At 65.0% G+C, this 56,028-nt stretch carries 56 protein-coding genes, 1 tRNA gene and 1 pseudogene (1 of these 58 only partly in view); 35 read left to right on the top strand and 23 right to left on the bottom strand.

The annotated features are described in order from the left end of the window. The 3 genes from VGV07_RS25425 to VGV07_RS25415 form a co-directional block, all read left to right on the top strand. Nucleotides 1-305, top strand: the 3' portion of a protein-coding gene (locus VGV07_RS25425) for an urease accessory protein UreD (protein WP_326871527.1). The gene continues 511 nt to the left of window position 1, outside the view; only the last 305 of its 816 coding nucleotides appear in the window; the start codon falls outside the window, past its left edge; it ends in the stop codon at nucleotides 303-305. Between the two features lie 211 nt (nucleotides 306-516). Beyond that, the gene (locus tag VGV07_RS25420) at nucleotides 517-819 is read left to right on the top strand and encodes an urease subunit gamma (protein ID WP_055880252.1); all 303 of its coding nucleotides are present in this window, start codon (nucleotides 517-519) and stop codon (nucleotides 817-819) included. A gap of 5 nt (nucleotides 820-824) precedes the next feature. Further along, nucleotides 825-1,136 (top strand): urease subunit beta, encoded by a 312-nt coding sequence (locus VGV07_RS25415; protein WP_326871526.1) that lies wholly within the window; start codon nucleotides 825-827, stop codon nucleotides 1,134-1,136. Nucleotides 1,137-1,204: 68 nt separating this feature from the next. On the opposite strand, the gene VGV07_RS25410 is transcribed toward VGV07_RS25415, so the two are convergent. Beyond that, nucleotides 1,205-1,519, bottom strand: a complete 315-nt coding sequence (locus tag VGV07_RS25410) for a hypothetical protein (RefSeq protein WP_326871525.1) — start codon at nucleotides 1,517-1,519, stop codon at nucleotides 1,205-1,207. Nucleotides 1,520-1,628: 109 nt separating this feature from the next. Continuing rightward, entirely contained in the window at nucleotides 1,629-2,012 is a 384-nt protein-coding gene (locus tag VGV07_RS25405) for a hypothetical protein (protein ID WP_326871524.1), read from the bottom strand. 132 nt (nucleotides 2,013-2,144) lie between these two features. Between VGV07_RS25405 and VGV07_RS25400 the strand changes: the two genes are divergently transcribed. From VGV07_RS25400 to ureG, 10 genes are all read left to right on the top strand, one after another. Next, nucleotides 2,145-2,546, top strand: coding sequence for a hypothetical protein (locus VGV07_RS25400; protein WP_326871523.1), 402 nt, complete (start codon nucleotides 2,145-2,147; stop codon nucleotides 2,544-2,546). Between the two features lie 85 nt (nucleotides 2,547-2,631). Then, nucleotides 2,632-4,341: an urease subunit alpha gene (gene ureC / locus VGV07_RS25395; protein ID WP_326871522.1), complete on the top strand. Its 1,710-nt coding sequence runs from the start codon at nucleotides 2,632-2,634 to the stop codon at nucleotides 4,339-4,341. A 62-nt stretch (nucleotides 4,342-4,403) separates the two neighbouring features. Further along, the gene (locus tag VGV07_RS25390) at nucleotides 4,404-5,252 is read left to right on the top strand and encodes an SDR family NAD(P)-dependent oxidoreductase (protein WP_326871521.1); all 849 of its coding nucleotides are present in this window, start codon (nucleotides 4,404-4,406) and stop codon (nucleotides 5,250-5,252) included. 61 nt (nucleotides 5,253-5,313) lie between these two features. Further along, complete coding sequence (locus tag VGV07_RS25385) at nucleotides 5,314-6,516, top strand: MFS transporter (RefSeq protein WP_326871520.1); 1,203 nt, start codon at nucleotides 5,314-5,316, stop codon at nucleotides 6,514-6,516. A gap of 53 nt (nucleotides 6,517-6,569) precedes the next feature. Continuing rightward, nucleotides 6,570-6,911 (top strand): MliC family protein, encoded by a 342-nt coding sequence (locus VGV07_RS25380; RefSeq protein ID WP_326871519.1) that lies wholly within the window; start codon nucleotides 6,570-6,572, stop codon nucleotides 6,909-6,911. 7 nt (nucleotides 6,912-6,918) lie between these two features. Next, entirely contained in the window at nucleotides 6,919-7,506 is a 588-nt protein-coding gene (locus tag VGV07_RS25375; protein ID WP_326871518.1) for a hypothetical protein, read from the top strand. A 54-nt stretch (nucleotides 7,507-7,560) separates the two neighbouring features. Further along, nucleotides 7,561-8,034, top strand: coding sequence for an urease accessory protein UreE (locus VGV07_RS25370; RefSeq protein ID WP_326871517.1), 474 nt, complete (start codon nucleotides 7,561-7,563; stop codon nucleotides 8,032-8,034). Then, nucleotides 8,031-8,870 (top strand): urease accessory protein UreF, encoded by an 840-nt coding sequence (locus tag VGV07_RS27475; protein WP_414649998.1) that lies wholly within the window; start codon nucleotides 8,031-8,033, stop codon nucleotides 8,868-8,870. The genes VGV07_RS25370 and VGV07_RS27475 overlap by 4 nt, the downstream gene beginning before the upstream one ends. Further along, nucleotides 8,867-9,295 carry a DUF3995 domain-containing protein gene (locus tag VGV07_RS25360; protein ID WP_326871515.1) on the top strand — a complete coding sequence of 143 codons (429 nt, stop codon included), beginning with the start codon at nucleotides 8,867-8,869 and terminating at the stop codon, nucleotides 9,293-9,295. The genes VGV07_RS27475 and VGV07_RS25360 overlap by 4 nt, the downstream gene beginning before the upstream one ends. Next, nucleotides 9,292-9,924: an urease accessory protein UreG gene (gene ureG, locus VGV07_RS25355; RefSeq protein WP_326871514.1), complete on the top strand. Its 633-nt coding sequence runs from the start codon at nucleotides 9,292-9,294 to the stop codon at nucleotides 9,922-9,924. The genes VGV07_RS25360 and ureG overlap by 4 nt, the downstream gene beginning before the upstream one ends. Before the next feature lie 163 nt (nucleotides 9,925-10,087). Here ureG and VGV07_RS25350 read toward each other — a convergent pair whose 3' ends face one another. Continuing rightward, on the bottom strand, nucleotides 10,088-10,804 hold the full coding sequence (locus VGV07_RS25350; RefSeq protein WP_326871512.1) for a metallophosphoesterase: 717 nt from the start codon (nucleotides 10,802-10,804) through the stop codon (nucleotides 10,088-10,090). 70 nt (nucleotides 10,805-10,874) lie between these two features. Here VGV07_RS25350 and VGV07_RS25345 point away from each other — a divergent pair, with 70 nt between their 5' ends. Then, entirely contained in the window at nucleotides 10,875-11,360 is a 486-nt protein-coding gene (locus VGV07_RS25345; protein ID WP_326871511.1) for a GNAT family N-acetyltransferase, read from the top strand. Between the two features lie 236 nt (nucleotides 11,361-11,596). Here the strand turns inward: VGV07_RS25345 and glgX are convergent, their stop codons facing one another. The 8 genes from glgX to VGV07_RS25305 form a co-directional block, all read right to left on the bottom strand. Next, nucleotides 11,597-13,750: a glycogen debranching protein GlgX gene (gene glgX / locus VGV07_RS25340; RefSeq protein ID WP_326871510.1), complete on the bottom strand. Its 2,154-nt coding sequence runs from the start codon at nucleotides 13,748-13,750 to the stop codon at nucleotides 11,597-11,599. A 13-nt stretch (nucleotides 13,751-13,763) separates the two neighbouring features. After that, nucleotides 13,764-15,395, bottom strand: a complete 1,632-nt coding sequence (locus VGV07_RS25335) for an alpha-D-glucose phosphate-specific phosphoglucomutase (protein ID WP_326871509.1) — start codon at nucleotides 15,393-15,395, stop codon at nucleotides 13,764-13,766. Then, a complete protein-coding gene (gene glgA / locus VGV07_RS25330; RefSeq protein ID WP_326871564.1) occupies nucleotides 15,376-16,836 on the bottom strand; it encodes a glycogen synthase GlgA in 1,461 nt (486 codons plus the stop codon). The genes VGV07_RS25335 and glgA overlap by 20 nt, the downstream gene beginning before the upstream one ends. Nucleotides 16,837-16,866: 30 nt before the next feature. Next, nucleotides 16,867-18,138 (bottom strand): glucose-1-phosphate adenylyltransferase, encoded by a 1,272-nt coding sequence (gene glgC, locus VGV07_RS25325; protein WP_326871508.1) that lies wholly within the window; start codon nucleotides 18,136-18,138, stop codon nucleotides 16,867-16,869. A gap of 100 nt (nucleotides 18,139-18,238) precedes the next feature. Then, nucleotides 18,239-20,431 carry a 1,4-alpha-glucan branching protein GlgB gene (glgB, locus tag VGV07_RS25320; RefSeq protein WP_326871507.1) on the bottom strand — a complete coding sequence of 731 codons (2,193 nt, stop codon included), beginning with the start codon at nucleotides 20,429-20,431 and terminating at the stop codon, nucleotides 18,239-18,241. Between the two features lie 6 nt (nucleotides 20,432-20,437). Further along, nucleotides 20,438-22,915: a glycogen/starch/alpha-glucan phosphorylase gene (locus VGV07_RS25315; protein ID WP_326871506.1), complete on the bottom strand. Its 2,478-nt coding sequence runs from the start codon at nucleotides 22,913-22,915 to the stop codon at nucleotides 20,438-20,440. Between the two features lie 188 nt (nucleotides 22,916-23,103). Further along, a complete protein-coding gene (locus VGV07_RS25310) occupies nucleotides 23,104-24,954 on the bottom strand; it encodes a monovalent cation:proton antiporter-2 (CPA2) family protein (protein ID WP_326871505.1) in 1,851 nt (616 codons plus the stop codon). Between the two features lie 255 nt (nucleotides 24,955-25,209). Next, nucleotides 25,210-26,439: an AI-2E family transporter gene (locus VGV07_RS25305; protein ID WP_326871504.1), complete on the bottom strand. Its 1,230-nt coding sequence runs from the start codon at nucleotides 26,437-26,439 to the stop codon at nucleotides 25,210-25,212. 125 nt (nucleotides 26,440-26,564) lie between these two features. On the opposite strand from VGV07_RS25305, the gene VGV07_RS25300 reads away from it, so the two are divergent. The 5 genes and pseudogenes from VGV07_RS25300 to VGV07_RS25280 all read left to right on the top strand — a co-directional run bounded on the left by VGV07_RS25300 (nucleotide 26,565) and on the right by VGV07_RS25280 (nucleotide 30,284). Further along, nucleotides 26,565-27,506 carry a nucleoside hydrolase gene (locus VGV07_RS25300; protein WP_326871503.1) on the top strand — a complete coding sequence of 314 codons (942 nt, stop codon included), beginning with the start codon at nucleotides 26,565-26,567 and terminating at the stop codon, nucleotides 27,504-27,506. Nucleotides 27,507-27,671: 165 nt separating this feature from the next. Further along, a pseudogene (locus VGV07_RS25295) lies at nucleotides 27,672-28,196 on the top strand (fasciclin domain-containing protein); the annotation flags it as partial. A 15-nt stretch (nucleotides 28,197-28,211) separates the two neighbouring features. Further along, nucleotides 28,212-28,733, top strand: a complete 522-nt coding sequence (locus VGV07_RS25290) for a fasciclin domain-containing protein (RefSeq protein ID WP_326871563.1) — start codon at nucleotides 28,212-28,214, stop codon at nucleotides 28,731-28,733. A 371-nt stretch (nucleotides 28,734-29,104) separates the two neighbouring features. Beyond that, nucleotides 29,105-29,422, top strand: coding sequence for a hypothetical protein (locus VGV07_RS25285; protein WP_326871502.1), 318 nt, complete (start codon nucleotides 29,105-29,107; stop codon nucleotides 29,420-29,422). A 244-nt stretch (nucleotides 29,423-29,666) separates the two neighbouring features. Beyond that, nucleotides 29,667-30,284, top strand: a complete 618-nt coding sequence (locus VGV07_RS25280; protein WP_326871501.1) for a LysE family translocator — start codon at nucleotides 29,667-29,669, stop codon at nucleotides 30,282-30,284. 4 nt (nucleotides 30,285-30,288) lie between these two features. Here the strand turns inward: VGV07_RS25280 and VGV07_RS25275 are convergent, their stop codons facing one another. Beyond that, a complete protein-coding gene (locus VGV07_RS25275) occupies nucleotides 30,289-31,056 on the bottom strand; it encodes an NYN domain-containing protein (protein WP_326871500.1) in 768 nt (255 codons plus the stop codon). Between the two features lie 100 nt (nucleotides 31,057-31,156). After that, nucleotides 31,157-32,557 (bottom strand): phosphomannomutase, encoded by a 1,401-nt coding sequence (locus VGV07_RS25270; protein ID WP_326871499.1) that lies wholly within the window; start codon nucleotides 32,555-32,557, stop codon nucleotides 31,157-31,159. A 106-nt stretch (nucleotides 32,558-32,663) separates the two neighbouring features. Between VGV07_RS25270 and VGV07_RS25265 the strand changes: the two genes are divergently transcribed. The 5 genes from VGV07_RS25265 to VGV07_RS25245 all read left to right on the top strand — a co-directional run bounded on the left by VGV07_RS25265 (nucleotide 32,664) and on the right by VGV07_RS25245 (nucleotide 35,822). Further along, nucleotides 32,664-32,894, top strand: coding sequence for a hypothetical protein (locus VGV07_RS25265; protein ID WP_326871498.1), 231 nt, complete (start codon nucleotides 32,664-32,666; stop codon nucleotides 32,892-32,894). 40 nt (nucleotides 32,895-32,934) lie between these two features. Next, nucleotides 32,935-33,507 (top strand): DNA-3-methyladenine glycosylase, encoded by a 573-nt coding sequence (locus tag VGV07_RS25260; protein ID WP_326871497.1) that lies wholly within the window; start codon nucleotides 32,935-32,937, stop codon nucleotides 33,505-33,507. A gap of 112 nt (nucleotides 33,508-33,619) precedes the next feature. Continuing rightward, nucleotides 33,620-33,925, top strand: coding sequence for a hypothetical protein (locus tag VGV07_RS25255; RefSeq protein ID WP_326871496.1), 306 nt, complete (start codon nucleotides 33,620-33,622; stop codon nucleotides 33,923-33,925). A 97-nt stretch (nucleotides 33,926-34,022) separates the two neighbouring features. Next, nucleotides 34,023-35,138 (top strand): PQQ-dependent sugar dehydrogenase, encoded by a 1,116-nt coding sequence (locus VGV07_RS25250; protein WP_326871495.1) that lies wholly within the window; start codon nucleotides 34,023-34,025, stop codon nucleotides 35,136-35,138. Between the two features lie 342 nt (nucleotides 35,139-35,480). Beyond that, nucleotides 35,481-35,822: a cytochrome c gene (locus VGV07_RS25245; protein ID WP_326871494.1), complete on the top strand. Its 342-nt coding sequence runs from the start codon at nucleotides 35,481-35,483 to the stop codon at nucleotides 35,820-35,822. 149 nt (nucleotides 35,823-35,971) lie between these two features. Here VGV07_RS25245 and VGV07_RS25240 read toward each other — a convergent pair. After that, nucleotides 35,972-36,047 (bottom strand) — tRNA-Ile (locus VGV07_RS25240). 193 nt (nucleotides 36,048-36,240) lie between these two features. Here VGV07_RS25240 and VGV07_RS25235 point away from each other — a divergent pair. Beyond that, complete coding sequence (locus VGV07_RS25235; protein WP_326871493.1) at nucleotides 36,241-36,795, top strand: dihydrofolate reductase family protein; 555 nt, start codon at nucleotides 36,241-36,243, stop codon at nucleotides 36,793-36,795. A 60-nt stretch (nucleotides 36,796-36,855) separates the two neighbouring features. Here the strand turns inward: VGV07_RS25235 and VGV07_RS25230 are convergent, their stop codons facing one another. Together VGV07_RS25230 and VGV07_RS25225 are read right to left on the bottom strand one after the other, a co-directional pair. Next, nucleotides 36,856-38,295, bottom strand: a complete 1,440-nt coding sequence (locus VGV07_RS25230) for an aldehyde dehydrogenase family protein (protein WP_326871492.1) — start codon at nucleotides 38,293-38,295, stop codon at nucleotides 36,856-36,858. Nucleotides 38,296-38,439: 144 nt separating this feature from the next. Next, nucleotides 38,440-39,543, bottom strand: a complete 1,104-nt coding sequence (locus tag VGV07_RS25225) for a fumarylacetoacetate hydrolase family protein (RefSeq protein WP_326871491.1) — start codon at nucleotides 39,541-39,543, stop codon at nucleotides 38,440-38,442. Nucleotides 39,544-39,823: 280 nt separating this feature from the next. On the opposite strand from VGV07_RS25225, the gene VGV07_RS25220 reads away from it, so the two are divergent. Beyond that, nucleotides 39,824-40,564: an SIMPL domain-containing protein gene (locus tag VGV07_RS25220; RefSeq protein WP_326871490.1), complete on the top strand. Its 741-nt coding sequence runs from the start codon at nucleotides 39,824-39,826 to the stop codon at nucleotides 40,562-40,564. A gap of 35 nt (nucleotides 40,565-40,599) precedes the next feature. Here the strand turns inward: VGV07_RS25220 and VGV07_RS25215 are convergent, their stop codons facing one another. Beyond that, on the bottom strand, nucleotides 40,600-41,424 hold the full coding sequence (locus tag VGV07_RS25215) for a sulfite exporter TauE/SafE family protein (protein ID WP_326871489.1): 825 nt from the start codon (nucleotides 41,422-41,424) through the stop codon (nucleotides 40,600-40,602). A gap of 283 nt (nucleotides 41,425-41,707) precedes the next feature. Here VGV07_RS25215 and VGV07_RS25210 point away from each other — a divergent pair, with 283 nt between their 5' ends. The 3 genes from VGV07_RS25210 to VGV07_RS25200 all read left to right on the top strand — a co-directional run bounded on the left by VGV07_RS25210 (nucleotide 41,708) and on the right by VGV07_RS25200 (nucleotide 45,769). Then, the gene (locus VGV07_RS25210; protein ID WP_326871488.1) at nucleotides 41,708-44,356 is read left to right on the top strand and encodes an OmpA family protein; all 2,649 of its coding nucleotides are present in this window, start codon (nucleotides 41,708-41,710) and stop codon (nucleotides 44,354-44,356) included. A gap of 305 nt (nucleotides 44,357-44,661) precedes the next feature. Then, complete coding sequence (locus tag VGV07_RS25205) at nucleotides 44,662-45,213, top strand: TIGR00645 family protein (protein WP_326871487.1); 552 nt, start codon at nucleotides 44,662-44,664, stop codon at nucleotides 45,211-45,213. A gap of 169 nt (nucleotides 45,214-45,382) precedes the next feature. Next, nucleotides 45,383-45,769: a hypothetical protein gene (locus tag VGV07_RS25200; protein ID WP_326871486.1), complete on the top strand. Its 387-nt coding sequence runs from the start codon at nucleotides 45,383-45,385 to the stop codon at nucleotides 45,767-45,769. An 81-nt stretch (nucleotides 45,770-45,850) separates the two neighbouring features. Here VGV07_RS25200 and VGV07_RS25195 read toward each other — a convergent pair whose 3' ends face one another. The 3 genes from VGV07_RS25195 to VGV07_RS25185 form a co-directional block, all read right to left on the bottom strand. Further along, nucleotides 45,851-46,864, bottom strand: a complete 1,014-nt coding sequence (locus VGV07_RS25195) for a DUF4424 family protein (RefSeq protein ID WP_326871485.1) — start codon at nucleotides 46,862-46,864, stop codon at nucleotides 45,851-45,853. A 69-nt stretch (nucleotides 46,865-46,933) separates the two neighbouring features. Continuing rightward, a complete protein-coding gene (locus VGV07_RS25190) occupies nucleotides 46,934-47,554 on the bottom strand; it encodes a GyrI-like domain-containing protein (RefSeq protein WP_326871484.1) in 621 nt (206 codons plus the stop codon). Continuing rightward, complete coding sequence (locus tag VGV07_RS25185; RefSeq protein ID WP_326871483.1) at nucleotides 47,551-48,024, bottom strand: Lrp/AsnC family transcriptional regulator; 474 nt, start codon at nucleotides 48,022-48,024, stop codon at nucleotides 47,551-47,553. Before VGV07_RS25185 ends, VGV07_RS25190 begins: the two co-directional genes overlap by 4 nt. Nucleotides 48,025-48,175: 151 nt before the next feature. Here VGV07_RS25185 and VGV07_RS25180 point away from each other — a divergent pair, with 151 nt between their 5' ends. The 6 genes from VGV07_RS25180 (at nucleotide 48,176) to VGV07_RS25155 (ending at nucleotide 53,492) form a co-directional block, all read left to right on the top strand. Beyond that, the gene (locus VGV07_RS25180) at nucleotides 48,176-48,871 is read left to right on the top strand and encodes a tellurite resistance TerB family protein (protein WP_326871482.1); all 696 of its coding nucleotides are present in this window, start codon (nucleotides 48,176-48,178) and stop codon (nucleotides 48,869-48,871) included. Nucleotides 48,872-49,046: 175 nt separating this feature from the next. After that, complete coding sequence (locus tag VGV07_RS25175; protein ID WP_326871481.1) at nucleotides 49,047-50,087, top strand: LLM class flavin-dependent oxidoreductase; 1,041 nt, start codon at nucleotides 49,047-49,049, stop codon at nucleotides 50,085-50,087. Nucleotides 50,088-50,151: 64 nt separating this feature from the next. Beyond that, the gene (locus VGV07_RS25170) at nucleotides 50,152-50,952 is read left to right on the top strand and encodes a glycosyltransferase family 25 protein (RefSeq protein ID WP_326871480.1); all 801 of its coding nucleotides are present in this window, start codon (nucleotides 50,152-50,154) and stop codon (nucleotides 50,950-50,952) included. Nucleotides 50,953-50,995: 43 nt separating this feature from the next. Next, a complete protein-coding gene (locus VGV07_RS25165; protein WP_326871479.1) occupies nucleotides 50,996-51,796 on the top strand; it encodes a glycosyltransferase family 25 protein in 801 nt (266 codons plus the stop codon). Between the two features lie 56 nt (nucleotides 51,797-51,852). Beyond that, nucleotides 51,853-52,668, top strand: coding sequence for a glycosyltransferase family 25 protein (locus VGV07_RS25160; protein ID WP_326871478.1), 816 nt, complete (start codon nucleotides 51,853-51,855; stop codon nucleotides 52,666-52,668). Then, complete coding sequence (locus VGV07_RS25155; RefSeq protein WP_326871477.1) at nucleotides 52,665-53,492, top strand: glycosyltransferase family 25 protein; 828 nt, start codon at nucleotides 52,665-52,667, stop codon at nucleotides 53,490-53,492. Before VGV07_RS25160 ends, VGV07_RS25155 begins: the two co-directional genes overlap by 4 nt. A 1-nt stretch (nucleotide 53,493) precedes the next feature. On the opposite strand, the gene VGV07_RS25150 is transcribed toward VGV07_RS25155, so the two are convergent. The 3 genes from VGV07_RS25150 to rpoD all read right to left on the bottom strand — a co-directional run. Beyond that, on the bottom strand, nucleotides 53,494-53,715 hold the full coding sequence (locus VGV07_RS25150) for a hypothetical protein (RefSeq protein ID WP_326871476.1): 222 nt from the start codon (nucleotides 53,713-53,715) through the stop codon (nucleotides 53,494-53,496). A 106-nt stretch (nucleotides 53,716-53,821) separates the two neighbouring features. Next, entirely contained in the window at nucleotides 53,822-54,121 is a 300-nt protein-coding gene (locus VGV07_RS25145; RefSeq protein ID WP_326871475.1) for an HlyU family transcriptional regulator, read from the bottom strand. Between the two features lie 13 nt (nucleotides 54,122-54,134). Continuing rightward, nucleotides 54,135-56,028: RNA polymerase sigma factor RpoD (rpoD, locus tag VGV07_RS25140; RefSeq protein ID WP_326871474.1), on the bottom strand; the 1,894-nt coding region annotated here is incomplete at its 5' end.

Raw genomic sequence — 56,028 nt, 5'->3', positions numbered from 1 at the left:
GTGGTGGCCGGCTGCTTCATGCCGAGGCGACGCGGCTGAGCGCCGATCCGCTGGAGCGGGATGGCCTGTCGCTGCTCGCCGGCGCCGGCGCCTTCGCCACCCTGCTCTATATCGGCGCCGACGCCGAACGAAAGCTCGAGCCGGTCCGCGCCCTCTGCACCGGCCAATCCGCGGCCAGCGTCGTCGGCGAGCGCCTGGTCATCCGCGCCATGGCCTCATCGGGGCTTGCGCTGCGCCGCATCATCACGCCAATAATCGCGCAGCTTTCGGGCGCCGGCACCTTGCCGCGCCTCTGGCATTTGTGAGCATGAATCGCATGGCTTACTGCTCAACCGATGTCATCCCGGCGCAAGTCGGGATCCATCTCGCTGCCGGCACCGGCGGCAGCATGGATTCCCGCTTTCGCGGGAACGACGCGGGGGCTGTGGCGCGAGCCTGTGCTGACACCACCGACGTCATCCCCGCGAAAGCGGGGATCCAGTGCTCCGCGCACGACACTCCCGTAGGAACTCCCGCATGAACCTGACGCCCCGCGAGAAAGACAAGCTGCTCATTGCCATGGCCGCGATCGTGGCCCGCAAGCGCCTCGAGCGTGGCGTGAAACTCAACCACCCCGAGGCCATTGCGCTGATCACCGACTATGTCGTCGAAGGCGCCCGCGATGGCCGTTCGGTTGCCGACCTGATGGAAGCCGGCGCCCATGTGGTTAGCCGCGCCCAGGTGATGGAAGGCATTGCCGAAATGATCCACGACGTGCAGGTCGAAGCCACCTTCCCCGACGGCACCAAGCTGGTCACCGTCCACGAACCGATCCGGTAAGCGAAATGGTCCTTGTTCCAGGCGAAATCTATACCGTCCCCGGCGACATCGAACTCAATGTCGGCGCACCGCAGATCACCATCGAGGTGGCCAATACCGGTGATCGGCCGATCCAGGTCGGCTCGCACTACCACTTCTACGAGACCAATGCCGGGCTCAGCTTCGACCGCGAAAAAGCCCGCGGCATGCGGCTCGACATCGCCGCCGGCACCGCGGTGCGGTTCGAGCCCGGACAGGCGCGGGAGGTGCGGCTGGTGCCGCTCTCGGGCAGCCGCATTGTCTACGGCTTCCAGCAGAGGGTGATGGGTAAGCTCTGACGCGCCGAGATCCAGATACGAAAAGGCCGGGCATGGCGCCCGGCCCTTCGCTTCGGTAGGGGGCGTGGTTAGCCCTGAACCAGGATGGTCACGTCGGTCGCATCGGTTCCGGTGATGCCCACGACATCGTCAATCGTCGCGCCATAGCTTTCGAGCTGGGCAAGCAGCCCCGGGTTGCCCTGGATGCGGGCCTTCAGCGAGTCGAGATCGACCTCCTCATAACCCGGGCTCAGCGGGGTAAGCTCCGCAGCCGTCACGGTCTGGAAGCTGACCGTCGTTGCCGAGGTCAACGCGTCCATGGCGCTGCCCTCCGCTGCCATGGCAATCCCGGCAGTCGACAGTGTGAGGGCGGCGGCAACAGCAATAGCCTTGAAATTCAACATTTTTTATCTCCGTTGGTCACTAAAATCCACGGTGGAGATACGCATGAGCGTCGCAGAGGTTTCCCCCTGCCCGTTCACACTATGTTGCGTTCATGAAGGGGAACCCTGGCTAAAGGTCGTCGGCGTAGAGGACCCCGCCGCCGTCGCCAGCGAGATCGATCGCGACGATCTGGCCCAGGCTGACGCCGGCATTGCGGATCGCGCTCATCGCCAGCGGGTTGATCACCAGGTTGCCCTGCAGGTATCCCACATCGCGCTGCTTGCTCTCGACCGCCCTGGCCAGCAGGTCGGCGTTCATCTCGGCGCCGGCGAGGCTGGAAAGGCGCACGACACGCAATCCCGCGGCACTGTCGGCACGCCCGGCATCGTGCAGGAACTCGCTTCCTCCGATGCCCGAAATGATCTGGACGATATCCATGTTCTGAGCATGGGCCAGCTGCGGCGCGGCCATCAGCACGGTGGCGGCGAGCGCGGCGACGAATTGGGATTTCATGTGAGCCTCCAGACGGGTAGCGCGAATAGAACAGCAGCCTGTGGCAAAATCCGGACGGAGCGGCCACATCAGCTTTGGCAATCGCCAGAGATTTCGGTTACGGATGCGCCGGTTTCAATGGGCAGGACGGCGATGGCCACCAAGGAAGAAGATTTCAAAGAGCGCTTTGTGGCGGTGCTGCAGGACCTGCGCAGCAATGGCGGCCAGGACCCTGAGGCGATGTTCCTGATCGGCAGCCTTGCCGCACGCCTTCTCGATCGCGCCCGGCAGCCAAGCTGGGCGGCCTACAAGGCCAGCATGGCGCGTGAGGCCTATGACCAGCTGCTCGGCGATTTCCAGAAGCAAGGCAACGACTTCCACAAGCAAGGCAAGGCCAAGCACGCCTACGCCGTGCAGGTGCTGGCCATCTCGCTGATCGCCCGCACCCAGACCGACCCCGACATCCGCGCCGGCAATGGCTTGCTCGATGACATGCTGGGCTTTCTCATTGCCGCCTATCGCAAGGCCGAGGCGATTACTCCCAAGCCGAATTGAGCTGCCGATTTTCGCGTCAGATGGCTGGACAGCCTAACTATTAGGCGGTTCAAATGAGTCTTCCGCTTCGCCTGGAAGGATCATCATGCCCGCTCGCATCTCACGCTCGACTTACGCCCAGATGTATGGGCCGACCACCGGCGATCGCGTGCGGCTGGCCGACACCGAGCTGTTCATCGAGGTGGAGAAGGATCTCACCACCTACGGCGAGGAGGTGAAGTTCGGTGGCGGCAAGGTGATCCGCGACGGCATGGGCCAAAGCCAGATCACTCGCGCCGCCGGCGCCGTCGATACGGTGATCACCAACGCACTGATCATCGACCATACCGGCATCTACAAGGCCGATATCGGCCTGCGCGACGGCAGGATCCACGCCATCGGCAAGGCCGGCAATCCCGACACCCAGCCCAATGTCGACATCATCATCGGGCCATCGACCGAGGTAATCGCCTCCGAGGGCCGCATCATCACTGCCGGCGGCATGGATGCGCATATCCACTTCATCGCCCCGCAGCAGATCGAAGAAGCCCTGATGTCGGGCATCACCACGATGATCGGCGGCGGCACCGGCCCGGCACACGGCACCCTCGCTACCACCTGCACCGGCGCCTGGCACATCCACCGGATGATCGAAAGCTTTGATGCCTTCCCGATGAACCTCGGCCTTGCCGGCAAGGGCAACGCCTCGCTTCCCGCGCCGCTCGAGGAGATGATCCTCGCCGGCGCCAGTTCGATGAAGCTTCACGAAGACTGGGGCACCACGCCGGCGACCATCGACAACTGCCTTTCGGTCGCCGACGCCTATGACGTGCAGGTGATGATCCATACCGATACGCTGAACGAATCCGGCTTCGTCGAGGACACCGTGCGCGCCTTCAAGGGCCGCACCATCCACGCCTTCCACACCGAAGGCGCCGGCGGCGGCCATGCCCCCGACATCATCAAGGTGGCGAGCCTGCCCAACGTGCTCCCCTCCTCGACCAACCCGACCCGTCCCTACACGGTGAACACGCTGGCCGAGCATCTCGACATGCTGATGGTTTGCCACCATCTGAGCCCGGCCATTGCCGAGGATGTCGCCTTCGCCGAGAGCCGCATCCGCAAGGAGACCATCGCCGCCGAAGATATCCTCCACGATATCGGCGCCTTCTCGATGATCTCGTCCGACAGCCAGGCCATGGGCCGCGTCGGCGAAGTGATCATCCGCACCTGGCAGACCGCCGACAAGATGAAGCGCCAGCGCGGCCGGTTGCCCGAGGAAACCGGCGACAACGACAACTTCCGGGTCAAGCGCTTCATCGCCAAATACACCATCAACCCCGCCATCGCGCAGGGCCTCAGCCGCCATATCGGCTCGGTCGAGGTCGGCAAGCGCGCCGACCTGGTGATGTGGACGCCGGCCTTCTTCGGCGTGAAGCCGGAAATGGTGATCATGGGCGGCTCCATAGCTGCCGCCCCAATGGGCGACCCCAACGCCTCGATCCCCACCCCGCAGCCGATGCACTACCGCCCGATGTTCGGCGCCTATGGCAAACTGAGGACCAATTCCTCGGTGACCTTCATCAGCCAGGCCGCCTACGACAATGGCCTGCAAAAGACGCTCGGCGTCGCCAAGGGCATGCTGCCGGTCGAAAACACCCGAGGCGGCATCAGCAAAGCCTCGATGATCCACAACTCGGCCACCCCCCATATCGACGTCGACCCCGAGACCTATGAAGTACGGGCTGACGGCGAGCTGCTGACCTGCGAACCGGCAACCGTGCTGCCGATGGCGCAGCGGTATTTCCTGTTCTAGCGCCGCGTATATCAGCGCCTTTGTTCATGCTACGTTCTCGTCATTGAGTCGAGGAGAGCAGCATGGCGGTCGATCTCACGGGCAAGGTGTGCCTTGTAACCGGGGCGAGTCGCGGGGTTGGACGCGGCGTGGCGCTGGGCTTGCTCGAGGCCGGGGCGACGGTACACATCACCGGCCGGACAGTGCGGAACGGCGAGCATCCTGAGGGGCTCGACCGGGCCGGCTCGCTGGCCTCCGTGCTCGATGAATCCGGCAAGTATCCCGGTCGCTGCGTCGCCCACCGGGTGGACCACGCCTACGACGTCGAAACCGAGGCCGTGGTGCATCGCGTGCTGGCCGACGAGGGCCGTCTCGATGTCCTCGTCAACTCCGCCTGGCCCGGTTACGAGCGCATGGAAGAGGATAATCGCTTCACCTGGGTCGATCCGATCTGGCAGCAGCCGATGTGGCGCTGGGACGCCATGATCGGCATCGGCGCGCGCTCCGCCTGGTGCGCCATTCGCGTCGCCACCGAAGCCATGGCGCGGCAGCGTTCCGGCCTGATCGTCAACATCTCGTTCTGGGCGGCGCAGAAGTTCATGCAGAACGTCGTCTACGGCGTCTCCAAGGCCGCGATGGACAAGCTGGCAACCGATGTCGCCCACCAGATGCGCGAATTCGACGTGGCCGCCATTGCGCTCTATCCCGGGCTGGTTCGCACCGAGGAGGTGCTGAAGAACGCCAAGTATTTCGACATGTCGAACTCGGAGAGCCCGGAATTCCAGGGCCGCGCCATCGCCCATCTCGCCGCCGATCCGGCGCTGCTGGAGAAGTCCGGTCGCATCTTCACCAGCGCCGACCTCGCGCTCGAATATGGCTATGCCGATATCGACGGTTACCAGCCCCGGCCCAATACACTCCAAACCGTCTAACCCGCTGTCACATGGCTGAAACCTCGCCGTGCTCGGTAGGGCGCTTCCCCGTGGGTGACGCTTGTCAGAGTTTCGTTTCCGTCTGCCGCTGACCATTGCGGCCTTCGCCCTTGCCCAGGCAGTTTGCTGGGGCATGACATTCAATCTGCCGGCCATCACCAGCAGCGCCATGGCGGAGGCGCTGGGTCTGCCCTACCCCGCCGTAATGACCGGGCCGACGGTCATGCTGGTGACAATGGCGTTCGCCGCTGTGCCATGCCTGCGGCTGTTCGAACGCCATGGGGCGCGCCTCGTGATGACCACGGGTACGATGGTCGCGGCGCTCGGGCTTGCAACCATCGCCTGCGCCGGCGCGGCATGGACATACTTCGCCGGCTGGCTGCTGGTCGGTCTCGCCGGCGCCGGCATGCTGACCACCGCGATGCAGATCGGCGTTGCCGAATGGGCCGGTGCCCGGGCCCGGCAGGCCATCGGCGCGCTCCTGATTTTCGGTGGGCTTTCGACCACGCTCTCCTGGCCGCTGCTGGGTGCGCTGCAATCGGCTTTCGGCTGGCGGGCGGCGACGTTGACCGGGGCAGCGCTGCTGCTGGTCATTGCCGCACCAATCTACTGGCTGCTGCTGGCGAGGCGCCCGGCCGATGCGGCAAAGCCGGCCGATGCCGGTCCCGTGCCACCGCTCGATCGCGCCGCGTTTGGCCTGCTCGCCTTCGCCAGCGCCGCCAACGGTATCGTCACCTGGGGCTTTTCATTGACCATCATCACCCTGTTCGAGGGACGCGGCCTCGAACACGGCACGGCGGTACTCATCGCCTCGTTCATTGGGGTCACGGCATTGCTGGCGCGGCTGGTCGATTTCGCCGCCGGCAAACGCTGGAACAGTCTCGCCACAGGACTTGCCGCGGCGGCGGCGCTGCCCCTCAGTTTTGCAGTGCTGATCATCGGCACGGGCACGCCGGCCGCTATCGGCTTCGTCGTGGTCTATGGCCTCGCCAGCGGCGTCCTCGCCGTCGCCCGCTCCACCATGCCGCTCGACCTGTTTTCGGCAGCCGCCTATGCGCGCGCCTCCTCGATGCTGGCGCTGCCGCTCAACCTGAGTTTTGCCTGCGCCCCGCCGCTGTTTGCGGCAATCCTTTCGGGGCCCGGCAGCAATGCAGCTCTGTGGGTCGCGACCGGCCTGTCGCTCAGCGCCCTCCTGAGCCTCGCCGTGCTGGTGCTGCGGCATCGCCGGATCTCAACCCTTCGGGCCCCAGCGGAAGCCGACTGAAATCCGCCACAGCGAATCGGTTAGGCTCGCTGAGTTCCGAGGAGGACCAGACGATGGAAGCTCTAGCCACTGCCGCCATGATGCAGAACGTTGATGTCTCGGCCCAGGTCGTGCTGAACCTCGCCGGCGATTTCGAGCGCACCACCCACCAGTATCAGTGCGAAGGGCTCGAACCCTTCTCCGTGGATTTCATCAACGCCAAGCCGAACTTCCTCGCCATCGTGCCGGTGGGGCCGGAGAAGCTGGTGTTCGTCAACGTCATGGCCGCCTCGGGCGCCAGGTATGTCGCGGGCCAATACGAGTTCTGGACCAAGGGCAGCGAGGCCACCCTCACCGACCTGATGGCCGATCCGCAAACTCCGGTAAGCTGCTCGGAAGTCAGCAACACCCCCTGAGGCCGCGATGGACACAGGCACCGCCCACGATGTGTTCGTACATGTGCGTATCGTCATGGGAACGGTCATCGGCCTCGGCCTGACCCGCCTGCTGATGGGCGTGGCGGGTCTGATCCAGCATCCCAAGCGCGCCAGGCTCTCGCTCACCCATCTGCTCTGGGTGCTCTCGATCAGCGTCGAGCTGATCCTGTTCTGGTGGTGGGAGTACGACCTGTCGACCCTGAAGAGCTGGAACTTCGGCATCTTCATCTTCCTGATCGCTTACGCGGTCACCCTGTTTGGACTGGCGGCCCTGCTGTTTCCGGACAGTGTCAGCGAATACGACGGTTACGAAGACTTCTTCATCAAGCGCCGGCATTGGTTCTTCGGAATCTTCGCGATCACGTTCGTGTTCGACATGGTCGACACCATGATCAAGGGCGCGCCCTATTTCGACGCGATGGGGTCGACCTATGTTCTGCAGATTCCGTTTGGCCTCGTCTTGTCCGCCGTCGCCATCTGGACGCCGAACCGACGCTTCCAGCTCGCGTTTGTGCTGCTGCACCTGCTTTATCAGGCGTGGTCGATCGCCTACTACTTTGAAACCTACGGCTGACCGGCTAAGCTTGCCCGAAGGTTGGGAAGCCTCGAAGACTCGGTAGTTCAGACGATGCCGCAAACCTTTCGCGCGGTTGGCTATTTGCCATCCGGCGCAGCCAACACTCCCTTCGATCTCGCCATCCTGCTGCATGATGAGCGCCGCGTGCGCCGCCGCATGCTGACCCTGGTTCATGGCGACACCGTACTGGTGGATTTCCCTGAGCCCATCACCCTCGCCGACCGCTCGCTGCTCGAACTCGAAGATGGCCGTCTGGTCGAGATCATCGCCGGGGAGGAGCCGCTCTACGAGGTGCGCGGCCGCGACCTCATCCACCTGATGCGGCTTTGCTGGCACCTGGGCAACCGACACCTCAAGACCCAGATCGAGGACGATCGCGTGCTGATCCTGCGTGACCACGTGATCCGCGACATGCTGCGCGGCCTGGGTGCCACCGTCACCGACATCTCGGAGCCCTTCCACCCCGAGGAAGGCGCCTATTCGCACAGCCATGGCGAGCCGGCCCACGCCCTGCTCAATCGATGACCGATCCCGCTGCGCTGCAGAAGCTGGTCACCTGGCTGTCGCCCGCCTTTCCGGTAGGTGCCTTCGCCTGGTCGGCCGGACTTGAGACGGCGATTGCAGATCGTCGCGTAACCGATTCCGAACGCTTGGAGAACTGGATCGTGGGCGCGCTGGCGCATGGCGGGGTTCGTACGGACGCGATCCTGCTGGCGCATGCCTGGCGGGCAGTTCGAGAGATCGAGCCTGTGGAACCGAGCAGCCGGAGCGAGCCGCCCCCCACCCCTGCCCCCTCCCCGCAAGGGGGAGGGAGACCTGCGCTCGCGAGTCGTCGTCCCGACGGCACCGAATCTGGTGAGAGCGTCCCCTTCCCCCTTGCGGGGTGGGGGTCCACAGCCACCAGCCGTCAGGATGTGACAACCACCCTCTCCAACCTCGCCGACCTCAGCCTCGCGCTGACCGCCAGCCGCGAGCGCTGGATGGAGACCACGATCACCGGCGACAACTACCTCCTCGCCGCCAAACACTGGCCCAACTACATCCTCGCGCTGCTGCCCCAGCCCTGCCCCTACCCCGTCGCCGTTGGTGCCACCGCCGCTGCCCATGGCATCGACCTGATCGACACGCTCATCGCCTGGCTCACCGCCACCGTGCACGGCCAGATCTCGGTCGCGGTGCGCCTCGTGCCGCTCGGCCAATCCGACGGCCTCCGTGTCCTCGCGGCGCTCGAGCCGCGCGTTGCGGCGCTCGCGGCTTCTGCGGCCACGGCAACCCTTGCCGACCTCGGCGCAATCGCCTACGCCGCCGATATCGCGCAGATGCGCCACGAGACGCTGGAACCGAGGATCTTCCGTTCATGAGCATGCTGATTGCCGCCCTGATCTTCGTTGTGCTGCTGGCGGTGGCGATCGCCCATTTCCTCTGGTCGATCGGCAGTCGCTGGCCGATCCGCGATCCCGAGCTGCTGGCCCGCACCGTGGTGGGCAAGCCCGGCGTTACCCGGGTGCCGAAGCTCGCCGCGTTCATCATCTCGCTGCTGGTGCTGGCGGCTGGCATCCTCGCGCTGTCGCTGGCCGATCACAGCGCCGGCGGCTGGTGGCTGACGCTGGTCGGCGTTGGGCTTGCCGCCGTATTCCTCGGCCGCGGCGCCATCGGCTATACCGAAGGCTGGCGCGCCCGCTTTTCGGTCGAGCCGTTCGCCACGCTCGACCGCAAGAACTACTCGCCGCTGTGCCTGGCGCTTGGCGTCGGCTACCTTCTCCTCGTCATCATGAGGCTCATATGAAATCGCTCAACGGCCCCCTCCGCGTCGGCATCGGCGGTCCCGTCGGCTCCGGCAAGACGACGCTCTGCGAAATGCTGCTGAAAGCGATGCGTGATCGCTACTCGATGGCGGTGGTCACCAACGACATCTACACCAAGGAAGATGCGCTGATCCTCAACCGGGTGCAGGCGATCTCCGAAGATCGTATCGTCGGCGTCGAAACCGGCGGCTGCCCGCACACCGCCATCCGCGAGGATGCCTCGCTCAACCTCGCGGCCATCGCCGACCTCAACCGCAAGTTCCCCGACCTCGACATCATCCTGATCGAGTCCGGCGGCGACAATCTCGCCGCCACCTTCTCGCCCGATCTGGCCGACATCACGCTCTACGTCATCTCGGTGGCGCAGGGCGAAAAGATCCCGCGCAAGGGCGGCCCGGCCATCACCCGCTCGGACCTGCTGATCGTCACCCATACCGACATCGCGCCATACGTGAATGCCAGCCTCGAGGTGATGGAAGCCGATACGCAGCGCGTCCGCGAAGGCCGCCCTTACGTTTTCGCCGACCTGCTGCGCCGCGAAAACCTGGACCAGGTTATCGGCTTCATCGAACAGCAGGGCGGGCTCGTGCCGGCGCAGGCGGCGGAGTAGCAAGGCTTTTCGGGGTACCGCTCGGACTGCCCCTCACCCCGACCCTCTCCCCAGAGGGGAGAGGGGGCGATGTGGCACTGCCGGTGCAAAGCGCGTCCCCCTCTCCCCTCTGGGGAGAGGGTCAGGGTGAGGGGCAGTACGTCACAATTCAGCACGAAGCGCCCTACCCGCCCACCGAGATCACGTGCGTTACGAGGCTATCGCCCTTGAGGTGATGCACCAGGAGGCCCGGCGGATCGGTGGCCGGCATCTTCCGCCCATCGGCAGCGAGCCCACCCATCCTCGCAATCGCCGGCGCGAGTGTCGCCGGTACGCCAGCGAAGCGGCTGAACATCGGCCGGTGCAGATGGCCGCAGCTGATGCCGAGCACCCTGTCAGCCGCCGCCTCGATCACCGCCGCAAGGCCTTGCTTGTTGCGACAGTCGATGGTCTCGTACTGATCCATGCCGCAATCGAACGGGTGCTGGTGCAGGAAGATCAGCGCCGGCCCACCGCCCGAGTTGAGCTCCGCCTCGAGCCAACCCAGCACCGGCGTCGCGTCGCCATGCGTCGCGCCGGGAACGATCACATCGAGCCCGATCAGCCTGATGCCGCCGGCCTCCACCACGCTGTTGAGCGGACCTTCCGCCGGCCCACCGAACACTTCGCGCATCGGCTCACGGCTGTCGACATTGCCGGGCACCACCAGCAGCGGCGCCCCCAGCGCCATCAGACGTTGCCGCAACTGGGCATAGTGCGAACGGTGCGAATGGTTGGCGAGATCGCCGCTGACCGCCACTGCGTCCGGCTTCAGTTCCGTGACCCAGTGCAGCACTCGCTCGAGCCGTTCGAACGAGCTCTCGTCATCGAGGTGAATATCGCTCAGTTGGGCTATCAGCATGGCGGACTCGTTGATGGTCGGGCGCTAAACTTGGCCTGCATCCGCCGTGAGGACAAGCGCGGGCACGCTGATGGAGTTTCGTTTGGTAGGCCCGGCGACCCCGGATTTCATCGCCCTGCGACGCGATCTCACTAGCCCGATCGCTGCTGCCGCCTGGCCCGACGGCCTTCGCCTCGTCGCCTTCGAGGTTGCCGACGTCAAAGCCATCCACGCGCTGCTGCAGCGCGCCTACGGCAACGGCTTCGGCAGCGTCGCACCGGATTGGCTCGACTGGTGGGAAGCACTGCGCGCCGACAGCGAGTTCGATCCGGACCTCTGCTTCGTCGCCAAGGCGGGGGACGATGCGGTGGGCTTCTGCCTGTGCTGGACCTCGAGTTTCATCAAGGACCTGGTGGTGGCGCCGGAATGGCAGGGGCACGGGCTGGGTGCCGCGCTGTTGGCGACGGCAATGCTCGCGCTGCGGGGGCGCGGGGCGAACGAAGTACAACTGAAGGTGGTGACGGACAACAGTGCCGGGCGGCGGCTGTATACGCGGATGGGGTTTACGGCGATCTGACTGAGACAGACGGCCGTCATCCCGACGGAAGTCGGACGTCACCCACTCTGGGCACGCAACTGGCGCCCTCGCCACCGCTAGCGCCCAAACTCGGTGTCATCCCTGCGAAAGCAGGGACCCAACTCGCAGCTGGCGCGGGAGGTGAAATGGGTCCCTGCTTTCGCAGGGATGACAGCCGGTGGTTGGGCACCATCGCACCTTGGCGCCTAGGCGTTTGGATAGCCCAACCGTAGTCCCTATTCCTTCGGCGTCTCCTCAGGCGGCTCGTCACCCGGCAACTCCTCCGGCGGCACCCCCGGCACATTGTCGGGTTGCGGCGGCGGTTGCGGGATATCCGGCTGCACCGGGATCTCCTGCGGCGGCTGCGGCACTTCGGGTTTCGATGGCGGGATCTGCCCCTTCAGCAGCACCACTACCGAACGCGGCGGCAGCGTTGCCGCCCGGTCGGCGACCGGCAGCACCGCCTGGTCGTCGGAGACGAGGCCGACGGTCCAATAGCCATCGGGCAGGCGTGCCAGCACCGGATCGATACGGCGATTGAACCAGACGATCAGGTCCTCCTCCGCCGTCTGCAACCGCATGCCCAACACCGAGGCGCTGGCATCGTTCCAGTCGCCATCGTTCATTTCGCGACCGTCGGGATGCAGCCAGGCCACATCGCGGACGCCGTTTTTGGTTTGCCCGCTGAGGAAATGATCATGGGTCAGTGCCGGATGCATGCGGCGGAATTCGCTCAGCGCCGAGACGAAATCCACCAGCGCGCCGTCGGCGCTCTCCCAGTCCACCCAGGTGATCTCGTTATCCTGCGCATAAGCATTGTTGTTGCCGCGCTGGGTGCGGCCGAACTCGTCGCCTTGCTGGAGCAGCGGCAGGCCGCGGCTGAGGAACAGCGTCGCCAGCAGTGCCCGCACATCGCGGCGGCGGGCTGCGTTGACCTTCTCGTCGTCGGTCGGCCCTTCGACGCCGCAGTTCCACGAGTGGTTGTTGTTGTGCCCGTCGCGGTTGCCCTCGCCATTCGCCTCGTTGTGCTTGTCGAGGTAGGAGACGAGATCGGCCAGCGTGAAACCATCATGCACCGCCAGCATGTTGACGCCGGCGCTGGGCTTCCGGCCGGCGAAATCGAAGATCTCGGCGGAACCGGCAACCTTGCCGGCCAACGCCCCGATCTTGCCTTGGTCGCCCCGCCAGAACGAGCGAACGTCATCGCGATAGGTGTCGTTCCACTCACGGAACTCCTTGCCGAACTGCCCGAGTTGGTAGCCGCCCGGACCCGGGTCCCACGGTTCGGCGACGAGGATCGACTTGCCCAGAACCGGATCGGACTTGATCAGTTGCAGCATCTTGGCGTTCGGATTGAACCCCGGCTCGCGCCCGAGGATGGGGGCGAGATCGAAGCGGAAGCCCGAGACGCCCATCTCCTCCACCCAGTAGCGCAGACTTTCGATCACCAGCCGCTGGGTCGCCGGATGGTCGGCGCGCAGCGTATTGCCGGTGCCGGCATCGTTGACCAGGTGCTGCTTGCCGTCGACTTCGACGAACCGGTAGTAGGTCATGGCGTCGAGCCCCATCAGGCTCAGCATCGGACCGTTGGCGTCGCCCTCGCCGGTATGGTTGTAGACCACGTCGAGGATCACCGAGATGCCGGCCTTGCGGTAGACATCGGTCATGTTGCGCAGTTCCTGCGGCCCGCGCGGCGCCAGCCGCGGGTCGACCGCGAAATAGCTGACCGGGTTGTACCCCCACGCGTTGGTGAGCCCCATCGCCGGCAGGTGTCCATCGTCGATGAACGCCGCGATCGGCATCAGTTCGACCGTGTCGACCCCGAGATAGCGCAGGTGATCCACGACCCGCTTGGTGGTGAGGCCGGCAAGCGTGCCGCGCAGCGGGCCCTGCACCGAAGGGTGGCGCATGGTGTAGCCGCGCACGTTGAGCTCATAGAACAGCCCCGGTGCCTTGCGCCGTGGCGCCACCGCCTTGTTGACCGCGCCCAGGACGATCGCCTTGGGAATTAGTGGCGCGGTGTCTACGGCCTCGTCGCGGTGCAGCCGCAAGCGCGGCGAGCGAACGTAGGGCCGGTCGAGCCGCTTGGCATAGGGGTCCACCAGCAGCTTGTTTGGGTCGAAGAAATAGCCCTGATCCGGGTCATAACGTCCGTCGGCGCGGAACCCGTATCTGGCCCCTGCCCCGATTCCGGCGATCATGCCGTGGCGAATGTGATCGTCATGACCGTCGAGTTCGTAGCGGCCGATCTCGTTGTCGAGTTCGTCATAGAGCGAGACCCATATCGCCGTCGCCGTCTCCGAATAGACGGCGAAGTTCACACCCTCGGCGGTGATGGTCGCGCCAAGCTTTTCCGGACTGCCAGCGCCCGGCACCAAGACTGGTTTCACGGCTACCGGGCCTTCAAGTGACAACGCTGGGCGCGTCGCGGCCGGTGCGGGCCTTGATGCCAGCAACGCTGTCGGCGATGGAAATGAGGGGCGAAAGTGCCGACTGGGTATCGAGATCGTGCTGTCCATGCGGGGGCTCATACCGTTCGAGGTACAAGCGCAACGTGGCGCCGACCGTCCCGGTTCCACTGAGCCGCACGACGATCCGGCTGCCATCGGCAAAGCCGATCCGCACGCCCTGCTTGCCGCTGGTCGAGCCATCCACCGGGTCGTGATAGGTGAAGTCGTCGGCATAGGTCACCGGGCGCCCTTCGAGCGACTGGCCGACGAGGCTCGGCAGCTTGGCGCGCAGGTCATCCATCAGCGCATTGGCCGGTCCGGCCTCGACCTCTTCGTAGTCGTGCCGGGTGTAATAGTTGCGGCCATAGGTGGCCCAATGGTCCTGCACGATCATATCGACGCTCTGCCGGCGCGCCGCCAGCACGTTGAGCCACAGCAGCACCGCCCACAGCCCATCTTTCTCACGCACGTGGTTGGAGCCGGTGCCGGCCGATTCCTCGCCGCAGATGGTGACCCTGCCGGCATCGAGCAGGTTGCCGAAGAACTTCCAGCCGGTCGGCGTCTCGTGCATTTCGATGCCGAGTTTCTCGGCCACCCGATCCGCCGCAGCGCTGGTCGGCATGGAACGGGCAATGCCGGCGATGCCGGCGGCATAGCCCGGCGCATGCGGCGCGTTGGCGGCAAGGATAGCGAGCGAATCCGACGGCGTGACGAAGCGGTTGCGCCCGATAATCAGGTTGCGGTCGCCATCGCCATCCGATGCGGCGCCGAAATCCGGCGCCTTGTCGCTCATCATCAGGTCGTAGAGGTCTTTGGCATAGACGAGGTTCGGGTCGGGATGACCACCGCCGAAATCCGGCAATGGCGTACCGTTAACCACCGTGCCCTGCGGCGCCCCGAGAACGCCTTCGAGGATCTTGTGGGCGTAGGGCCCGGTCACCGCATGCATGGCGTCGAACCGCATGGTGAAACCCGCGGCGAACATGGCGCGGATCTTGTCGAAATCGAACAGCGTCTCCATCAGCGCCGCGTAATCGGCGACCGGATCGATCACCTCGACCACCATGCCGGCCGAATGCTGCGTGCCGATGCGAGAGAGATCCACATCGGGGGCATCGACGATCAGGTAGCGATCGATTTCCTTTGAGCGCGCGAACACTGCGTCGGTGATCTTTTCCGGCGCCGGCCCACCGTTCGAGACGTTGTACTTGATGCCGAAATCGCCTTCCGGCCCGCCCGGATTGTGGCTGGCCGAGAGGATCAGTCCGCCAAACGCCTTGTGGTGGCGGATGACGTGGCTCGCCGCCGGCGTCGAGAGGATCCCGCCCTGCCCCACCAGCACCGCGCCGAAGCCGTTGGCCGAGGCGATCTTGATGATCTTCTGGATGGCGACATCGTTGTAGAAGCGGCCATCACCGCCCAGCACCAAAGTCTTCCCCTTGATACCCTCGAGGCAGTCGAAGATCGACTGCACGAAGTTCTCCACATAGTTGGGCTGGCTGAAGACGGTTACACGCTTGCGGAGCCCGGAGGTGCCGGGCTTCTGGTCCGCAAACGGCTTGGTCTCAATCGTCAGAATCGTCATCGAGTTTGTGCCCCAGGAGTGACGCGTAGAGGTCGGCATATTTTTCGGCGCTGAGTTCCCAGGAGACGTCCGACTTCATCCCCCGGCGCTGCATCTTGTGCCACACCTTCGGGCGCGCGTAGAGCGCGACGGTTCGGCGGATGGCTTCGCCAAGCGCCTCCTCGGTGGCCGGCGAGAATACTACCCCGGTCGCCACCCCCGCCTCAACCGCTGCCTCGTTGGCATCGATCACCGTGTCGGCGAGCCCGCCCACCCGACTCACCACCGGAATACAGCCATAGCGCAGGCCATAGAGCTGGGTGAGCCCGCAGGGTTCGAACCGCGACGGTATCAGGATCGCATCGGCGCCGCCCTGGATCAGGTGGCTGAGCCTTTCGTCGTAACCGATCACCACCCCGACCTTGCCGGGGTGCCGGAGCGCCGCACCGGCAAAGCCGTTCTCGATTTCCGCATCGCCCGAGCCGAGCACGATCAACCGGCCGCCATGCGCCACGAGGCTGTCGATCTGGGCCGGCAGCATGTCGAGCCCCTTCTGCCAGGTGAGCCGGCTGACCACCGAGAAGATCGGGCCATCGCCCGCATCGAGCCCGAACCGCTGTTCCAGCGCCCGCTTGTTGGCCGCCCGTTCGAAGATGTTTGACGGGGTGTAGACCTGCGCCAGCGCCGCGTCGGTGCCGGGGTTCCATTCGTTGGCATCGATGCCGTTGAGGATGCCGCTGACTGTGTCGGCCCGGCTCTGCAACAGCCCTTCGAGGCCCATGCCATAGGCGGCGGTGCGCATCTCGTGCGCGTAGGTCGGGCTCACCGTGGTCACCGCATCGGCCACCTGCAGCCCGGCCTTTAGGTAGCCGATATTGCCGAAATACTCGATCGCCCCGGTATTCGCCGCCTGGTAGTCGAGCCGCAAGCCATTGAACACGTCCCAGCCGAACACCCCCTGGAAGGCGATGTTGTGGACGGTCATCACCGTCTTCACCCGGGTCGGCGCGTTGAACGCCACATAGGCCGGCGCCAGCCCGGACTGCCAGTCGTGGCAATGGAGGATATCCGGTTTGTAGCCCTCGATGGCGCCGCGCGACAGTTCGTAGGCGGCAAAGCTCAGCGCCGCAAAGCGCTGCCAGTTGTCCGGCCAGTCCTTGCCGTCCGGCCCGACATAGGGGTTGCCGGGGCGGTCGTAGAGGTGCGGCGCATCAATGGCGATGACGTCGAGCCCATTGGCTCGCCCCGCCACCAGCCGCGCTGTGCCGCCGAAGAAATCCTCGAACCACAGCACCTGCCGTCCGTCCGCCAGCCCTGCCATCACCTTCGGATAGCCCGGCAGCAGCACGCGCATCGAGACGCCATGCGGCGCCAATGCCGCCGGCAGCGCGCCAACGACATCCGCCAGGCCACCCGTCTTGATCAACGGGTAGGCCTCCGAGGCGACGGACAGGACTTCGATCATCTGCTCCGCCAGTTACTTGCTCGCCGGTTACTTGCTAGCGACATATTTGTCGATCATCGGCTGGGTGATCAGCGTCACCCCATCGGCGGTGCGGCGGAACCATTGCGCGTCGAACGCCGGGTCCTCCCCGACTACCAGGCCCTCGGGCACATGCACGCCGCGATCCACCACCACCTTCTTGAGGCGCGCTCCGCGTCCGATGGTGCAGTAAGGCAGCACCACCGCTTCGTGCAGTTCGGAGTAGGAATGCACCCGGCTGCCGGTCGACAGCAGCGTCCGATCCAGCGCGCCGCCCGAAATGATGCAATCGCCCGAGACCAGCGAATTCACCGCCGAGCCGCGACGGCCGTCGAAATCGTGCACGAACTTGGCCGGCGGGGTGATCTCGGCAAAGGTCCAGATCGGCCAGTCGCGATCATACAGATCGAGCTGCGGGGTCACGTCGCAGAGGTCGATATTGGCCTTCCAGTAGGCGTCCACCGTCCCAACGTCGCGCCAGTAGGCGACATCCTCGTTGGCCGAACGGACACAGGAGCGCGGGAAGCGATGCGCCCAGGCCGAGCCGTTCTTGACGATGTAGGGGATGATGTCCTTGCCGAAGTCGCGCGATGATCCCTCGGTGGCAGCGTCGCGGCGCAGTTGCTCCATGAGGAAGCGCGTCTCGAACACGTAGATGCCCATCGAGGCCAGCGCGTAATCCGGCTTGTCGGGGATACCCGGCGGATCCTTCGGCTTTTCGACGAAATCGACGATCCGGTCGCGCCCGTCCACCGCCATCACGCCGAATCCGGTCGCCTCCATGCGCGGCACTTCGAGGCAGCCGATGGTGACATCGGCCCCGGTGTCGACATGCTGGCGGAGCATGATTTCATAGTCCATCTTGTAGATATGGTCGCCGGCGAGCAGCACGATGTAGCGCGGGCCGTAATCCTCGATGATGTCCATGTTCTGGTACACGGCATCGGCAGTGCCTTCGTACCACTGTGTCTCCGAGACGCGCTGCGATGCCGGCAGCACGTCGAAACTCTCGTTTCGCTCGGTGCGGAGGAAGTTCCAGCCGCGCTGCAGGTGCCGGATCAGGGAGTGCGCCTGATACTGCGTCGCCACCGAGATGCGTCGGATGCCGGAATTCAGCGCGTTACTGAGCGCGAAATCGATGATGCGGGACTTGCCGCCGAAATACACGGCCGGCTTGGCGCGCCGGTCGGTCAACTCGAACAGGCGGGTCCCTCGTCCCCCCGCCAGCACATACGCCATCGCCTCACGCGCCAGCGGCGATGGTGTCCGGTAGTCTGCCATGCTTCCCTCCCCAGGTGGCGTGACCCTGAGTTGAGATCACGCGGCACTCACAAAGCACTACTACGTCCCGTTCTCTCGGGATCGTATCCAGTCACCCCTGCTAGGCAGGGTCATATTTCAGGTAGAGCGTCGACATCGGCGGCAGATAGAGGTCGGCATAGGGTCCGAGTCCCTCAATCTCACTCGCCTTGGCCAACACCCGGCCCTGGTTTCCCTTATTGGTTCCACCGTACCAGCCGGCGTCCGTATTGAGGCGTTCCACCCAACGACCGGCGAGCGGCATCGGCACGCGATAGTTCTCGCGCGGCGCCGGCGTCATGTTGGAGATCACCACGACCGGATGCTCTCCCGGCGCCTTGCGGGCCCAGGCAAACACCGAGTTGTTCTGGTCGTTCCCGATCAGCCACTCGAAACCCTCCGGCTCGTTGTCGCGCGCATAGAGCGCAGGCAGTTCCCGGTAGAGCGCGTTGAGGTCGGTGACGAGGCGCCGGATGCCCTCATGCGAGGGCGCATCGAGCAGCCACCAGTCGAGCCCCTTGGCTTCGTTCCATTCGTCGCGCTGCGCGAACTCCTGGCCCATGAACAGCAGCTTCTTGCCCGGCCAGCCCCACATGAAGCCATAATAGGCACGCAGCCCCGCGAACTGGCCCCAGTCGTCGCCGCCCATCTTCGAAAGCAGCGAGCCCTTGCCATGCACCACCTCGTCATGGCTCAGCGGCAGGATGAAGTTTTCGGCGTAACCGTAGAGCGCCGCGAAGGTCATATCGTTGTGGTGATACTTCCGGTGCACCGGATTGCGGCTCATGTAGCGCAGGGAGTCGTTCATGAACCCCATGTTCCACTTGAACCCGAAGCCCAGCCCGCCCTTGTCCGCCGGCGCGCTGACGCCGCTCCACGAGGTCGATTCCTCGGCGATCATCATCACGCCCGGATGCTGCTTGTAGGCTTCGATGTTCACCCGCTTGAGGAAATCGACCGCTTCGAGATTGTGGTTGCCGCCGAACTGGTTGGGGATCCACTGCCCTGGCTGGCGCGAGTAATCGAGATAGAGCATCGACGCCACGGCATCGACGCGCAGCCCGTCGAGGTGGAACGCCTCGAGCCAGTAGAGCGCGTTGTTGACGAGGAAGCTCACCACTTCCTTGCGCCCGAAATTGTAGATCGCGGTGTTCCAGTCCGGGTGGTAGCCCTTGCGCGGATCGAGATGCTCGTAGAGCGCCGTGCCGTCGAAGCGGGCGAGCCCGTGTTCGTCGGTGGGGAAATGCGCCGGCACCCAGTCGAGGATAACGCCCAACCCGGCGCCATGCGCCATGTCGACGAAATGCGCAAAGCCCGCGGGATCGCCAAAGCGCGCCGTCGGGGCATAGAGCCCGGTCGGCTGGTAGCCCCAGCTCGGATCGAACGGATGCTCGGTGATCGGCAACAGCTCGATATGGGTAAAGCCGCTATCGGCGGCATAGGGGATCAGTTGCTCGGCCAACTGCTCGTAGCTCATGAACGAGCCATCGGCGCGCCGCCGCCACGAGCCGAGGTGCACCTCGTAGATCGACACCGGCTTCCGCCGCCAGTCGATCTTGGCGCGTTCCTTCATGTACTTGGCGTCGGCCCACTCGAACGGCTTGGGGTCGGCGACCACCGAGGCGGTCTTCGGCCTGAGCTCCGATTGCCGCGCGAAAGGATCGGCCTTCAGCGGCCTCAGCTTCCCGTCCGGCCCGACGATCTCGTACTTGTAGACCTCGCCCGGCCCGACATTGGGCACGAACACTTCCCACACGCCGGTATTGATCCGCACCCGCATCGGGTGGCGCCGGCCATCCCACTCGTTGAACGGCCCGACCACGCTGACCCGCTTGGCGTTCGGCGCCCAGACGGCAAAATGCGTGCCGTTGACGCCCTCGAACTCCATTGCATGGGCGCCGAGCTTGTCGAACAGCCTCAGGTGCGAGCCCTCGCCGATATAGTAATCGTCCATCGGCCCGAGCACCGGCCCGAAGCTATAGGGGTCCAGAACGTTCCATTCGCCGCCGTCATTGCGGGCGTGATAGTTCACGGGCTGAAGCTTGGTCAGCTTGACGATACCCTCGAAGAAGCCGTCGCCGCGCGGCTCGAGCTCCCCCAGGATGCGGTTGTCCATGCTGCGCGCCGACACCGACTCCGCATGCGGAATGAAGGTGCGCGCTACCCAGGCCCCATCGACCTCATGCAGGCCCAGTATGCCGAACGGATCGGAATGGCGGCCCGCGACGATCGCCTTGATGTCGCTGTCAGCTGCCTGCCACTTGGACTTGGTCAAACTCTACTACCCCCCGACAACCGGCACACCCCAGATTTCCTTGGCGTACTGCGAAATCGTACGATCCGAGGAGAACCAGCTGACATGAGCAGTGTTCCGGATAGCCATCGAATACCATTTGCGAGGCTTGTTCCAGAGCTCATCGATGTCCCGCTGCGCTGCCGCGTAGGCGTCGAAATCGCGCGCCACCATGAACCAGTCGTGGTCGTATAGACCGCCGATCAGGTCGCGATAGCGGTTCGGGTCATCGGGCGAGAACACCCCTGACGAAATCGCCTCCAGCGCCTCGCGCAGTGCCGGCGACGCATCGATGGCGCTACGCGGCACTTCACTGCGGTTGCGCTTTTCAGCCACCTTGTCGGCGGTAAGCCCGAAGATCACCATGTTCTCCGGCCCCACCTGCTCCAGCATTTCGACATTGGCGCCGTCGAGCGTACCGACGGTAATGGCGCCATTGGCCATGAACTTCATGTTGCCGGTGCCCGACGCTTCCATGCCGGCCGTCGAGATCTGTTCGCTGAGGTCCGCGGCCGGGATGATCGTCTCGGCGAGGCTCACATTGTAGTTGGGCAGGAACACCACCTTGAGCAGACCACGCACCGCCGGATCGTTGTTGATCACCTTGGCGACGTCGTTGATCAGCTTGATGATCAGCTTGGCGTTCCAGTAGCCCGGCGCCGCCTTGCCGGCGAACACCTTGACCCTGGGCACCCAATCCCTTTCCGGGTGCGATCGGATCATCGAATAATGCGCCACCGCCTCGATGACGTTGAGCAGCTGCCGCTTGTACTCGTGGATACGCTTGACCTGCACGTCGAACATGGCGTCGGGCGACACCGCGATCCCCAGCCGGTCCTTGATCACCTGGGCCAGCGCCACCTTGTTGGCGCGCTTGATCGCCTTGAACTGCTCCTGGAAGGTCGGATCGTCGGCATGCTTGTCGAGCTTGCTCAGGAGCGAAAAATCGTCCTGGAACTCCGGCCCTATCCGATCGCTGATCAGCCGCGTCAGCCCCGGGTTGCACTGCAGCAGCCAGCGCCGCGGCGTCACCCCGTTGGTCTTGTTGTTGATCCGGTCCGGATAGAGCCGGTCGAGATCGGCAAACAGCGTCTTCTTCAACAGCTCCGAGTGCAGCGCCGAAACACCGTTGATCGAGTGCGAGCCGACAAAGGCCAGTTGCCCCATGCGCACCCGGCGGCTGCCATGCTCGTCGATCAGCGACAGGTTGGCGATCTGGTTGTCGGTGAAGCCGCCCATCTTGCGCGCCTCGCTCAGCACCTCGGCATTGATGGCGTAAATGATCTGCATCTGGCGCGGCAGCATCCGCTCCAACAGCCCGACCGGCCAGGTCTCCAGCGCTTCGGGCAGCAGCGTGTGATTGGTGTAGCCGAACGTCGCCTTGGTCAGCTTCCAGGCCGGCGCCCAGGCCATGCCGTGGATATCGATCAGGATGCGCATCAGCTCGGCAATCGAGATCGCCGGATGCGTGTCGTTGAGCTGGATCGCCACCTTGTCCGAGAGCGAGCCGAGATCGCCATAGGCCTGCATATGGCGGCGCACGATGTCCTGCAGCGAAGCCGAGGAGAAGAAGAACTCCTGGCGCAGTCGCAGCTCCTGCCCCGAGGGCGTGGAGTCGGCCGGATAGAGCACCCGGGTGACCGCCGCAGCGCGTGAGCTCTCCTCGAGCGCCCCGATATGGTCGCCGGCATTGAACTTGTCGAGCAGGATCGGATCGATCGGCTGGGCTGACCAGAGCCGCAGCGTATTCACCCGCTTGCCGCGCCATCCGACGATCGGCGTATCGAAGGCCACCGCGAGCAGATGCTCGGCCGGACGCCACTCGAGCCGGGTCGAGCCATCCGGCTCCTGCACCGGCTCGACATGGCCGCCGAAGCCGATCTCGTAGCTCGACTCGCGCCGCTCGAATTCCCACGGGTTGCCGTGCGCCAGCCAATCCTCGGGCAGCTCGACCTGCCAGCCCTCGCTCATTTCCTGCCGGAACAGCCCGTGCACGTAACGGATGCCGTAGCCGTAAGCAGGGATGTTGACCGTCGCCATCGACTCCATGAAGCAGGCGGCAAGCCGGCCGAGGCCGCCATTGCCGAGCGCCGCGTCCGGCTCGAGGTTGATCAGGTCGCCCAGGTCGACATTGAAGTTCTTGAGCGCGGCGCGGACCGGCTCCATCACCCCGATATTGCTCATCGCGTCGCGCATCAGGCGGCCGATGAGGAACTCGAGGCTGAGGTAGTAGACCCGCTTGTTGGAGGTCCGCCACGTCTCGCGGCTCGACTCCATCCACTGGTCGATGATCCGGTCGCGCACCGTCAGGATCGTCGCCTTCAGCCAGTCATGCGGCCGCGCGACGATCGGGTCCTTGCCGACCGAATAGGTGAGTTTTTCAAGAATCTCCGACTGGAGCGCTTCAGTGGTGAGCGCGCGCCGTTCCGGGACCGGGGCATCCAATACGAGGGGCTTTTGCGGCATTGTCGCAATCCAGCATCATGGCGATGTATTCCCCTCTAGAGCAACACGCTTGCATGGAATTGGTGCTCTGTGAAGCCCCGTTGAGAACGGTTCTAAGGCACGATGCCTAAAGCGTAGACGATTATTGCGTGGTCGGAGGGCAATCGCAGGGCTGGCGGGTGCGCCAGATCTCCGAGTGTGACGAACGCCTAAGCCTTCGCCTCTTCCTCGGGCGCGATGATCGGGGTCGATGGGCCGGCCACGGTGCCGCTTTCGCGGGCCTGGTCTTCGGCATTCGAGCGCAGCAGGTCCCGGCCCGCCATCAGGCCGCCAACCATCTGGGCGGCGAAGCGCTGGCGGTCGCGTTCTCTCACCCCTTCGATGATTTCTCCCACCTCGACCATGTCGACATCGAGTTGGCGCAGCGTTTCGGCGCCGAACTCCAGCGCGCTCTCGAACACTTCGCGCAACTGGTAATCCGCTCCGGCCTTGACCAGTTCCAGCGCATGGCCGCGGTCGAAGGCCCGCGCCATCACCTTGGCGAGCGGGAATTCCGATTTCACCAGCTCGGTGATGCGGACCGCCGAATCCTTCTTGTCGACGCAGATGAGGATCAGGTCCGCCGTCCCTGCCCCGGCGGCATGGAGGATGTCGAGCCGCGTGCCGTCGCCATAATAGATCTTGAAGCCGAAGGTCTGCGCGACCTCGATCATTTCGACATCGTTGTCGATGATCGAGATCGAATGCTGGCCCTTGGCGATCAGCGGCTGGCTGGCGATCTGCCCGAAGCGGCCGAAGCCGATCAGCAGCACATTGCCGGTCAGCCCGTCGGGTTTTTCGACACCCTCGAGCGATTGCACGGGCTTGGGCACCAGCTTCAGCAGCATGGTCGAGAACGGTGTCAGCACCATCGAGATGATCACCGTGGCGGTGAACATGGCGTTGAGCTCCCCGCTCAAGAGCCCACCGGCCGTCGCGGTGGTGAACAGCACGAAGGCGAATTCGCCGCCCTGCGCCATCAGCACGGCGCGCTCCAGCGCCAGCGCGTTGCCAGTGCCCAGCGCCCGGGCGAGGCCATAGATGGCGCCGCCCTTCAGCACCATGTAGATCACCACCGCCAGCGCGATGAACTGCCAGTTGGCCGCCACCACCGCGAGATCGAGCGACATGCCGACCGCAAGGAAGAACAGCCCCAGCAACAGCCCGCGGAACGGCTCCACATCGGCTTCGAGTTGATGCCGGAAGGTCGAGGTCGACAGCAGCACCCCGGCGAGGAAAGCTCCCATCGCCATCGACAGCCCGCCCGCTTCCATGATCAGCGCCGCGCCCAGCACCACCAGCAGCGCTGCCGCCGTCATCACCTCGCGCGCCTTGGATTCGGCGAGGATCTTGAACACCGGGTTCAGCACCCAGCGGCCGGCGAAGATCACCGCCACGATCGAAGCCGCGGCGACACCCACGCTGATCCAGCGCTGTGTCATGCTCACGTCGGTATCGACGCCCGGCGACAGGAACGCCACCACCGCCAGCAAGGGGACGATGGCGAGATCTTCGAGCAGCAGCACCGAGACGATCTTCTGTCCGGCCGGCGTCTGCAGTTCGCCGCGCTCGGAAAGGATCTGCATTACGATTGCCGTCGAGGTCAGCACGAATCCGAGGCCGGCGACGAACGCCACCTGCGGCGTCAAGCCGAGGACGAAAATCCCCGCCACCGTCAGCAGCACACCACAGAGGCCGACCTGCAGGATGCCGAGCCCGAAAATCTCCTTGCGAAGCCCCCAGAGCTTGGCCGGCTCCATTTCGAGCCCGACGATGAACAGGAACAGCACCACGCCAAGTTCCGCCGCATGCAGCACCGCCTGCGGATCGCCGACCAGCCCGAAACCGAATGGCCCGATCACCAGCCCGGCGGCGAGATAGCCGAGCACCGAGCCCAGCCCCAGGCGCCGGAACAGCGGCACCGCAATGACCCCGGCTCCGAGCAGCGCCACCACCTGCATCAGGTCGACCCCGCCATGCGAAGCCACCTCTGCCGCATGCGCCACCACTTCGCCGGCCATCGCTCACCTCTTGCAAATCGGGAAGCCTCAAGCGTGAGGCCTCAGCCAGGGAGCGTCAAGGCTGGCTTTATGGGGAGTAGGATGCGCGAGGCGGGAGTTCAGCGCACGGGGCACCCCACCTTGATCCCTCCCCACAGTGGGGAGGGAGACCTGACTGCAGGCTTCGGCTCTATCGTCTGCCTCCCCCTTGTGGGGAGGGTAGCGCAGCTAGGCGAAGCCTTAGCGAAGCTGGGTGGGGGTGGCAAAGCGCTCAACCTATGCCGCCGACACCGGCTTGGCCACGCGCGGCCGCTTGGCTTTCGGCTCCGGCGCCGGCTCGGGTGGCGCCACCTTGGGCTCGGCCTCCTCCGTGTCGCGCATCGCCTGCTGCGCCACCAGCCGCCGCAGCTTCCGCGGCGCGACCGTGCGGGTGGGCAAGATGTGGGTAACGATCGAATAGAGCACCAGCAGCGATGGCACCGCGATCAGGCCGCCGACCGGACCCCAGGCCCAGATCCAGAAGGTCAGCGACAGAAAGATCATGAACGGGTTGATGGTCATCGTCCGGCCCAAGAGGTTCGGGGTGACGAAATTGCCCTCGATGAAGTTGATGCCGAAATAGAGGGCCATCGGCAAGAGCCCGCCGACCAGCTCGCCGGTGGTGCCGAGCCCGACGAGGAACAGCACCAGCGCCATGAATGCCTGCCCGATGAACGGGATATAGTTGAGGACTGCCGCCATGGCGCCCCACAACAGCGGCGACGGCAGGCCCACCGCCCAGGTCATCAACGTCACCACGGCCCCGACCCCGAGATTCACCGTGGAAATGGTGAGCAGGTATCTCGACACTTTCTGCTCCACGTCGCGGAACACGTGCGCGGTGCGCCAGCGCATCCGCCGGCTGACGCACAGCGACAGCGTGGCGATGCGGATGCTGTCGCGGGTGGCGAGGAAGAAGTAGAGCGACACGAGGAACACGCCGATCTGCGCCAGGATCGCCGGCGCCAGCATGGCGATGCCGGTGACGGTGCTGCCATCCTCGACCCGCACCTCCATGGTCGCCCCGCCGCCGAGCACGCCCTTGACCTGCTCCTGCAGCGCCCCGATCGCGGCGATCGGTTCCTGCCAGTTGGCGAGTTCGGACTGGATGCGATCCCACACCACCGGGATGCGCTCGGCCCACTCGCTCAATGGCCCGTAGAACAGCGAGCCCCCAACGATGATGATGACGAGGAACAGCAGCACCACCACGCCGGCCGACAGGGCCTCGGGCACGCCGCGCTGCTCCAGCATGTCGGCCACCGGCCCGAACATCAGCCCCACCGTGATGGCGAGAAAGAGCGGCGCCAGCACCACCTGCGCCTCGCGCACCGCAACGAACGCGATGATCACCCCCATGGTGACGATGGCGAACTGCGCGGCATTACCGAGCACCCGCTCGAAATTGGTCCGCTGGATGTCCTTGATCAGCCCCTGGCGGGGCCGTGACGCTGCTGGTTTGCGCAAAGATGTGTCCCTCTGTCGAGCAGCCTAAACGCACCGGCAACCGGGACGTTCCGCCCGTCGACGGGCGTCCTTCGGCCAACTAACATGCCGCCGGAATCAGTTTCTCAGGGGCTCGCGCTAAACCCATGGCACGCAAGATCATTATCGACACCGACCCGGGCCAGGACGACGCCGTCGCCATCCTCATGGCACTCGCCTCCCCGGCCGATTTCGACATCCTGGGCATCGTCGCCGTGGCCGGCAACGTCAGCCTCGCGCAGAACGCCCGCAACGCGCTGAAGGTGGTGGAGCTCGCCGGCCGCAAGGACATCGCCGTCTATGCCGGCTGCGAACGGCCGATGCGCCGCACCCTCGTTACCGCTGAGCACGTGCACGGCGAAACTGGCCTCGATGGCCCCGATCTGCCGCTGCCCAAGCTGCAGATCGAGGATCAGCACGGCGTCGACTTCATCATCGATACGCTGATGGCGCATGAGGCGGGCACGGTGACGCTTGCGACCCTCGGGCCGCTGACCAACGTCGCCATGGCCATGGTCAAGGAACCGCGCATCATCGGGCGCATCCAGGAAATCGTCATGATGGGCGGCGGCTATTTCGAGGGCGGCAACATCACCCCGGCCGCCGAGTTCAACATCTATGTCGATCCCGATGCCGCCGACGTCGTGCTGCGCGCTGGCGTGCCGATCGCCATGCTGCCGCTCGACGTCACCCACATGATCCTCTCGACCCCCGAGCGGTTGGCAAAGATCCGCGCCCTCGGCAACAGGGCCGGTGAAGCCGTCTACCAGATGCTGAGCTTCTCCGAGCGCTTCGACCTCAACAAATACGGCTCCAACGGCGCACCGCTGCACGATCCCTGCGTCATCGCCTACATGCTGAAGCCGGAGCTGTTCGAGGGGCGCCATATCAACGTGGTGATCGAAACCTCGAGCGAATTGACCATCGGCATGACCATCGCCGACTACTGGGGCGTCACCGGCCGCGCCAGGAACGTGACCTACCTGCGCTCGGGGAACGCGGCTGGGTTCTACGATCTGCTGACCGAACGGCTCAGCCGGCTGCCCTGATCGGCACGCGGGGCCTGCAACTCGTCCGCCCACCAATCACATCGTTGTGATCCGGCAAGTGAAACCGCCGGCTTGGCGCTCCCGTAATTCTGGCAGGGAAAGCGAAATGCTGTTCCCGTCACAGGGAGCGAAATAATGCACGTGAGATCTATTCGGGGCCTGCTGATGTCAGGCGCCATGGTTCTGCTTGGCACTACAGTTGCGTTCGCAGAAAATCCGATGGTCGGCGGCGCGCCGATGCTCGAGACCAAGGATATCATCGACAACGCCGTGAACTCGGCGGACCACACCACGCTCGTCGCCGCGGTGAAAGCCGCCGGACTTGTCGACACCCTCAAGGGTCCAGGCCCATTCACCGTGCTGGCGCCGACCAACGACGCGTTCGCGGCGCTCCCGGCGGGCACCGTCGAGAACCTGCTCAAGCCTGAGAACAAGGCGATGCTGGTGAACATCCTCACCTGTCACGTCATCGCCGCCAAGGCGCTCTCCACCGATATCGCCTCGATGGCGATGGCCGATGGTGGCACGCACATCGTCGACACAGTCGGCGGCTGCAAGCTGGCGCTGAAGTCCGAGGGCGGCAAGGTCACCATCACCGACGAAACCGGCGGTGTCGCCAATGTCACCATCGCCGACGTGATCCAGTCCAATGGCGTGATCCACGTCATCGATAAGGTACTGCTGCCCAAGGCCGACGATACCGCGATGGCCGCCCCGATGGCTTCCGACGATGCCATGGAAGGCGACTTCCCGATGGTCGGCGGTGCCGCCATGTACCCGACCAAGAACATCATCGAGAACGCCGTCAATTCGGCCGATCACACCACGCTGGTCGCGGCGGTGAAGGCAGCTGGCCTGGTCGACGCGCTCTCCGGTCCTGGCCCGTTCACGGTCTTCGCCCCGACCAACGACGCCTTCGCCAAGCTGCCGGCCGGTACGGTGGACACCCTGCTGAAGCCCGAGAACAAGGACCAGTTGGTGAAGATCCTGACTGCGCACGTGGTGTCGGGCACGTATTCCGGCGCTGACCTGATGCAGAAGGCCAAAGCCTATGGCGGCCGCTACAACCTCCAGACGCTCAGCGGCGACAGCCTGACGGCGGTCATCCGGGGCAAGCATCTCTACATCTTTGACGAGGCCGGCGGTGCCGCGCTCGTCACCATCGCCGACGTCAATCAGTCTAATGGCGTCATCCACGTCGTGGACGACGTCCTGCTGCCGAAGTAGTCCGCCCTTCGGTCGCGTCAAGGCCCCGCTCCGGCGGGGCCTTTTCGTTGTGGCAGGCGCCTTGACGGCGCGCCGGCGAAGCAGCCGGCACTGGCGCAAGTTTCTCGGCGACCATCCAAGTTCAACCACGCCATGCTGGCCCTGCACGGCATAGACCGCGCCGCCGGCTATCCAGCATGCTCGTGCCGAGGCCGGCCCGTTTGGAGCTGCGAAACCATATCGCGGATCAGCCGGGGTTGATGCGGCCGCCGCTAAACGAATCCATAACCTCGGAGCTTACCCTCCTCGCCGTGATGAGGGACAGCCAAGCACCAGCCACCACTCCGCCCCTCCGCCGCAACCGGCGCAAACCGCCCGCGGCTCCTGAAATCGTGGCCGTCGGCGGCTCCTTCGCCCAGACCGGTCGTCTCTATCGCCAGAGCGCCGCCCGCTGGCTCTGCCGCATGCTGGTCCGCGGCTTCGCCCTGCTCTACCTCGCAGTACTCACCTATACCGGTATCAGCACCACCGGCTGGTTTGATTTCGCTCCCGCGCCGCTGGCCGGTGTCTTCCTCGTCGTCCTCGGGCTACCCTGGACACTGGCCGCCGCCTGGTTTCCGGATACATGGCAGCCCCTGGTCGCCGCCGCTGCACCGCTGGCGACGCTCATCCTGCTCTGGGCCTGGTGCCACTGGCCGCGCCGCCACTGAACCGAGGAAAATCCCAGGGCTCTCTGCTCAGGCCCGGGGCAAGTTCCTTGCCAGGTCGTGCGTGTGCGAGGGTGAGGAGATATCGACCGGGCGTCAGCTGACGAGCTGCGCCCTCGAAGCCGTCGGAAACTGAAACGACATGACAGCGGATGGGCATCGGCTCTTCACATGACGCGCCCGCCCTGCCCTTGCCGACGCGCCACAGCCGGCGCTAGAAGGCTTCCGCTGGTACCAGGAGCCCGCCATGGACATCGTTACTCTCGTCGCCTTCACCATCGCCTACGCCATCGCGGTGATCGTGCCGGGACCTGGCGTAGCAGCGGTAGTGGCGCGAGCGCTTGGCGGCGGCTTCCGCTCCGCCTTCCCCATGGTATTGGGCATCCTCGCCGGCGACCTCGTTTACCTGGTCTTCGCGCTGTTCGGCCTTGCCGCCATCGCCACCTGGTTCGGCCCGGTCTTCTTTGTGGTGAAATGGGCCGGCGCCCTCTACCTGCTCTATGTCGCCTGGCAGTTCTGGAGCGCCAAGCCCGGCTCCGAGCAGGTTGGTGCCAAGAAGGATGCCAGCGCCTGGAAGACCTTCCTGTCGGGTTTTGCCCTCACCATGGGCAACCCCAAGACCATCGTCTTCTACCTTGCCCTGCTCCCCACCGTGATCCCGCTCGACAGACCTATCACCGCGCTCGGCTTCGCCGAATTGACCGGCATAGTGGTGGTCGTCCTCCTCGCCATCGGCTGCGCCTATGCCGGCCTCGCCGCAGCAGCGCGCGACTTCTTCCGCTCGAGCAAGGCGCTGCGTATCCTCAACCGCACGGCCGGCGTGATCATGGCGAGCGCTGCAGCGTTCGTGGTGGTGCGGGAGTAGCGCTTCAGCCCTTGGCCTTTGGCGGTTCCGGCGCCTTCTTTGCTTGACTGGACTTTGTAAGTGCCGAAGGCGTTGTAAGCCGGACGGCAAGTTGTCCGTCTCGATCTCGAACCTCGAAGCCAAAGAACTTCCGTACCATGTCACTGAGCTTCTTCTCTCCGTAGCTGCGGGGATCGAAGTCGCTTTCAAGTTTGGTCAGGTGGCTACCTAGAGTGCTGAGGTTGACCCACCCACCTTCACCTTCCACCTCGCCAATGGCTCTAACGACAAGTGTCCTGGCTTCGCCTAGATCGGCACGTTTCGGGGGAGCTTGCACTGCCTCGGGCTCCGCGAGGCCCAAGTTCTCTGTGTAGATAAACCGTGTGCATGCCTGTCGGAAGCCGGGCGGCGTCTTCTGCTCACCGAACCCGTAGACCTCAACTCCTTCCTCGCGCAACCGCCCGGCAAGACGCGTGAAATCGCTGTCGGATGACACAATGCAGAACCCATCGAGTCTAGCTGAATGCAGAAGATCCATCGCGTCAATCACCAGGGCGATATCGGACGCATTCTTGCCCTTGGTGTTGGCAAACTGTTGCTGCGGCGCGATCGCATGCTTGGCGAGCACATTGACCCAGCTGCCAAGGTTAGGGCTGGAGAAGTCGCCGTAGACTCTCCGCACGGTTGCCGATCCGAACTTGGCAATCTCCTCGAACAGTCCGTCGACTGTCTTTGCTGACGCGTTGTCAGCATCGATCAGCACCGCAAGTCGCGCCTGCTTGCCATTCGCCATTGTATCCCCCTGGTAGCCAATGGAACCAATATGGCGACCGGTTGACGCTGGGGTAGTATTTCGGCTGCTTAACGTGCGAAATTACTTAATCAATCGAATACTACCGCACCACCGCGCTCGCGGCGGCCAGCCCCCACTCCAGCAACTCCTTCGCCCGCTCGGGCGTCACGCCCTCGACATAGCAGCGCAGCTCCGGCGCATTGCCAGAGGCCCGATAATGCACCGTGTCCCCCGAAACCAGCGAGAAACGCGGCCCATCGATGGTCGAAACCGATTGCACCTCGCCGACCGGCGCGAAGAACGCTTCGGCATAGCCCGGCTGTTCGACCAGCCCGGTCAGCAGCGCCGCGCTGCGCTCGCTCGCCACATGCGCCAGCCGGTCGCTGAGCGCAGCGCGCACCGGCAGGGTTCGCACCAGCCCCGCGACGCTCTCGCCAAGCTTAGCCGCCGTGCCCAGCACCGCCAGCAGTGGGAGCACCGCGTCGCGCGTCGGCAGCGGGCTCAGCACCCGGCCGTTGATCGTCACTTCGCTGCCCAGCAGCAGGCCGCCATTGGCCTCGAACCCGACCACCGCGCCGGGCGAGCCTGCCGCTGCATCCTCCATGCCGGAGATCACATAGGGCGAGCCCACCCTGGTGCGATCGACCCGGCCGAACCAACCGACCCCTTCGATCGCCGAGTTGGAGGTGACCGGGGTCACCACCCGGTCGGCGCCGAGGAAGCGTGCCGCCAGCATGCCCAGCACATCGCCACGCACGAACTTACCCTCTCCGTCGATCAGCAGCGGCCGGTCGCCGTCGCCATCGGTCGAAACGATCGCGTCGAGCCGGTGCTGGCGGAGCCAACTCAGGCGTGGCTCGAACAGCGGATCCGAGAACGCTTCGGTGTCGACGGCAACAAAGCTGTCGGAGCGGCCGAGCCGCACCACGTCGGCGCCAGCCCGGGTGAGAAACGACACCAGGAGGTCACGCGCCACCGAGGAATGCTCGAACACCCCGATGCGCCAGCCCTTCAGCGCCGCCGGATCGAGCAGGCCGCGATAGCGCTGCCGGTAGCGGTCGCCGGCGGCGATGCTGCCATCCTCTGCCGCCCCGTCACCCGCCGGCACCGTGTTGCTCAGCGCCGCGGCGATACCAGACTCATCCGCCTTGGTGATCTCACCGGTCGCAACATAGAATTTCAGCCCGTTGCGATCGGCCGGGATATGGCTGCCGGTCACCATGATCGCCGGCCCGCCCAGCGCCATCGCGTGGAGCGCCAGCGCCGGGGTCGGCAGCACGCCGCAATCGACCGGCACCAGCCCGGCGGCGCGGATCGCCCCCGCGCAATCGGCGACGATCGCCTGGCTCGATGCCCGCAGGTCCCGGCCGAGATAGACCCGGCCGCCCGCCACCGTGCCGACGTGCCTGAGGAACGCCGCAGTGTAGCGCCGCGCCGCCCCGCCGGTGAGATCGACCGCGAGGCCGCGCAGACCGCTGGTGCCAAACTTCAGGGAATCCATGCCGCACTCCTCATTCCCGCGAGGAATGTCATGGGCCCGCCGGCTTCGGCAAGCGCCCAACCACCCGTTAACGTTTCGTTCATCGCGCGCCCGCAGTCTGACGGCCATGCAGATTCAGAAGCGTTCCATGAACTGGCTGCCGCGCCCCTCGCTCTACTCCGAGGCGGAATCGGCACGCCTCAAACGCAAGGCGAACGCGCAGTCTGCTCTCGCCACTTCCTCCAACAATAACGCTGCCTTGATCGCCAGCGGAACCTCGAATGTCGGCGAATCGATCAACCTTACTCTGCGGATCGCCGCGTCGCGTCTGCAGAACGGCACCACCAAGAAGGTCTGAAGAGTTGCATCGGCTGGGGTAACTCTCCAGTTTCCCGCGCATGACCTCCTTCGATCCCATCGCCTTCTTCAACCGCGAAGTCACCCTTGTTGCCCGCGAGCTGCTGGGCGCGAAGTTCCTCGTCGATGGGGTCGGCGGTCTCATCGCGGAGACCGAGGCCTATCACCCGACCGAGCCCGCTTCGCACTCGCACCGCGGCAAGACCGAACGGAACGCGTCGATGTTCCTCGGTCCCGGCCGAATCTATGTCTACCGCTCGTATGGCATCCACTGGTGCTTCAACTTCGTCTGCGCCGACGCCTCGGCTATTCTCATCCGCGCCATCGAACCGACGGACGGTATCGGAACGATGATCGAGCGGCGCGGCCTCGCGAATCTGCGCAATCTCTGCTCCGGCCCCGGCAAGCTCGGCCAGGCGCTGGGCGTCACCCGAGCAGCCCATGACGGCCTGATGGTCGACGCCCCGCCCTTCAGCTTTCACCCCGCCGACACGCCGCCTCCCGTCGTCATCGGCCCACGCATCGGCATCACCAAGGCCGCCGACCTGCCCTGGCGCTTCGGCGTCGCCGGTTCCGCCTTTCTCAGCAAGGCGTTCCGCTCGCCCTCGACGTGACGGCCGCCTCACGGCGCGAAGCGATGCTTTGCGCGGGGTTGTCGCACCGGGACCGGGTTCCCCTTTGTGGCGCCTTTGGGTAGGTTGCGGCCGAACTCAACAGGAGATGCCCGTGGCGGTCGATGCGCTGATCAAGGAATTGCTGGCAACCGGCAGCATGAACGAGGAAACCACCGCTGACCTCAACCGCTGGCAGGCCGAGTTCGCCGCGGGAACGCTGCACGCCGACGATGCCGCCTATATCGAGGCCCTGCACGCCAAGCTGACCGGTGCCCCGCTCCCCGAGAGCGAACCTGCTGCTCCAACCGAGCCAGCCCGTATCGACGGCCTCACGCTCGAGGATTGGCGCGACCGGGCGCTCCGCGCCGAGAGCGAACTCGCCGCCCTCAAGGACAGCGTCAGCACCACCAGCGCTTGACCGCGCCGGGCTCCCACTCGCGCCCTTTTGACCTTCGATGACTGGACATCACCCACAGCGCGTGGGTGATAGGCGCCTGTCATTGCGGAGGAATCACATGCGCTTGTTGCTTGCTGCCGTCATCGCGCTCACTGCAGCCCCGGCCCTCGCCCAGCCGGTGGCGCTGACCACCCGGCTGATCACCGACGCACTGGACCAGCCGATCTTCGCCATCGCACCACCGGCCGATCCGCGGCTGTTCGTGGTCGAGCAGACCGGACGCATCCGCATCCTCGTGGACGGCAAGCTGGCCGAGACGCCGTTCCTCGATCTCAGCGCCTCGATCAGCACTGGTGGGGAACAGGGGCTGCTCGGCCTCGCCTTCCACCCCGATTATGCCGCGAACGGTCGCTTCTTCGTCAACTACACCGACCAGGAAGGCGACACCCATATCGTCGGCTACAAGGTCTCGGCCGATCCCGCCGTTGCCGACCCCGCATCGGCCACCGAACTGCTGAAGGTCGATCAGCCCTATGCCAACCATAATGGCGGCTGGCTCGGCTTCGGCCCCGATGGCTTGCTCTATATCGGCATGGGCGATGGCGGCGCGGGAGGCGACCCCGAGAACCGGGCGCAGAATCCCGACGAACTGCTCGGCAAGATTCTGCGCCTCGATGTCGACGGCGCCACGCCCTACGCCATTCCCGCCAACAACCCCTTCGCCGAAGGCGGCGGCCGGCCGGAGATCTTCGCGCTCGGCGTCCGCAACCCCTGGCGCCCGTCCTTCGACAGCGACGATTTCTACATCGCCGATGTCGGCCAGAACGCCCACGAGGAGATCACCGTCATCACGGCCGAATCCGCCGGCGCCAATCTCGGCTGGAAGATCATGGAGGGCCCCGTATGTTTCGGAGCCCAGAGCTGCGAGCAGACCGGCCTCGTGCCGCCAAGCTACAGCTATTCGCACGACTCCGGCGGCTGCTCGATCACCGGCGGCTACGTCTATCGCGGCAAGGCCATCCCCGAACTCACCGGCCAGTATTTCTTCGCCGATTTCTGCGACAGCCGCGTCAACTCCTTCGCCTATGCCGACGGCGAAGCCGGCGACCTGTTCGACTGGACCGAGCAACTGGGCGGCATCGGCGGCATCACCTCGTTCGGCGTCGACAGTGCCGGCGAGCTCTACATCACCACGATCGAAGGCAAGTTGGTCGAGGTGGTGCGGGCCGAATAGGAGGGGCTGCCGTCTGGCGACGCACCAGAAACATCAGATCGCCCGGTCGCGTCTTTAGTTGTGCGACGGTCCGGTACCGCCCCAGGACAACCGCGCCTTCCGTGCGCAGTTCTCGATGCAGCTTTCGAGCTGGATTTCTGCATTTCGGGCATCGCATCGTGCCCGCCATCTCGTCGCGCGACAGAGCTATGTCCATTGATGCAGATCAAATGTTGGATGAACGGGCCGACCTAAGCTTCCTTCATCCCAACTCACCATTCGGAAATTGCCGATGATGCTACCTAAGGGCACGACGATTACCGGTCACCCAGTCGCGGATGTCGAGACCGCAATACGGGCAGCATGAGGGCGGCACTCGCTTTGCTAAGCGCAGCCGGGCTGTTCGGCCTGGGGGGCTTTGTCACGCATATCGGTGCTCAGGAACAGGATCCGGTCCAGGACGGGCATGCCTTGGTAACGATGTACTGCAGCGATTGCCATGCAACAGAAGCGACCGGCGCCAGCCCGCTTGCAATTGCGCCGCCACTTCGCCAGCTCTACCTGCGCTATGACGTCGAGCTGCTCAGCGAGGCATTGGTGGAAGGTATCGTGACCGCGCACCCGGAAATGCCGCAGTTCGAGTTCGACCCCGAACAAGCCGCGGCCATAATTGCCTATCTGAAGTCGCTCGAACCCAGAAGTTAGTTCATCAGGGCCGTGCGCCGTCCGCATCAACTGCCTCATTGTGCGGCTGATTTGGGGCGATGGAGCACTCCGGAACCTCACGGTAGCGACCCGAGATGCCCTGGAGGCACCTTGCCGCAACTGGTGTAAGGCACACCGATTGAGAAGATTGGTGGGCCCACCAGGACTCGAACCTGGAACCAGACCGTTATGAGCGGTCGGCTCTAACCATTGAGCTATGGGCCCCTGCCCCGAAACAGAGCGCCGCCTCCTTAGCAAGCCGTGGCCGCGAAGCAAAGCTATAGGTGGCAAACCATTGCATCGGCCACCATTCTCCCTCTCGGCACGATTTTCTGCACGCTCGTGTCGATCGCGTCGAAAGCCGTTCGTCGTGTTGATGAACGGCCCATTGGCGGGCCGGCAAAACCAGGAGAATGACATGCGCAAGATCACTGCAGGCTTCTTTCACTCGGTCGATGGCGTCATCGAGGCCCCCAACCTGTGGCAGGGCGACGCCTTCGACGACGAACTGGGCGCGCTGCTCGGCGAGGTGATGGGGAAAACCGACACCGTCATCATGGGCCGGGTCGGCTACCAGGATTGGGCCGGCTACTGGCCCAACGCCGAGGCCGACCAGGGCTTTGCCGATTACATCAACGCGGTGCCGAAATACGTGGCCTCGCGTACCCTCAGCCAGGAGCAGCTGAGCTGGAGGAACACCACCCTGATCAAGGGTGACCTGTTGAGCTTCGCCCGCGAGTTGAAGAACCAGGACGGCGGCGATATCGCCGTGATGGCCGGCGTCGACGTGGCCCGGCAGCTGTTCTTCGCCGGCCTGCTCGAGGAGCTGACGCTGATCACCCACCCGGTGATTGCCGGCAAGGGCAAGCGCATCTTCGAGGCCACCGACCCGATCACCCAGTTGGTGCTGAAGAAATCGACAGTCACCAGCAAGGGCAACGTCGTCGTCACCTATGGACTGCGTGCGGACTGACAAAACAAGGCCCGCGCATCCTGTCGATGCGCGGGCCACACTTCGTTGCCGCGGCTGGCCTCAGCCGGCGGCGGTGTAGGCCGTCTTCACCTGGGTGAAGAACTCCGCCGCATACTTGCCCTGCTCCTTGGGGCCGTAGCTCGAGCCCTTGCGACCCCCGAACGGCACGTGGAAATCGACGCCGGCGGTCGGCACGTTCACCATCACCATGCCGGCTTCGGCGTTGCGCTTGAAGTGGGTGGCGTACTTCAGCGAGGTGGTGACGATACCGGCCGAAAGACCGAACTCGGTATCGTTGGAAACGGCCAGCGCTTCCTCATAGTCCTTGACGCGGATCACCGCCGCTACCGGCCCGAAGATCTCTTCGCGGGCGATGCGCATCTGGTTGTTGGCTTCAGTGAACAGAGCCGGCTGCAGGAAATAGCCCGGGTTGTCGCGCTTCACCAGGTCGCCACCGACGACGAGCTTGGCGCCCTCGCCCTTGCCGATCTCGATATAGTCGGTGTCCTGCTTGAGCTGACCCGGATCGACGACGGGGCCGATATCGGTGTCCTTGGCGATGGCGTCGCCGACCTTGAGGTTACGGATCCGCTCGGTGAGCGCCGCCACGAACTGATCATGGATCCCCTCGGTGACGATGAGGCGCGACGAGGCGGTGCAGCGCTGGCCGGTCGAGTAGAAGGCGCTTTGCGCCGTGGTTTCGACCGCCACCTTCAGGTCGGCGTCATCGAGTACGATGGTCGGGTTCTTGCCGCCCATCTCGAGCTGGAACTTGCGCATCACCTTGACGCTGGCTTCGGCCACGCGCCGGCCGGTGTTCACCGAGCCGGTGAAGGTCTGCGCCACGATGTCCTTGCTATCCAGCATGGCCTGGCCGACCACCGAGCCCTTGCCCATGACGAGGTTCAGCACGCCCTTGGGCAGGCCGTTGCGGTGGAGAATATCGACGATCGCCCACGAGCAGCCCGGCACCAGGTCCGCCGGCTTGAACACCACGGTGTTGCCGTAGCAAAGCGCCGGCGCGATTTTCCAGGCCGGGATGGCAATCGGGAAGTTCCACGGCGTGATGATGCCCACGACGCCCATCGCCTCGCGCGTCATCTCCACACCGACGCCCGGGCGCACCGACGGCACGCTTTCGCCCGACAGCCGCAGCGCCTCGCCGGCGAAGAACTCGAAAATCTGCCCGGCGCGGGTGACTTCTCCAATGCCTTCGGCGAGGGTCTTGCCCTCCTCGCGGCTCAGCAGTTCACCGAGTTCGGCCTTGCGTGCGAAAATCTCATGCGCGGTTTTGCTGAGGATTTCCCAGCGCTGCAGGATGCCCGAGCGCGACCAGGCCGGGAATGCCGCCTTGGCCGCCGCGATGGCATCGAGCGTATCCTGCTGCGAGGCGCGGGCGTAAACGCCCACCACTTCGTTGGTGTTGGAGGGGTTGATATTATCCACCCCGTCCCCGCCGACCCATTCGCCGTTGATGAGATTCTTGTGCAGTTCGGTCATCGGGAGTTCCTCTTCATAGGTGCCGTTGAGCACCTCGTTTCAACCAACCCCGGTGTCATCCCCGCGAGGGCCGGGATCCATTTCTCCGCCGGCGCTGGCGGCGCGTTGGGTCCCTGCTTTCGAGAGGGATGACATCGAGTATCTTTACAGCAACCCAGCCTTTGCCAGGTCCCTGAGCAACTGGCTGGTGCCATAGGTCCAGGGGGCGGCCTCAGTGGCGAGGCGCACCGTGTTGGACAGGGTGCCGAGTGACGGCGTCGAGATCGACACCACGTCGCCGAGCTTATGGGTAAAGCCCTTGCCGGCGCCGCCGCGATCCTTCACCGGGGCGAACATCGTGCCGAGATAGACCACCAGCCCATCCGGATACTGATGGTGCCGGCCGATGGTCGCCGCGACGATGGCCTCGGGCGAGCGTGAGATCTGGCTCATGTTGGAGACACCGGTCAGCTCGAACCCGTCCTCACCGGTGACGTTGAGCGCGATGTCGGCGGCTTTCACCGTCTCGATGGTGAACTTGCCGTCGAACAGGCGGATGAACGGCCCGAGCGAAGCCGATGCGTTATTGTCCTTGGCCTTGCCGAGCAGCAGTGCCGAGCGGCCCTCCACATCGCGCAGGTTCACATCGTTGCCGAGCGTTGCGCCGACGATGGTGCCCTTGGAGTTCACCACCATCGCCACTTCCGGCTCCGGGTTGTTCCACTCCGAGATCGGCAGGATGCCGACATCGGCGCCAAACCCGACCGACGCCATCGGCTGGCACTTGGTGAAGATCTCGGCGTCCGGCCCGATGCCGACCTCGAGATACTGGCTCCACACGCCGCGCGCGATCAGCGTCTTTTTCACTTCCATCGCGGCGGGCGAGCCCGGCTCGAGTTGGCTGAGGTCGGTGCCGACCAGCCCCAGGATATCCTTGCGCAGTTCGTCGGCCTTGGCCTTGTCGCCGCGCGCCTGCTCTTCAATGACGCGCTCGAGCAGCGAGACGACGAACGTCACGCCAGCGGCTTTCACCGCCTGCAGGTCGATCGGCGACAGCAGCGACGGCGCTTTGACGTCGGTCTTGCCCGACCACGAGTTGGCGAGGAGTTGGTTGAGGTTGCCGATCACCGGCCCCTTGGCTGCCGCCACGTAAGCGGCCGGATCGTCCTGCTCGGCAATATCGCGCGACGTCGGCGCGGTCTTCGACGTGATATCGACGATATCCTCGCCGCGCACAGTGATCACCCGCGGGTGATCATATCCGGGCACCCTAGCCCGCCCCAGAAGTACGCCTTCGCTAGGAACTTGTCGGTTGGCCACGGCACTCCCCCGGTTTTCGGAGGGGCTACCTAACCCGCCACTCCAAAGCCTGTCCAGCAGCGGGCGAGGCACGTAACTCAAACTTTCGTCGGTCCGCGACCCAAGGTTGGCGCAATGTGCGGCGTCTTATCTCTAGGAAGCGCCGTTCAAATCCTGTTCAGGAACGGCGCACTAACAACCCGGTCGGCTGGGACATATTTCCCCGCCAAAGGCCACATAGGAGAGACGCATGCGTCCCATTACTGCCGCCCTCATTCCCCTGTTCCTCGCCACCGCGCTGACCGCCACCCCCGTATTCGCGCAGGAGACGACACAAGTGAACGGCACCATTTCGATCAGCGGCATCGGCGAAGTCACCTCGGCGCCCGACACGGCCTTCGTCAATTCCGGCGTCACCAGCCAGGGCGCCACCGCCCGCGAGGCGCTCGACGCCAACACCAAGGCGATGGGCGAACTGATCGAGACACTGAAGGCCGCCGGCATCGAGGCACGCGACATCCAGACCTCGGGCTTCTCGGTGAACCCGAACTACGTCTATTCCGATGCCCGCGACGCCAATGGCTACCAACTGCCGCCCAAGATCACCGGCTACCAGGTCTATAACAACGTCAACGTCCGGGTACGCGAGCTGGCCAAGCTCGGCTCGGTGCTCGACAAGGCGGTGACCGTCGGCGCCAACACCATCAACGGCGTCAGCTTCTCGGTGGCCGATCCGAGCAAGCTCTACGACGAAGCCCGCAAGGTCGCCTTCGCCGACGCCAAGGCCAAGGCCGGTCTCTATGCCGAAGTGGCAGGCGAAGAGCTCGGCAGCATCCGCAACATCAGCGAAGTGCAGGGCATGGGTTCGCCGCAGCCCTATATGATGAAAGCCTCCGCCGACATGGCGTCCGCCGGCGCCGTGCCGATCGAGGGCGGTGAGCTCAGCTACTCGATCAACGTCCAGGTCACCTGGGACTTTGCCGGCAAGTAATGCCGCCTCGATGGGCGCCTCCGGGCGCCCATCTCCTACCCCGCGATCGCCTTCCAGATCATGTTGAGCCCGACCAGTGTCAGGAACACCGCGAAGGCCAGCTTGAGCGTCCGTTGCTGCAGCCGGTGCGCCAAGGCCGCGCCCCACGGCGCGCACAGGGCGGCGGTCAGCCCGATCAGCACCAGCGCCACGATGTTGATGTAGCCAAGGCTAAGGGGCGGTCGGCCTTCGACGCTCCAGCCCGAGATGATGAAGCCGAGCGTGCCCGACAGCGCAATGAACACCCCGATCGCCGCGCCGGTACCGACGGCCTTGTGCATCGAGGCCCCGAAGGCGTGGATGGTGGGGACGCTCAGCGAGCCGCCCCCGACGCCCATCAGCGCCGAGATATAGCCGACGACCGCCGCCGAGATCCGGTGCGTCAGGGTCGAATCCCTGAGATGCCCCATCAGCCGCTCCTGGAACGGCAGGACGATATTGGCGGCAATGAACAGCGCCACCACGCCGAACACGATGCGCAGCACGTCGCCGGTATAGAGCCCGGCCATCAAGCCACCGACGAAGGTGGCGACCACCACCACAGGGGCCCAGAGCTTCAGGATGCGGTGATCGACCGCGCCGCGTTTGTCATGCGCCCGGGCGCTGGCAATACCGGTCGGGATGATGATGGCAAGCGAGGTGCCTACGGCAATGTGCTGCACCACATCGCTATCATAGCCAAGCAGCGCCAGGGCCGAGGCCAGGGCCGGCACGATGATGGCGCCGCCGCCGATACCCAGCAGCCCCGCCGCGACGCCCGAAATGACGCCGGTGGCCAGCAGGCCAACAACAAACGGCCAATAGCTCAGAAGCTCGCCCACGATCGACTCCACGACAGGAATGCTAACCGGATCGCACGAATTGGGCCGCCAAGCCTAGGCCGCCGCAACCGAATCCGTCCATTGCTGCCGGGGGCCGGGAGCGGCCCAACTGGCGCCACGATTGACCGGTCCTGTCGCGCTACGGAACCGCACGCGCTGGAGGGGCGTTCGGCATCGGATGGGCCAAATTCGTTTTCGCAGCAGGTTTCCCGGGCGTTCAGGTTCGGTTCAGCCCGTCTGCGTCACTCCTCAAACAACTGACTCCAAAACAAGGAAAAAACCCATGCGCTTTCGAAACTGGCTCCTGACCGGCACCAGTCTCGCCGTTCTCGCATTGGTGCCGGGCGCCGCTCTTGCTCAGCAGGCCGAATATGAGGCCCTGCAGCAGGCACAGGCCTCCGGCGACGCAGACGCGATCAATGCCGCCCAGCAGGCGCTGACCGATACCTGCATCGTGAACGGCTATGCCAGCGTGCAGGATTGTATCGCTGCCATCACCGGCGGCGGCCAACCGGCGGCAGACCCGCAGGCCGATGCCGACGCCCAGGCGGCCGAGGAAGCTCGCGCCGCTGAAGAGGCGCAGGCCGCTGAAGAAGCAGCCGCTGCGGCAGCGCAGGCGGAAGCCGACGCCAAGGCAGCCGAAGATGAAAGGGCCGCCGAAGAGGCAGCCGCGGCACAGGCGCAGGCCGAGGCCGACGCGAAAGCGGCTGAGGAAGCCAAGGCCGCTGAGGAAGCCGCCGCAGCCGCAGCTCAAGCCGAGGCTGATGCCAAGGCGGCTGAAGAGGCCAAGGCCGCTGAAGAAGCAGCAGCCGCCGCCGCGCAGGCCGAGACGGACGCCAAGGCTGCCGAGGAGGCCAAGACCGCCGAGGATGCAGCAGCCGCTGCAGCCCAGGCCGAAGCCGATGCCAAGGCTGCCGAGGACGCCAAGGCGGCCGAGGACGCAGCCGCCGCTGCTGCTGCAGCCCAGGCCGAAACCGATGCCAAGGCCGCCGAAGATGCCCAGGCGCAGTTCGTCGCCGACCTCCAGGCAGCGCTCGACCAGTATCAGGCAGCGCTCAACCAGGCCGCTGCCGGCGACTATGCCGGCGCCAAGCCGATTGCCGATGCAGCCGCTGCGCGTATTCAGGAACTGTGCACTGCCAACGGCTACCAGGACATCAAGTCCTGCATTGGCCAGGACCTGCCGCCGCTGCCCGAACCCCCGGCTGAGCAGCCTGCTGAACAGCCGGCAGAGCCCGCGGCCGAACAGCCGGCCGAGCAACCCACGGAACAGCCCGCCGCAGAGCAGCCGGCAGAACAGCCGGCGGCTGAGCAGCCTGCCGAACAGCCTGCTGCCGAGCAGCCGGCCGAAGCCGGCCCGACCGACCAGCCGGCCGACGCCAATGCACCCGATCCGGTCGCGGCGGCGCAGGATCAGCTCGGCGTTGCCGTCGAGCTCTACAATGTCGGTATCGGCCAGCTCGAGGGCGGCGACGCCTCCGGCCAGTCGACCATCGACGCTGCCAACAAGCAGTTCGCCGATATCTGCGCCACGCTGGGCGTTGCCGACGTCGCCCAGTGCCTCACCCAGTACGGCATCACCCTGCCCCCGGTTCCCGAGGTACAGCCGGCGGCGGAGACCACCCCGCCGATCTCCGAGCTGCCGGGTGCCCAGGAAGCAGTGACCCCGCAGGCCGTCGAAGTGCTGCCGGAAACCGTTGCCCCCGAGGAAGCGGCTCCGGTGCTCGACAGCGCCAAGGACTTCGCCACCCAGGTGGTCGAGGGCCAGGCGCCGGCTGAACAGCCGGCGGTTTCCGAAGAGCCGACCGCTCCGCCGCCGACCGACGACAAGTCCGCTCAGGCCGACATCGCGCCGGTCGAGGTGCAGTCGCTGGCCAAGATGGAAGGCGAGAAGATCGCCGTCGATGCCCTGCCGGTGGTGGAGGTGCCGCAGAACGTCACCATCATCAACAATGTCACCAACGTGACGAACGTGACCAACATCACGAACAACACCACCAACGTCACGAACAACAACAACACCGTCAACAATAACGGTGGCGGCGGCCAGGGTGGCGGCAAGCCCGGCAACAACTTCACCAACTCGGGCTTCATCTTCCAGATCGGCGTCAACCTGATCATCTCGAACCCGGCGCAGGATTTCGACCGCATTCGCGACAGCGACGAGGACGAGGTCTATTACGAGCGCCTGCCCGGCGGCCGCGTGAAGGAGACCATCGAGCGCCCGAACGGCGTGCAGATCGTCACCATCCGCGACAGATGGGGCAACGTGCTGAAGCGTTCGCGCATCATGCCCGATGGCCGCGAGTACATCCTCGCCTACCAGGACGAGGACGATTTCGAACAGGATGACGACTACTTCGGCAACTGGCGCGATCCGGGCGACGACCTGCCTCCCCTGCGCCTGACCATCCCGATCCGTGACTACATCCTCGACGCCGGCGACGCCGACGAGGAAGAGGTCGAGTTGTTCTTCCGCGAACCGCCGGTGGAGCAGGTCCGCAAGATCTACACCATCGAGGAAGTGAAGCGTTCGGCCCGTATCCGTGACTCGGTGCGGCGCGTCGAAGTCGGCGGGCTGACCTTCGACTCCGGTGCAGCCACCATTGCCCGCAGCCAGGTCGGCGCACTCAGCAAGGTGGCCAACGCCATGCTGGCGATCCTCGAGGACAACCCGGGCGAGACCTTCCTGATCGAAGGCCATACCGACGCCGTGGGTGGCGACCAGCCCAACCTGATCCTCTCGGACCAGCGCGCCTCGACCGTCGCCCGTATCCTCACCGACTTCTACGACGTGCCGCCCGAGAACCTGGTCACCCAGGGCTATGGCGAGCGCTACCTGAAGGTGAAGACGGAAAAGGCCGAAAAGCTCAACCGCCGCGTCTCGATCAAGCGCATCACCTCGCTGATCACGGTTGCCGATCGCAACTGAGCGAACAACTGAACTGACTGGACGGGCCGGGGAGCGATCCCCGGCCCGTTTGGTTTGGGGGGCAGTCGGCAGTCGGCACTCGGCAGTCGGCAGTCGGCAGTCGGCAGTCGGCAGTCGGCAGTCGACAGTCGAAGCAGATCCCTATTCCTCCCCGCCTGTCCATCCTACTGCCTACTGCCTACTGCCTACTGCCGACTGCCTACTGCCTACTGCCGAGTGCCCCCTTTCACGTGCGTCACCCCTGCCCCTTGCCTCCCCCCAAAAATCCGCTATCCCTCGTGCGCCAAAACCTTGCCGGAGCCACCATGCCCAAGCGTCTCGAACTCGTCATCGAAGCGGTGATCCTCGCCTCGCGCTGGCTGCTGGTGCTGTTCTATCTCGGGCTGGCGGTGGCGCTGGCGGTCTATGCCGCGACCTTCGGGGTGAAGCTGTGGGATTTCGTCAGCCACGTCTTCACCATCGATGAAGCCGATGCGATCCTTAAGATGCTGGCGCTGATCGACGCGGCGCTGGTCGCGAGCCTCGTCGTCATGGTGATCATTTCGGGCTACGAAAACTATGTCTCGCGCTTCGACGACGGCGACGCGGTGCACTGGCTGGGCGAGATCGACGCCGGCTCGCTGAAGATCAAGGTGGCCTCGACCATTGTCGCCATCTCGTCGATCCACCTGCTGCAGGTGTTCCTCAACGTTTCGAGCTACACCGCCGACAAGCTGATGTGGTTCACCCTGATCCACCTCGCCTTCGTCGTCTCGGCGCTGTTCCTCGCCTTCATCGATCGGGTCTCGGCCCAGACCAAATCTATCGGCAAGGCCAACCGTGGCGAAGAAAAAGCGGCAAAACCGGCTGAAAGCTGAGCCAACCGCGGCAGCATTTCCTCGTCACTGCGGATCAAAATCACAATCAGTTTCAACGGCTTACGCTACGGCGCTGAATCAATTCAGCAATTGATCAAGTTTGCGGGAACAATTCCCGCTGCTCCCGAGTTATTTCGGCCATACGGTACTCAAACAAAGGAGCTTGATCATGGCTGTCCCCGAACGCGATACCGTCTATTCGAGCGATGATACCAACCGCACTGTCTACACCCGCGAGTCGAGCGCGACTGGCTGGTTCGTAGGCATCATCGTTGCCCTGGCGTTGCTCGCCATCGGCTATCTGGTCTTCTCGGCCAATTCCGGCCCGTCGACCACCTCGACGACCGTCAACAATACGCCGGCGGTTGAAGCTCCCGCCACTCCGGCCCCGGCTCCGATGACCGAGGCCCCGGCCACGGGCACCGAGACCACTCCGATGGCTCCGGCCGCTGAGCCCGCTCCGGCCCCTGCTGATGCCGCTCCGGCGACTGAAGCTCCGGCGGCTCCCGCCACCGAGGCTCCGGCCCCGGTGACTGAGGCCCCGGCCGCGCAGTAAGCTCGGTCGTCAGGCAGATTTTGAGCTTCGGATCCTCCCCCGAAGCTCTCTCACCCCCGGCAGTTCCGCTGCCGGGGTTCTTCATTGCTCGAAATCGTAGAAGCTGTAATAGAGCACCCGCATGTCACGGTCGGGCTCGAAGTTCGAAGCGTGCCAGGCGAACTGGGTGTCGCTGATCTTTTTGGCTTCGAGCGGGCAGAAAGCGACCAGGTCGAGGTTCTTCATCCCTTCCGCCGGATCTGCCTTGTCGACCACCAGGTTGAACTCCTCTATCGGCCCCTTCCAGAAATTGCCTGTGGTCAGCACGTAGCCCTGCGTCACCACCTCGTAGCCGCCCTGCGCCTTTTGGCGCTGCACCGCGTTGAGCACGGCATCGTCAATGCAATATTCCGCCCTGATCGCCGCAACCGTCTCCGGGTCGTCATACTCGCCGCCCCCCTCGTAGACCTGGCCATAATCGCTGGGATAGCCGTTGAGCGGCGCATAGCTGATCTCGACCACCGTCTCGCCCGGAGCGAATGCCTGCTCCCACTCATAGACCGTCTGGTAGCTCCAATTCGGCCACCACAGCTCTTCGGCGCTCTCCGGCGCACTGGCGAACCAGCCTTTCGCCACGAAGCCTTCGAGCGTCTTCCGATCGAACCGCGAGGCGTCGAACTGTTCGGCCAGCATCAATGGCGCGAGGCCGGCGGCCTCGAGCTCGGCGGTGATATCCTTGCCGTCGAGCTGGGCGAACTCGTGCAACTTGGCCGTGATCGGCTTGCCGTTCACCTTCACCGCGAAGTCCATGTAGTTCCGCGGATCGATCAGCTGCTCGATGCTGCCGCCGCCCAGATAGCTCGGCCCACCATCGAGCGGCACCGTCGGCATGGGGAAACCGATGGTGTGCGTTTCCGTGGCTGCAGCGTCGGAGCGGTACTCATAGCGCACCCGCACTTCGCGCACGCTCAGGTAGAGGTCCTCCCGCGCAATGGCGATGTTGGCGGCCTGTTTGAACACCACGCCGCCGGCGGGAAACTCGCTGATCACCCCATTGGCCAGAGCCGGCGCCGAAAGGCTGGCAAAGACGATGAAAAGAGCATTACGGACCAGCATGGGTTCCTCCTCGGTTCGGACGCCGGCCCTCTGCCGGTTTGCGCCTGAACCGCGGCTGAACCCGCCGGATCAGACCCGCCGCACCGGCTGCCTGAGAATGGTCTTCAGCTTCTCCGGCGCCACCTTGCGTGGATCGCTGAGATAGATCTCGTGATGGTGGCCGGTTTCCTTGAGCCCGTTGGCCGGCACGAATTCCTGGTGCAACCGGGCCAGCGTCGGCGCCTCATCGTCATAGCTGCCGATATGCAGCGTCTGCACCGAAAGCCCCTCGTGATAGGCCTGGAGCCTGAGGCTCGCCGGCGGCGTTCCGAGTTTCCTGGTTGTCTTGTCCACCGCCGCAGCGAACAGGGCTGACGTCACGAAATCCGGCTGCAGGATCATGATCGTCCACTGCCAGTCGCTCTTCTTGCGGGTGAGGAACGTCGACATATCGTCGGCCCACCACAGCGCCTCCAGCGGCCCCACCACATAGTCGCGGCCGAGTTGCGCCTTCGCCGCGAACTTCATCGCGTAGCTCACCGAATAGAGCCAGGCGACGCCCGTCTTGTAGTCCTCCGCGGTGTTGGGGTCGCCCGCACCATCGAGCTGCAGGTAATGCAGCGGCGGCACGTCTATGATCTCGAACTTGCCCCTGGGCGCGTTGTAGAGCGCCTTGTGCAGCTTTTTCAGGTCGAGCTTTTCCAATTTCATGCCTGGGGCTGCGGCGGCACGATCAGCGTCGTTTCCTTGGGCGACGACAGGACGATCAGCGTCTCGGTGCGCTGCACCCCTGGCACTTCCTTCACCACCTGGGCGAAGAACCCCTCGAGGTCGCGCGTCGTCCGCAGCCGCACTTTCATCAGATAGTTCCACGATCCGGTGACATGATGCGCCTCGAGCACTTCCGGCGACCGGGCGATCGCCGCGAGGAACAGCTTCTCGGTGGTCGGATCGCTCCAGCCGACGAACACATAGGCGAGCAGGTCGAGCCCGACCTTTTCGGGATCGACACGCGCGTGAAAACCGCTGATCACGCCCAGCTTGACCAGCCGGCGGATGCGGTCATTGAGGGTGGACGGCGCGACACCCAGCGTCTTGCCCAGTTCCGCTACCGGCATCCGGTCGTCTTCCTGCAGCAGGGCCAGCAGCCTGTGATCGATATCGTCGAGACCGCTCGCCATGAGCTGTCAGCCCTCCGCCCTCTGAACCGCCACAACCTACCCGGCAAGCCGAGAAAGGCAACCTTTGGCCCTGCGCGAACTTGTCATCCTTGCGCAGCCCGACGGGGCTCCCTAACTCCCGTTCGGAAACACAAGAAACTGGGAGAAAGCCATGTTCAACGTCGACGGTATCATCAAGGCCCTGCAGACGGACCCCAACGCCCAGCGTACCGCGATGACGGGCGCCGCAGGGCTTGCCGCCGGCATGCTGCTCTCGGGTGGGGGGCTGGGCAAGCTCGTCGGCAACGTCGCCAAGGTGGGCGCGGTTGCGGCGGTTGGCGGCCTCGCCTATTCCGCCTGGCAGAGCTACCAGAAGAACCAGCAGCAGGCCGGCGTCGCCTCGGATGGCGCGCCCGCCCCGACCAAGGACGCTTTCGTGCCCCCGCCGCAGGCCGCCTACCAGAGCGAAGAGCTGGGCAAGACCCTGGTGCGGGCCATGATCGCCGCCGCCAAGGCCGATGGCCAGATCGACGCCGAGGAGAAGGATCGCATCTTCAAGCGCCTCGAAGCGATGCCGCTTTCCGCCGAGGAAAAGGCGTTCGTCTTCGACGAACTGGCGAGCCCGCTCGATATCGACGCCGTTGTCGCCCGCGCCGACACGCCCGAACACGCCTCCGAAATCTACGCCGCCTCGCTCGTCGCCATGCAGCCCGATACGCCAGCCGAGCGCGCTTACCTCGATGCACTGGCCTTCAAGCTGAAGCTGCCAGCCGGCCTCGTCGCCGAGATTCACCGCCAGGCCGGGCACACGCCTCCGGCGCCGGTCTCGTCCTCGGCCGCGCCCTACGTGCCAACCAGCAGCGTCTGAGTTACAAGGCTGTGCGTTCTTGCGCGGCTCAGAATGCACAGCCATCTAGAGCGCTGTCAGGAAAAGCTGCAGACTTTTCCGGTTCGACAGCGCGACCACACAAGAGCTGGAGCGCTTCAACCTTATCTGTGAACTGGTGAGGCGCTCCAGTGGCGCTCCACACGAGGATTGCGCCATGGAAATCGGTCTCTACTCCTTCGCCGAGAACACTCCCGATCCGCTGAACGGCGGCCACCTGCAGTCGCCGGCCGAGCGGCTCAGGGATCTGCTCGAGGAGATCAAGCTCGCCGATGAGGTGGGGCTCGATTTCTACGGGCTGGGTGAGCATCACCGTCCCGATTTCGTCGCTTCGGCGCCGGTGACGATCCTTGCCGCCGCCGCGGCCATCACCAAACGCATCCGCCTCTCCACCGCCGTCACCGTCCTGAGCTCCGACGATCCGATCCGCGTCTGGCAGCAGTTCGCGACGCTCGACCTGCTGTCGAACGGCCGGGCCGAGATCATGGCCGGCCGCGGCTCGTTCATCGAGAGCTTCCCGCTGTTCGGGTACGAACTCGACGACTACGACACGCTGTTCGAGGAAAAGCTCGCGGAACTGCTGAAGATCCGCGCAGGCGGCAAGGTACAGTGGGAGGGCTCCGAGCACACCAAGCCAATCCCCGGCATCGCCATTTACCCCAAGCCGATCCAGCAGCCCCTGCCCCTGTGGGTGGCGGTCGGCGGCACGCCCAACTCCGTCGCCCGCGCCGCCTATTATGGCCTGCCGTTGATGCTCGCCATTATCGGCGGCAATCCCGAAGCCTTCACCCAGTTCACCGAGCTCTATCGCCGCACGGCCGAGAAAGTCGGCCATGATCTGGCGAAGCTGCCGATTGGTATTTCCTCACACGGTTTCATCGCCGAGAACTCGCAGGATGCCCTCGACACCGCCTTCCCGGCGCATCACGAGGCGATGAGCCGCATCGGCCGCGAGCGCGGCTGGCCGCCCACCACCCGCGCGCAGTTCGAGGCGGGCGCCAGCCCCTCCGGCGCCTACTTCATGGGCTCGCCGCAGCAGGTCATCGAAAAGATCCTGATGCAGCATGAGTGGTTCAAGCACGATCGTTTCGGCCTGCAACTGAGCGTCGGTACCCTGCCCCACGCCAAGGTGATGAAGGCGATCGAACTCTTTGGCACCGTGGTGAAACCGGCGGTGAACAAGGCGCTCGGAAGCTGAACTTCATTTGACGCCGGGTCTGCCGGTGCTATGAGGAGCGCCTGTTCAGCAGAGGGCGCCCGGGTTGTTGCCGATCTTCTACATCAACATGGCCTCGCGGCCGGATAGACGGCAACACGTCGAACGACAACTCGAGGCGATGAGACTTACCGCGACACGTGTCGATGCGGTGACGCCCGCCGACTTTCAGTTGCCACCCGGCTCTCCGCTCAGTTCGGGCGAACTTGGCTGCAGCCGCAGCCATCAGAAGATCTGGCGGCTGATGGTTGAGAACAACATCGCCGCCGCGTTGATCCTCGAGGATGACGTCCTCCTGGCCGATGAACTTCCGGCGCTCCTCGCCGACCCCTCGCTGCTCGATGGCGGCGTCGATGCCATCCAGCTCGAAACGCGCGGCTATACCAAAGCCCTGGTCGGACCGGCTGTGGCGACCGCAATTCCCGGCGTGAGCCGGAACCGCCTGATGTCGTCGAGCCTGGGCTCAGCGGCCTACATCATGACCGTAGGGTTGGCCCGACGGCTGCTGGCGCGGCCTGATGTCGATCGGCTGGCCCTCGATCACCTGCTGTTCGGCTGGGCCGGCGAGCTCTGCTACGATGCCCGCATCTTTCAAACCCTGCCCGCCCTTGCCATCCAGCTCGACCAGACCGTCGATGGCCGCCGCGGCGCCGGCAAGAGCGACCTCGACGACAATCGGCTGACCGGCGCAATCCGGCGCAAGAGCCTGGCCGTTCGCTGGCGCAGACTGAAGATTCAGTTCCGGCACTATGCGCGAGTGCTGGTGACCTTTGGAGCCAGCGGGGAACTGTGGGGCGCGCGAAAGCTCCAGTTCCCAATCGCCGAGAACCTGCGCAAGCTCATGTAGAGAGGGAAGCGGAACGGCTCCGCCGTCCCGTCATGCCACTGCAATGCCGCTGCCGATCTTCTACATCAATCTCGCCTCACGCGCCGATCGCCGCCAGCACGTCGAACGACAGCTCGTCGCTCTGGGGCTGACGGCGTCTCGGATCGAGGCGGTCACGGCCGCCGATTGCGGCGACATCGCGGGCTCGCCGCTGAGCCCGGCCGAGCTCGGCTGCAGCCGCAGCCATCAGAAGATCTGGCGGCTGATGGTCGAGCAGGACATCGCGGCAGCGCTCATCCTCGAAGATGACGTCCTGCTGTCCACGCAACTGCCTTCAGTGCTCGACGATCCCAACCTGCTGGATGGCGTCGATGCCATTCAGATGGAAACGCGGCAGACCTCGGCAATGGTCGGCCGGCTGGTGCCCGGCAAGGCGATCGGCATAGGGCGGGGACGGCTCATGTCATCCAGCATGGGCTCAGCCGCCTATGTGATGACGAAGGCATTGGCCATGAGGCTGCTGGCGCATCCGCAAGTGAACTCCCTGCCACTCGACACGCTGCTGTTCGGACGCCCCGGCAGCTTGTTCTACGAAGCGCGCATCTTCCAGTCGGTGCCGGCGCTCGCCATCCAGCTCGACCAGACGGTTGATGGGCGCCAGGGCGCCGGACGCAGCGATCTCGACGACCGTCGCGGCATGTTCTCCTCGCGCGACCCGCGCAGCACCGAGCCCGCCTGGCGCCGGGCGCTTCACCACTGGTCCCATCACCTGCGGCTGGTCGCCACCTTTGCGACGACCGGCGAGCTTTGGGGTGCGCGCCAGTACCGGTTGCCGGTGGCCGACGACCTGCGCAAGCTGATGTAGCCGTAGCCCAGCCGCCACTGGACACCCCTGCCCGCTTCGTGCATGTCCGTCAACTGATGCCGACCATTCCCGTCTACTACATCAACCTCGCCGCCCGTCCTGACCGTCGTGCGTTCATGGAACACAAGTTCGCGCAGCTGGGCATCACCGCCGAGCGCGTCGAAGCCGTGCGCATGGACGAAGTGCCGCCGGCCCTCGTCGAATGGCACCGGACGACGCAGAGCCTGTGGCGGCTGGCCGAAGGCGATCTCGCCTGCGGGCTCAGCCACCAGCGCAGCTGGGAACGGCTGCTCGACAGTGGTGCGCCGGCCGCCCTGATCCTCGAAGACGACGTAGAGCTCGCCGCCCAGGTGCTTGATTTTCTCGATCCGGGGCTGGTCGAGCGGCTGGGTGCCGACCTGCTGAAGCTGGAGACATTCCACAGCCCGGTAAAGCTGGGGAGCGCGGCCCAGCAGGTGGGCGCGACGACAATGCGCGAGCTCTGCTCGTCGCAGATGGGTGGCGCCGCCTACATTCTCAGTCGCGACGCCGCCCGGGCATCGCTGTTGAGCCCGCTGCGCAACCAGATGGGGATCGATCGCTTCCTGTTCGGGCGCGGCGGTTATCACCTGTTGCGCAGCCGGGTGCTGCAGGCCATTCCCAGCCCCTGCATCCAGATCGACAAGCTCGACGCCGTCGACAGCATCGGCGAGAGCAATATTGCCGGGACGCGAACGCCTGCACCCGATCGGCCTCAGCGTGACCTCGGGGCCGTCATCGGGCTCCACCTCGACCATGTCGGACGCCTCGTGCGCCTCGCGAGCCGGGATTTCGCCGCGCTGCGCGGCCCCCGTGTCGTCGTTCCCTTTGCCGGCACGGCGGACCCGGCATGAGCCCGTTCCCCGCCGATCAGATCCCGGTCTACTACATCAACCTCGCCAGCCGCCCGGATCGCCGTAAGTTCATGGAACAGCAGTTTGAGCGGCTGGGGATCGTCGCCGAGCGCATCGACGCGGTGACCATTGCCGATGTCGGCGCGGCGAATGCCGATCCGCCCAAGCCATTGGCGATGACCCCGGTCGAGATCGCCTGCACGATGAGCCATGAGAAGACCTGGTGTCGCATGCTCGATGCAGGCCAGCAGTTTGCGCTTCTTCTCGAGGACGACGCCGTCATCGGCGACGGCCTGAAGGCGTTTCTCGAGCCGGCCCTCTGCGACGGCCTGCAACCCGATCTGGTCAAGCTCGAGACGTTTTATGACCGCGTCCGACTTGGCCGCGCCGTTCGCCATGTCTCGGATCGGTTCGGCGTGCACCAGTTGCTCGCCTCGCATTTCGGGACGGCGGCCTACATCATCTCCGCCACCATGGCCCGTCGCGTTCTCGCCGACCCCAGACTGAGGCGCATGTCGATCGATCGGTACCTGTTCACGCGCGATGGCCCGGTCATTCCGCACCGCGGGCTTTATCAGGCCAATCCCGCGCCGGTGGTGCAACTGCAGTTCTATCGGGGCGATAAATCTTCCGCCGCAGCGCAGAGTGACCTCAAGCGGGATCGCGACCGCCGCGACGCCAAGCAGCGCCCGCCGCTCATTCACCGCTACAGCGACACCCTCAGGCGGATCGCCTACACGCTCCGGCTCACCGCTCACATCCTGCCCGACGCCGTGGCAAGGCGGCAGAAGCGGCGCGAGGTGCCGTTCGAGCGCGACGTCTAGCCTACTTGCCGCTGCGCTTCAGCGTCTTGATCTGCAGCGGCGGCAGCCCGGATTTCTCGGCGATGGCGCGGTCCTGCTCCATGATTGCCGCCCGCGCCGCATCATCGCCATCGAGGCCGCCGAGCAGGCTCGCATCCACCTTGCGGTTGGAACGCTGGCTGCCGTCTTCGTAGATAACGTCGAACAGCACGAACTCGGTACGGGCGGTGGGTTTCTTGGCCATGGCTGGGACTCCGGTTGGCGCGCATTTCCTGCGCACGCGGCAATCTCACGGGTAACGCCCGAGCGTTCCCGCGAGTGCCAATGTTGTTTTGCGTGAGGCAGCCGCCTCAGGGGCGGTAGATGCCCTCGCCCTGCTCGTCGATGATCTGACGGCCCTTGGCGAGCGCGAAGCTGACCACGTCCTCCTTGGACGAGAAGCGGTCGGCACGCACAAACTTGTAGCTCTTGAGCTCGCCGTCGATCTCTTTTTCGATCAGCCCGGCGAGCTGGTACTCGCTCCCCACCGGCATGATCAGCGACTTGACGGTAAAGCCCTTGTAGGCCTCCTCCGCCACCACCGCCGGCTCGATCGACTTGCCGGCCGAGCTGCCACCACCGCCGCCAAACAGGTTCTTCCAGAACGACATCGCCTCGCCCCTCTTAGTTGTCGAGGAAGCTGCGGAGCTTCCGGCTGCGGCTCGGGTGCTTCAGCTTGCGCAGCGCCTTGGCCTCGATCTGGCGAATACGTTCGCGCGTCACGCTGAACTGCTGGCCGACTTCCTCGAGCGTGTGGTCGGTGTTCATGCCGATGCCGAAGCGCATGCGCAGCACGCGTTCCTCGCGCGGCGTCAGCGACGCCAGCACGCGGGTTGTGGTCTCGCGCAGGTTGCTCTGGATCGCGGCATCGATCGGCTGGATGGCGTTCACGTCCGGGATGAAATCGCCGAGGTTCGAATCCTCTTCGTCGCCGATCGGCGTCTCGAGGCTGATCGGCTCCTTGGCGATCTTGAGGACCTTGCGGACCTTGTCGAGCGGCATCTGCAGCTTTTCGCTCAGCTCTTCCGGGGTCGGCTCCCGGCCGATCTCGTGCAGCATCTGGCGCGAGGTGCGGACGATCTTGTTGATCGTCTCGATCATGTGCACCGGGATACGGATGGTGCGGGCCTGGTCGGCGATCGAGCGGGTGATCGCCTGCCGGATCCACCACGTGGCATAGGTCGAGAACTTGTAGCCGCGGCGATATTCGAACTTATCGACCGCCTTCATCAGGCCGATATTGCCTTCCTGGATCAGATCGAGGAACTGCAGCCCGCGGTTGGTGTATTTCTTGGCGATCGAAATCACCAGGCGAAGGTTGGCCTCCACCATCTCCTTCTTGGCAATCGCTGCTTCGCGCTCGCCCTTCTGCACCTTGTGGACGATCCGGCGGTACTCGGCGATGTCGAGGCCGGTTTCCGTCGCCAGGGTCTGGATGTCGCCGCGCAGCTCGTTGGCCGTATCGGCTTCGCGCTTGGCGAATTCCGCCCAGCCCTTGCCCGACAGCGTCGCCACGGTTTCGATCCAGTTCTGCTCGAGCTCGCTGCCGTAATAGGCTTCGAGGAAGTTCTCGCGCTTGACGCCGTAGCTCTCGGCGAGACGCAGCAAGCGCCCCTCGAGCCGCACCAGGCGCTTGTTGATGTCGTAGAGCTGCTCGACCAGGCTTTCGATACGGCTCTGGTTCAGCGACAGCGACTTCACGTCGGTGATCACTTCCGAGCGCAGGCCTTCGAGCCTCTTCAGATCGGCGGCGGTCGCCGGGGCGTTGCCGGCGATGCGGTCTTCGGCGTGCCGATCCTGCATCTTGCGCATCTTGCCATAGGCTTCGGCGATGCGGTCGAAGGTCTCGACCACCTGCGGCTTCAGCTCGGCTTCCATCGCCGAAAGCGACAGCGAGTTCTCGAAATCGTCGTCTTCTTCCTCGACCGGATCCTGCGGCGCCTGCGGCTCGTCAGGAACGTAGTCGTCCTCGTCGTCGCCAGAGGCGGCGCGCGGCGCCGGCTTCGCCTTGGCAGCAGCCTTGGGCTCTTCCTTGACCGCGGCGGGGCGCTCGATCTCGGACGGCATCACCGGGGCCGCCTGCTTGGCATCGGGGCCGGCATAGGTGGCTTCGAGGTCGATGATGTCGCGCAGCAGAATCTCGGCGTTGGCCAGCTGGTCGCGCCAGATGATGATGGCCTGGAAGGTCAGCGGGCTTTCGCACAGCCCCTCGATCATCGTCTCGCGACCGGCCTCGATGCGCTTGGCGATGGCGATTTCGCCTTCGCGGCTCAGGAGTTCCACCGAGCCCATTTCACGCAGGTACATGCGCACCGGATCATCGGTACGGTCGCTGCCTTCGCGGGTGTTGGATTTCGACGCGACGGCCGTGCCGGTGCGTTCGGCGAGCTCGGTCGATTCCTCTTCCGGGGTATCGGGCTCGGCCTCTTCGACCTCGTCCTCGTCGACGACGTTGATGCCCATATCGGAGAACATCGCCATGATGTCCTCGATCTGCTCGGAGTTGACCTCCTCCGAG

It is taken from the genome of Devosia sp., assembly GCF_035944845.1.
Taxonomy (GTDB): Bacteria; Pseudomonadota; Alphaproteobacteria; order Rhizobiales; family Devosiaceae; genus Devosia_A.
This window is presented reverse-complemented; position numbering and strand designations above follow the sequence as displayed.

Bases quoted from the DNA above. Each gene is read 5' to 3' on its own strand.
- VGV07_RS25420 (WP_055880252.1), top strand. From the start codon at position 517: ATGAACCTGACGCCCCGCGAGAAAGACAAGCTGCTCATTGCCATGGCC.
- VGV07_RS25415 (WP_326871526.1), top strand. From the start codon at position 825: ATGGTCCTTGTTCCAGGCGAAATCTATACCGTCCCCGGCGACATCGAA.
- VGV07_RS25410 (WP_326871525.1), bottom strand. From the start codon at position 1,519: ATGTTGAATTTCAAGGCTATTGCTGTTGCCGCCGCCCTCACACTGTCG.
- VGV07_RS25405 (WP_326871524.1), bottom strand. From the start codon at position 2,012: ATGAAATCCCAATTCGTCGCCGCGCTCGCCGCCACCGTGCTGATGGCC.
- VGV07_RS25400 (WP_326871523.1), top strand. From the start codon at position 2,145: ATGGCCACCAAGGAAGAAGATTTCAAAGAGCGCTTTGTGGCGGTGCTG.
- ureC (WP_326871522.1), top strand. From the start codon at position 2,632: ATGCCCGCTCGCATCTCACGCTCGACTTACGCCCAGATGTATGGGCCG.
- VGV07_RS25390 (WP_326871521.1), top strand. From the start codon at position 4,404: ATGGCGGTCGATCTCACGGGCAAGGTGTGCCTTGTAACCGGGGCGAGT.
- VGV07_RS25380 (WP_326871519.1), top strand. From the start codon at position 6,570: ATGGAAGCTCTAGCCACTGCCGCCATGATGCAGAACGTTGATGTCTCG.
- VGV07_RS25375 (WP_326871518.1), top strand. From the start codon at position 6,919: ATGGACACAGGCACCGCCCACGATGTGTTCGTACATGTGCGTATCGTC.
- VGV07_RS25370 (WP_326871517.1), top strand. From the start codon at position 7,561: ATGCCGCAAACCTTTCGCGCGGTTGGCTATTTGCCATCCGGCGCAGCC.
- VGV07_RS27475 (WP_414649998.1), top strand. From the start codon at position 8,031: ATGACCGATCCCGCTGCGCTGCAGAAGCTGGTCACCTGGCTGTCGCCC.
- VGV07_RS25360 (WP_326871515.1), top strand. From the start codon at position 8,867: ATGAGCATGCTGATTGCCGCCCTGATCTTCGTTGTGCTGCTGGCGGTG.
- ureG (WP_326871514.1), top strand. From the start codon at position 9,292: ATGAAATCGCTCAACGGCCCCCTCCGCGTCGGCATCGGCGGTCCCGTC.
- VGV07_RS25350 (WP_326871512.1), bottom strand. From the start codon at position 10,804: ATGCTGATAGCCCAACTGAGCGATATTCACCTCGATGACGAGAGCTCG.
- VGV07_RS25345 (WP_326871511.1), top strand. From the start codon at position 10,875: ATGGAGTTTCGTTTGGTAGGCCCGGCGACCCCGGATTTCATCGCCCTG.
- VGV07_RS25335 (WP_326871509.1), bottom strand. From the start codon at position 15,395: ATGACGATTCTGACGATTGAGACCAAGCCGTTTGCGGACCAGAAGCCC.
- glgC (WP_326871508.1), bottom strand. From the start codon at position 18,138: ATGGCAGACTACCGGACACCATCGCCGCTGGCGCGTGAGGCGATGGCG.
- VGV07_RS25315 (WP_326871506.1), bottom strand. From the start codon at position 22,915: ATGCCGCAAAAGCCCCTCGTATTGGATGCCCCGGTCCCGGAACGGCGC.
- VGV07_RS25310 (WP_326871505.1), bottom strand. From the start codon at position 24,954: ATGGCCGGCGAAGTGGTGGCGCATGCGGCAGAGGTGGCTTCGCATGGC.
- VGV07_RS25300 (WP_326871503.1), top strand. From the start codon at position 26,565: ATGGCACGCAAGATCATTATCGACACCGACCCGGGCCAGGACGACGCC.
- VGV07_RS25290 (WP_326871563.1), top strand. From the start codon at position 28,212: ATGGCCGCCCCGATGGCTTCCGACGATGCCATGGAAGGCGACTTCCCG.
- VGV07_RS25280 (WP_326871501.1), top strand. From the start codon at position 29,667: ATGGACATCGTTACTCTCGTCGCCTTCACCATCGCCTACGCCATCGCG.
- VGV07_RS25275 (WP_326871500.1), bottom strand. From the start codon at position 31,056: ATGGCGAATGGCAAGCAGGCGCGACTTGCGGTGCTGATCGATGCTGAC.
- VGV07_RS25270 (WP_326871499.1), bottom strand. From the start codon at position 32,557: ATGGATTCCCTGAAGTTTGGCACCAGCGGTCTGCGCGGCCTCGCGGTC.
- VGV07_RS25265 (WP_326871498.1), top strand. From the start codon at position 32,664: ATGCAGATTCAGAAGCGTTCCATGAACTGGCTGCCGCGCCCCTCGCTC.
- VGV07_RS25260 (WP_326871497.1), top strand. From the start codon at position 32,935: ATGACCTCCTTCGATCCCATCGCCTTCTTCAACCGCGAAGTCACCCTT.
- VGV07_RS25250 (WP_326871495.1), top strand. From the start codon at position 34,023: ATGCGCTTGTTGCTTGCTGCCGTCATCGCGCTCACTGCAGCCCCGGCC.
- VGV07_RS25245 (WP_326871494.1), top strand. From the start codon at position 35,481: ATGAGGGCGGCACTCGCTTTGCTAAGCGCAGCCGGGCTGTTCGGCCTG.
- VGV07_RS25235 (WP_326871493.1), top strand. From the start codon at position 36,241: ATGCGCAAGATCACTGCAGGCTTCTTTCACTCGGTCGATGGCGTCATC.
- VGV07_RS25230 (WP_326871492.1), bottom strand. From the start codon at position 38,295: ATGACCGAACTGCACAAGAATCTCATCAACGGCGAATGGGTCGGCGGG.
- VGV07_RS25220 (WP_326871490.1), top strand. From the start codon at position 39,824: ATGCGTCCCATTACTGCCGCCCTCATTCCCCTGTTCCTCGCCACCGCG.
- VGV07_RS25210 (WP_326871488.1), top strand. From the start codon at position 41,708: ATGCGCTTTCGAAACTGGCTCCTGACCGGCACCAGTCTCGCCGTTCTC.
- VGV07_RS25205 (WP_326871487.1), top strand. From the start codon at position 44,662: ATGCCCAAGCGTCTCGAACTCGTCATCGAAGCGGTGATCCTCGCCTCG.
- VGV07_RS25200 (WP_326871486.1), top strand. From the start codon at position 45,383: ATGGCTGTCCCCGAACGCGATACCGTCTATTCGAGCGATGATACCAAC.
- VGV07_RS25195 (WP_326871485.1), bottom strand. From the start codon at position 46,864: ATGCTGGTCCGTAATGCTCTTTTCATCGTCTTTGCCAGCCTTTCGGCG.
- VGV07_RS25190 (WP_326871484.1), bottom strand. From the start codon at position 47,554: ATGAAATTGGAAAAGCTCGACCTGAAAAAGCTGCACAAGGCGCTCTAC.
- VGV07_RS25185 (WP_326871483.1), bottom strand. From the start codon at position 48,024: ATGGCGAGCGGTCTCGACGATATCGATCACAGGCTGCTGGCCCTGCTG.
- VGV07_RS25180 (WP_326871482.1), top strand. From the start codon at position 48,176: ATGTTCAACGTCGACGGTATCATCAAGGCCCTGCAGACGGACCCCAAC.
- VGV07_RS25175 (WP_326871481.1), top strand. From the start codon at position 49,047: ATGGAAATCGGTCTCTACTCCTTCGCCGAGAACACTCCCGATCCGCTG.
- VGV07_RS25165 (WP_326871479.1), top strand. From the start codon at position 50,996: ATGCCGCTGCCGATCTTCTACATCAATCTCGCCTCACGCGCCGATCGC.
- VGV07_RS25160 (WP_326871478.1), top strand. From the start codon at position 51,853: ATGCCGACCATTCCCGTCTACTACATCAACCTCGCCGCCCGTCCTGAC.
- VGV07_RS25155 (WP_326871477.1), top strand. From the start codon at position 52,665: ATGAGCCCGTTCCCCGCCGATCAGATCCCGGTCTACTACATCAACCTC.
- VGV07_RS25150 (WP_326871476.1), bottom strand. From the start codon at position 53,715: ATGGCCAAGAAACCCACCGCCCGTACCGAGTTCGTGCTGTTCGACGTT.
- VGV07_RS25145 (WP_326871475.1), bottom strand. From the start codon at position 54,121: ATGTCGTTCTGGAAGAACCTGTTTGGCGGCGGTGGTGGCAGCTCGGCC.